This is a genomic window from Microbulbifer aestuariivivens (assembly GCF_039545115.1).
In the GTDB taxonomy this organism is placed as follows: Bacteria; Pseudomonadota; Gammaproteobacteria; order Pseudomonadales; family Cellvibrionaceae; genus Microbulbifer; species Microbulbifer aestuariivivens.
Window position 1 is genome coordinate 1 of the sequence record NZ_BAABRT010000012.1, and the last position, 57,671, is coordinate 57,671.

The 57,671-nt window shown below is 61.7% G+C and carries 48 protein-coding genes (1 of these 48 running past the window's edge); 18 read left to right on the plus strand and 30 right to left on the minus strand.

Annotation, left to right across the window (positions count from 1 at the left end):
• Positions 1–405: 405 nt before the first annotated feature.
• The 12 genes from ABEA58_RS08525 to ABEA58_RS08580 all read right to left on the minus strand — a co-directional run bounded on the left by ABEA58_RS08525 (position 406) and on the right by ABEA58_RS08580 (position 12,448).
• Positions 406–984, minus strand: coding sequence for a hypothetical protein (locus ABEA58_RS08525; protein ID WP_345550606.1), 579 nt, complete (start codon positions 982–984; stop codon positions 406–408).
• A gap of 528 nt (positions 985–1,512) precedes the next feature.
• Positions 1,513–3,399, minus strand: a complete 1,887-nt coding sequence (parE, locus tag ABEA58_RS08530; RefSeq protein WP_345550608.1) for a DNA topoisomerase IV subunit B — start codon at positions 3,397–3,399, stop codon at positions 1,513–1,515.
• Positions 3,400–3,411: 12 nt separating this feature from the next.
• Complete coding sequence (locus ABEA58_RS08535; RefSeq protein WP_345550609.1) at positions 3,412–4,035, minus strand: YqiA/YcfP family alpha/beta fold hydrolase; 624 nt, start codon at positions 4,033–4,035, stop codon at positions 3,412–3,414.
• A 76-nt stretch (positions 4,036–4,111) separates the two neighbouring features.
• Positions 4,112–4,900, minus strand: coding sequence for a hypothetical protein (locus ABEA58_RS08540; RefSeq protein ID WP_345550610.1), 789 nt, complete (start codon positions 4,898–4,900; stop codon positions 4,112–4,114).
• A gap of 177 nt (positions 4,901–5,077) precedes the next feature.
• Positions 5,078–5,881, minus strand: coding sequence for a phosphodiesterase (locus ABEA58_RS08545; RefSeq protein WP_345550612.1), 804 nt, complete (start codon positions 5,879–5,881; stop codon positions 5,078–5,080).
• A gap of 112 nt (positions 5,882–5,993) precedes the next feature.
• Positions 5,994–6,560 (minus strand): DUF1249 domain-containing protein, encoded by a 567-nt coding sequence (locus ABEA58_RS08550; RefSeq protein WP_345550613.1) that lies wholly within the window; start codon positions 6,558–6,560, stop codon positions 5,994–5,996.
• Positions 6,561–6,620: 60 nt separating this feature from the next.
• Positions 6,621–7,310 (minus strand): NUDIX domain-containing protein, encoded by a 690-nt coding sequence (locus tag ABEA58_RS08555; RefSeq protein WP_345550614.1) that lies wholly within the window; start codon positions 7,308–7,310, stop codon positions 6,621–6,623.
• A 45-nt stretch (positions 7,311–7,355) separates the two neighbouring features.
• Positions 7,356–7,976 carry a DUF4136 domain-containing protein gene (locus ABEA58_RS08560; protein ID WP_345550615.1) on the minus strand — a complete coding sequence of 207 codons (621 nt, stop codon included), beginning with the start codon at positions 7,974–7,976 and terminating at the stop codon, positions 7,356–7,358.
• A gap of 104 nt (positions 7,977–8,080) precedes the next feature.
• Complete coding sequence (locus ABEA58_RS08565) at positions 8,081–8,647, minus strand: DUF4136 domain-containing protein (protein ID WP_345550617.1); 567 nt, start codon at positions 8,645–8,647, stop codon at positions 8,081–8,083.
• Between the two features lie 81 nt (positions 8,648–8,728).
• Complete coding sequence (locus ABEA58_RS08570) at positions 8,729–11,137, minus strand: PqiB family protein (protein ID WP_345550618.1); 2,409 nt, start codon at positions 11,135–11,137, stop codon at positions 8,729–8,731.
• Entirely contained in the window at positions 11,130–11,774 is a 645-nt protein-coding gene (locus ABEA58_RS08575) for a paraquat-inducible protein A (RefSeq protein ID WP_345550619.1), read from the minus strand. Before ABEA58_RS08575 ends, ABEA58_RS08570 begins: the two co-directional genes overlap by 8 nt.
• Positions 11,771–12,448 (minus strand): paraquat-inducible protein A, encoded by a 678-nt coding sequence (locus ABEA58_RS08580; RefSeq protein WP_345550622.1) that lies wholly within the window; start codon positions 12,446–12,448, stop codon positions 11,771–11,773. Before ABEA58_RS08580 ends, ABEA58_RS08575 begins: the two co-directional genes overlap by 4 nt.
• A gap of 313 nt (positions 12,449–12,761) precedes the next feature.
• Here ABEA58_RS08580 and ABEA58_RS08585 point away from each other — a divergent pair, with 313 nt between their 5' ends.
• Complete coding sequence (locus tag ABEA58_RS08585; RefSeq protein WP_345550624.1) at positions 12,762–14,261, plus strand: TolC family outer membrane protein; 1,500 nt, start codon at positions 12,762–12,764, stop codon at positions 14,259–14,261.
• A gap of 156 nt (positions 14,262–14,417) precedes the next feature.
• Here the strand turns inward: ABEA58_RS08585 and waaA are convergent, their stop codons facing one another.
• Together waaA and ABEA58_RS08595 are read right to left on the minus strand one after the other, a co-directional pair.
• Positions 14,418–15,707 carry a lipid IV(A) 3-deoxy-D-manno-octulosonic acid transferase gene (gene waaA, locus ABEA58_RS08590; protein WP_345550626.1) on the minus strand — a complete coding sequence of 430 codons (1,290 nt, stop codon included), beginning with the start codon at positions 15,705–15,707 and terminating at the stop codon, positions 14,418–14,420.
• A 128-nt stretch (positions 15,708–15,835) separates the two neighbouring features.
• Positions 15,836–16,750 (minus strand): glycosyltransferase family 2 protein, encoded by a 915-nt coding sequence (locus tag ABEA58_RS08595; RefSeq protein WP_345550628.1) that lies wholly within the window; start codon positions 16,748–16,750, stop codon positions 15,836–15,838.
• Between the two features lie 360 nt (positions 16,751–17,110).
• On the opposite strand from ABEA58_RS08595, the gene ABEA58_RS08600 reads away from it, so the two are divergent.
• The 3 genes from ABEA58_RS08600 to ABEA58_RS08610 all read left to right on the plus strand — a co-directional run bounded on the left by ABEA58_RS08600 (position 17,111) and on the right by ABEA58_RS08610 (position 20,556).
• Positions 17,111–18,226: a glycosyltransferase family 4 protein gene (locus ABEA58_RS08600; protein ID WP_345550629.1), complete on the plus strand. Its 1,116-nt coding sequence runs from the start codon at positions 17,111–17,113 to the stop codon at positions 18,224–18,226.
• Positions 18,223–18,888, plus strand: a complete 666-nt coding sequence (locus tag ABEA58_RS08605) for a YrbL family protein (RefSeq protein ID WP_345550631.1) — start codon at positions 18,223–18,225, stop codon at positions 18,886–18,888. Before ABEA58_RS08600 ends, ABEA58_RS08605 begins: the two co-directional genes overlap by 4 nt.
• A 252-nt stretch (positions 18,889–19,140) precedes the next feature.
• Positions 19,141–20,556: a mannose-1-phosphate guanylyltransferase/mannose-6-phosphate isomerase gene (locus tag ABEA58_RS08610; RefSeq protein WP_425563524.1), complete on the plus strand. Its 1,416-nt coding sequence runs from the start codon at positions 19,141–19,143 to the stop codon at positions 20,554–20,556.
• A gap of 96 nt (positions 20,557–20,652) precedes the next feature.
• On the opposite strand, the gene ABEA58_RS08615 is transcribed toward ABEA58_RS08610, so the two are convergent.
• Positions 20,653–21,768 (minus strand): glycosyltransferase family 4 protein, encoded by a 1,116-nt coding sequence (locus tag ABEA58_RS08615; RefSeq protein ID WP_345550634.1) that lies wholly within the window; start codon positions 21,766–21,768, stop codon positions 20,653–20,655.
• A 37-nt stretch (positions 21,769–21,805) separates the two neighbouring features.
• Positions 21,806–22,699: an ELM1/GtrOC1 family putative glycosyltransferase gene (locus ABEA58_RS08620; protein ID WP_345550636.1), complete on the minus strand. Its 894-nt coding sequence runs from the start codon at positions 22,697–22,699 to the stop codon at positions 21,806–21,808.
• Positions 22,700–23,420: 721 nt separating this feature from the next.
• Here ABEA58_RS08620 and ABEA58_RS08625 point away from each other — a divergent pair.
• The 4 genes from ABEA58_RS08625 to ABEA58_RS08640 are packed head-to-tail and all read left to right on the plus strand — an operon-like array spanning position 23,421 to position 27,822.
• A complete protein-coding gene (locus ABEA58_RS08625; RefSeq protein ID WP_345550638.1) occupies positions 23,421–24,437 on the plus strand; it encodes a glycosyltransferase family protein in 1,017 nt (338 codons plus the stop codon).
• Positions 24,421–25,746, plus strand: a complete 1,326-nt coding sequence (locus ABEA58_RS08630) for an O-antigen ligase family protein (protein WP_345550640.1) — start codon at positions 24,421–24,423, stop codon at positions 25,744–25,746. Before ABEA58_RS08625 ends, ABEA58_RS08630 begins: the two co-directional genes overlap by 17 nt.
• A complete protein-coding gene (locus ABEA58_RS08635; RefSeq protein ID WP_345550641.1) occupies positions 25,743–27,107 on the plus strand; it encodes a UDP-glucose dehydrogenase family protein in 1,365 nt (454 codons plus the stop codon). The genes ABEA58_RS08630 and ABEA58_RS08635 overlap by 4 nt, the downstream gene beginning before the upstream one ends.
• Complete coding sequence (locus ABEA58_RS08640) at positions 27,097–27,822, plus strand: FkbM family methyltransferase (protein ID WP_345550642.1); 726 nt, start codon at positions 27,097–27,099, stop codon at positions 27,820–27,822. Before ABEA58_RS08635 ends, ABEA58_RS08640 begins: the two co-directional genes overlap by 11 nt.
• 81 nt (positions 27,823–27,903) lie before the next feature.
• Here ABEA58_RS08640 and ABEA58_RS08645 read toward each other — a convergent pair whose 3' ends face one another.
• From ABEA58_RS08645 to tfpB, 3 genes are all read right to left on the minus strand, one after another.
• Positions 27,904–28,854, minus strand: a complete 951-nt coding sequence (locus tag ABEA58_RS08645) for a branched-chain amino acid transaminase (protein WP_345550643.1) — start codon at positions 28,852–28,854, stop codon at positions 27,904–27,906.
• Between the two features lie 82 nt (positions 28,855–28,936).
• The gene (glnE, locus tag ABEA58_RS08650; RefSeq protein WP_345550645.1) at positions 28,937–31,792 is read right to left on the minus strand and encodes a bifunctional [glutamate--ammonia ligase]-adenylyl-L-tyrosine phosphorylase/[glutamate--ammonia-ligase] adenylyltransferase; all 2,856 of its coding nucleotides are present in this window, start codon (positions 31,790–31,792) and stop codon (positions 28,937–28,939) included.
• Positions 31,793–31,844: 52 nt separating this feature from the next.
• Positions 31,845–33,620 (minus strand): type IV pilus assembly ATPase TfpB, encoded by a 1,776-nt coding sequence (tfpB, locus tag ABEA58_RS08655; RefSeq protein ID WP_345550647.1) that lies wholly within the window; start codon positions 33,618–33,620, stop codon positions 31,845–31,847.
• Positions 33,621–33,818: 198 nt separating this feature from the next.
• On the opposite strand from tfpB, the gene ABEA58_RS08660 reads away from it, so the two are divergent.
• Both ABEA58_RS08660 and ABEA58_RS08665 read left to right on the plus strand, forming a co-directional pair.
• On the plus strand, positions 33,819–34,496 hold the full coding sequence (locus ABEA58_RS08660) for a TIGR00153 family protein (protein ID WP_345550648.1): 678 nt from the start codon (positions 33,819–33,821) through the stop codon (positions 34,494–34,496).
• A 12-nt stretch (positions 34,497–34,508) separates the two neighbouring features.
• Positions 34,509–35,783 carry an inorganic phosphate transporter gene (locus ABEA58_RS08665; protein ID WP_345550649.1) on the plus strand — a complete coding sequence of 425 codons (1,275 nt, stop codon included), beginning with the start codon at positions 34,509–34,511 and terminating at the stop codon, positions 35,781–35,783.
• A 145-nt stretch (positions 35,784–35,928) separates the two neighbouring features.
• Here the strand turns inward: ABEA58_RS08665 and ABEA58_RS08670 are convergent, their stop codons facing one another.
• Complete coding sequence (locus tag ABEA58_RS08670) at positions 35,929–36,435, minus strand: DUF6314 family protein (protein WP_345550651.1); 507 nt, start codon at positions 36,433–36,435, stop codon at positions 35,929–35,931.
• A 44-nt stretch (positions 36,436–36,479) separates the two neighbouring features.
• Between ABEA58_RS08670 and ABEA58_RS08675 the strand changes: the two genes are divergently transcribed.
• The 4 genes from ABEA58_RS08675 to ilvD all read left to right on the plus strand — a co-directional run bounded on the left by ABEA58_RS08675 (position 36,480) and on the right by ilvD (position 42,214).
• The gene (locus tag ABEA58_RS08675) at positions 36,480–37,367 is read left to right on the plus strand and encodes a carboxylate/amino acid/amine transporter (protein WP_345550653.1); all 888 of its coding nucleotides are present in this window, start codon (positions 36,480–36,482) and stop codon (positions 37,365–37,367) included.
• Positions 37,360–38,520 carry an acetylornithine deacetylase gene (argE, locus tag ABEA58_RS08680; RefSeq protein ID WP_345550655.1) on the plus strand — a complete coding sequence of 387 codons (1,161 nt, stop codon included), beginning with the start codon at positions 37,360–37,362 and terminating at the stop codon, positions 38,518–38,520. Before ABEA58_RS08675 ends, argE begins: the two co-directional genes overlap by 8 nt.
• A gap of 383 nt (positions 38,521–38,903) precedes the next feature.
• The gene (argA, locus tag ABEA58_RS08685; protein ID WP_345550657.1) at positions 38,904–40,223 is read left to right on the plus strand and encodes an amino-acid N-acetyltransferase; all 1,320 of its coding nucleotides are present in this window, start codon (positions 38,904–38,906) and stop codon (positions 40,221–40,223) included.
• 152 nt (positions 40,224–40,375) lie between these two features.
• Positions 40,376–42,214 carry a dihydroxy-acid dehydratase gene (gene ilvD / locus ABEA58_RS08690; protein ID WP_345550659.1) on the plus strand — a complete coding sequence of 613 codons (1,839 nt, stop codon included), beginning with the start codon at positions 40,376–40,378 and terminating at the stop codon, positions 42,212–42,214.
• A gap of 688 nt (positions 42,215–42,902) precedes the next feature.
• Here ilvD and ABEA58_RS08695 read toward each other — a convergent pair.
• The 10 genes from ABEA58_RS08695 to lgt form a co-directional block, all read right to left on the minus strand.
• The gene (locus tag ABEA58_RS08695; RefSeq protein WP_345550661.1) at positions 42,903–43,580 is read right to left on the minus strand and encodes an energy transducer TonB; all 678 of its coding nucleotides are present in this window, start codon (positions 43,578–43,580) and stop codon (positions 42,903–42,905) included.
• A gap of 215 nt (positions 43,581–43,795) precedes the next feature.
• Entirely contained in the window at positions 43,796–45,133 is a 1,338-nt protein-coding gene (locus ABEA58_RS08700; protein WP_345550663.1) for a tetratricopeptide repeat protein, read from the minus strand.
• A gap of 11 nt (positions 45,134–45,144) precedes the next feature.
• Positions 45,145–45,768: an energy transducer TonB gene (locus ABEA58_RS08705; protein ID WP_345550665.1), complete on the minus strand. Its 624-nt coding sequence runs from the start codon at positions 45,766–45,768 to the stop codon at positions 45,145–45,147.
• A gap of 5 nt (positions 45,769–45,773) precedes the next feature.
• Complete coding sequence (locus ABEA58_RS08710; protein WP_345550667.1) at positions 45,774–46,175, minus strand: ExbD/TolR family protein; 402 nt, start codon at positions 46,173–46,175, stop codon at positions 45,774–45,776.
• A 126-nt stretch (positions 46,176–46,301) separates the two neighbouring features.
• Complete coding sequence (locus ABEA58_RS08715; protein ID WP_345550669.1) at positions 46,302–46,829, minus strand: MotA/TolQ/ExbB proton channel family protein; 528 nt, start codon at positions 46,827–46,829, stop codon at positions 46,302–46,304.
• Positions 46,830–46,843: 14 nt separating this feature from the next.
• On the minus strand, positions 46,844–48,226 hold the full coding sequence (locus ABEA58_RS08720; RefSeq protein ID WP_345550671.1) for a MotA/TolQ/ExbB proton channel family protein: 1,383 nt from the start codon (positions 48,224–48,226) through the stop codon (positions 46,844–46,846).
• On the minus strand, positions 48,223–49,005 hold the full coding sequence (locus ABEA58_RS08725) for a DUF3450 domain-containing protein (protein WP_345550673.1): 783 nt from the start codon (positions 49,003–49,005) through the stop codon (positions 48,223–48,225). The genes ABEA58_RS08720 and ABEA58_RS08725 overlap by 4 nt, the downstream gene beginning before the upstream one ends.
• Before the next feature lie 273 nt (positions 49,006–49,278).
• Positions 49,279–49,791, minus strand: coding sequence for a dihydrofolate reductase (locus ABEA58_RS08730; protein ID WP_345550675.1), 513 nt, complete (start codon positions 49,789–49,791; stop codon positions 49,279–49,281).
• Positions 49,792–50,625, minus strand: coding sequence for a thymidylate synthase (locus ABEA58_RS08735; protein ID WP_345550677.1), 834 nt, complete (start codon positions 50,623–50,625; stop codon positions 49,792–49,794).
• A 6-nt stretch (positions 50,626–50,631) separates the two neighbouring features.
• Positions 50,632–51,453: a prolipoprotein diacylglyceryl transferase gene (gene lgt / locus ABEA58_RS08740; RefSeq protein WP_345550678.1), complete on the minus strand. Its 822-nt coding sequence runs from the start codon at positions 51,451–51,453 to the stop codon at positions 50,632–50,634.
• A gap of 175 nt (positions 51,454–51,628) precedes the next feature.
• On the opposite strand from lgt, the gene ABEA58_RS08745 reads away from it, so the two are divergent.
• The 4 genes from ABEA58_RS08745 to ABEA58_RS08760 all read left to right on the plus strand — a co-directional run.
• Positions 51,629–52,522, plus strand: coding sequence for an NRDE family protein (locus ABEA58_RS08745; RefSeq protein ID WP_345550680.1), 894 nt, complete (start codon positions 51,629–51,631; stop codon positions 52,520–52,522).
• 349 nt (positions 52,523–52,871) lie between these two features.
• Positions 52,872–54,971, plus strand: a complete 2,100-nt coding sequence (locus ABEA58_RS08750) for a L,D-transpeptidase family protein (RefSeq protein ID WP_345550682.1) — start codon at positions 52,872–52,874, stop codon at positions 54,969–54,971.
• Between the two features lie 414 nt (positions 54,972–55,385).
• Positions 55,386–56,543: a L,D-transpeptidase family protein gene (locus ABEA58_RS08755; RefSeq protein ID WP_345550684.1), complete on the plus strand. Its 1,158-nt coding sequence runs from the start codon at positions 55,386–55,388 to the stop codon at positions 56,541–56,543.
• 3 nt (positions 56,544–56,546) lie between these two features.
• Positions 56,547–57,671, plus strand: the 5' portion of a protein-coding gene (locus ABEA58_RS08760; protein ID WP_345550685.1) for a L,D-transpeptidase family protein. Its footprint extends 78 nt past the window's final position; the window shows 1,125 of its 1,203 coding nt (coding positions 1–1,125); the start codon lies at positions 56,547–56,549; the stop codon falls past the right edge of the window.

The following is a 57,671-nucleotide window of genomic DNA, read 5'->3' on the forward strand; positions in this document are numbered from 1 at the left end:
CGCATCGTAGCCGAAGTGATATTCAATACCCGCAAAACTTAAACCGGTAATCTGGCCACGGCTATTGCGGGCAAACATCTGCTGCTCGCCCGCCACATCCAGCCCGGCAATTTCCCCCTCCTCGCTGCAGAATAATTGGGGTCAGAGTAAATTAAGGCGTAGAATCCCGCTGAACATCTCTTGCGGGCCACAGGTACTTTTTCAGGCCACTCACTGTAACCTGAAAAAGAGATTATAAAAAGTAGAGGGAAACCCCTAATGGAATTCCTCAGGATCGAGCAGAAAAAATAGGCGTCATAATTCTGCTCTGGCCCCAATTACATGACCCCAATTGCAATTATTCCGTTTACAGCCTTCCCAAAGGCGGGAAAAATAAATGCCAAAACGTCACCCTAAACCAAACCATCAAGAACCACAGTACTTACTCACCACATTGTAGTTTTGAGCCTCAACTTTTTCGTATGCGCCAGCTGCATTTTTGGAAATCTCAAAGAGCTTAACATCACACGCTTTTCTCCCATTCGGTGCTTCTATAATATCGTAGATAGCCTCATAGAGACCCCCAGGCGCAGGAGTGAAAGAAACTATTCTTCTGCACCACGAATATAACGCACCATAATTAGTATCAATCACGCCGGGAAAGTATCCAGCTATCCCAACACCATTAAACTGAAAAGCAAACTGATTTCCAGCTGGAATATACACTTCGTTTTGATGGGAATCACTAATGCCGGAATCATAGAGCGGTATGCCATTCCTGCTTAAACTGCGAATCAAGTTAGCCTTTGACCCCAGCGTGGCGATCTGATCAGAACCATTGCCATAAATACATTTATCATACTCTACCTCATGGATAAAATTATTATTGCTTGGAATTGATGCCAATCTTATTTGTGCGTTATCAACACCCTCATGCGGCTTAGTAAATTGACTTGAACAGCCAGATAAGAACAATAATGACATTACAAACACTATATATTTCATTCGCAGACCTTCTTCTTGAATATTATTTTAATAGAAAGCTCAATTATTAAATTAAGAAATCTCCCAGTGAAGCTTATATTCACCCCACCAAAAGAAATCAACCATTGACTTTCATCCAACAAACAGATCGAAAAGATATCATATTTACAGGTTGGAAAATTGTGGAAAGATAAAGAAAGTCACCTTATTCTTCACGATACAATAACGACTTTTAAGCTGAACTCCTGCAGGAACAATCTGCGTCAGAGTGAAATTAAGACGCCTTATTCATCCCCCCCACTGAAGCACCATCACCCTCAGCTGCACACAAATGAGGCAAGACTTTATTGTGTGATGACTTAGGATCAAGAAAGAAAACCAGGCACCATCATTTATTCTGATAAGGCTTACCTCTCTGAAACCCGCAACCACACCAGCTCCCGTGAACAATGTGAGTCTACAATCAAAAGAGCCCCGCATTGCGGGGCTCTTTTGATTACTTTATTAGCGTGTAAGCATTGCGCTCGACGCTGACCCGTGGGAACTGAATCAGCCCACCTCTGCCAGGTTGCCCTTGCTCTCCAGCCACTGCTTGCGATCTCCCGCCCTTTTCTTGGCGAGCAGCATATCCATAATCTGGTTGCTGTCATCGCCGGGGTCGATGTAGAGCTGCACGAGGCGGCGGGTATTCGGGTCCATGGTGGTTTCCCGCAATTGCAGCGGGTTCATTTCTCCGAGGCCCTTGAATCGGGTGACCTGCACTTTGCCTTTTTTCTTTTCGGCGGTGATGCGATCGAGGATGCCCTGCTTTTCCGCTTCATCAAGGGCGTAATAGACGTCCTTGCCGATATCGATGCGGAACAGCGGCGGCATGGCCACGTACACGTGGCCACCGGTGACCAGTGCGCGGAAGTGACGCAGGAAGAGTGCGCACAGCAGGGTGGCGATATGCAAGCCGTCGGAGTCGGCATCGGCGAGGATGCAGACTTTGTTGTAGCGCAGCCCTTCGAGGTCGTCGCTGGCCGGGTCCACACCCAGTGCCACGGCGATATCGTGCACTTCCTGGTTGGAGAAAATCTCGCCGGAGTCCACTTCCCAGGTGTTCAGAATTTTGCCGCGCAGGGGCATGATGGCCTGGAAGTCGCGGTCGCGGGCCTGCTTGGCGGAGCCGCCGGCGGAGTCACCCTCCACCAGAAACAGTTCCGAGCGGCTGGCATCGCCACTGGCGCAGTCCGCCAGCTTGCCCGGCAGCGCGGGCCCCTGGGTGACTTTTTTGCGCGCGACTTTTTTGGCGGAGCGCAGGCGCTTTTGCGCATTGCCGATACACAGTTCGGCAAGCTTATCGCCCTCTTCCGTGTGCTGGTTCAACCACAGGCTGAAGGCGTCCTTGGCGACCCCGGAGACGAACGCGGTGGCCTCGCGGGAGGAGAGGCGCTCTTTGGTCTGGCCAGAAAACTGCGGGTCCGCCAGCTTGGCCGACAGCACATAAGAACACTGCGACCAGATATCCTCTGGCCCCAGCTTGACGCCGCGGGGCATGAGGTTGCGGATTTCGCAGTATTCGCGCATCGCCTCCAGGAGGCCGCTGCGCAAGCCGTTTACATGGGTACCGCCCTGGGCGGTGGGGATGAGGTTTACATAGGATTCCGCCGTGACTTCGCCGCCCTCCGGCAGCCACTGCACCGCCCAGTCCGCCGCTTCGGTGGCGGCGGAAAAACTGCCCACAAAGGGTTCAGCGGGCAGTACTTCCCAGCCCTGATTGGCGGCGGCGAGGTAATCCTTCAGACCGTCTTCGTAATACCACTCGTCGGATTCGCCATCCTGCTCGTTAATAAAGACCACGGTGAGGCCCGGGCAGAGCACCGCCTTGGCGCGCAGCAGGTGGCGCAGGTGACGCGCGGAAAACTTCGGCGAGTCGAAATATTGCGGGTCGGGCATAAAGCGCAGGCTGGTGCCGGTGGTGCGCTTGCCGCAGGTGCCGATCACTTCCAGTTCCGAGGCCTTATTGCCGTTCTGGAAACCCATGCGATAGACATGGCCATCCCGCTGAATGGTGATTTCCAGCACTTTGGACAGGGCGTTCACCACCGACACACCCACCCCGTGCAGGCCGCCGGAAAACTGGTAGTTCTTATTGGAGAACTTGCCGCCGGCGTGCAGCGTGGACAGGATCACTTCTACCCCGGGGCGGCCCTGCTCGGGGTGAATATCCACCGGCATACCGCGGCCGTCATCACTGACCGAGAGGGAGTGATCCTTGTGCAGCACCACTTCGACTTTTTTGGCGTGGCCGGCGAGGGCCTCGTCCACGCTGTTGTCGATGACTTCCTGGGCCAGGTGGTTGGGACGGGTGGTGTCGGTGTACATCCCCGGGCGTTTACGCACCGGGTCCAATCCCGTGAGGACTTCAATATCTTCGGCAGAGTAATTGGCCATATTGTTATTTGTTTACTGCTGGTTGAATAGAAAATCGATGATGGCTTGATGGTAGCGCTCAAACCCCTGAAAACTGTGGTCGCCGCCCTCTTCGATGGTTTGGCGCTGGCCGCGGTAAAAGGCCTCGGCCTCACGGCAGTCGAGAGTTTCGTCACCACGCTGCGCGAGCAGCCAGTAGCGGCCCTGCAGCGGCGCTGGGATTTCCCCCTCCAATTCTTCCATGGTATCAACGTCCGCCCGGGTAAGGCGATACTCGCGCTCCTCGCCGCTGTAGGGGCGCAGCGTCTGGCCCAGATACGCGGGCATAAAGCGGGCCGGCTGCACCGCCGGGTTTACCAGCACCGCCGGCAGCCGGTAGCGCTCGCCGAGGACTGTGGCCATAAAGCCGCCCATGGAGCTGCCCACCAGCCCGATTGGCACTGGCGCCTGCTGGGTGGTGTAGCGCTGCAGCAGTGCGCTCAACGCTTCCATGGCGATACCCGGATGCGGCGACAGCTGGGGCGCACAGAAGGTGATCCGAGGGTGGCTATCCGCCAGCCAGGCGCGCATCTGCTGGCACTTGAAAGACTGGGGAGACGAGAGAAAGCCGTGCAGGTAAATCAGCACCGGCTCAAACTTGGATTGTGATTGTGACATGGCGAGGGATTATATCCCGGCCGCGTCGATAGCAAACCCCGAACCGAGAGAGGCGCCCCACGCTGCCCTGATTAGATCAGGGCAGGCTGCGATTGAGGCCGGCAAAGATGTGCCGCAAGTCCATACGCATGCCGGCCCAAAAGGCGGGTGGGGAGAAACGCTGCAGGGAAGCACCGCCGGGGCCGGCAAAACCGGCAAGATGATCGCCGAACTGGCGCCGCTCGCTGAACTGCAGCACCGGGTTGCCCTCGCGGTCGTACAGGGTTCCCGCCAGGGTGCCGGAGGCCACGCCCTCGCTGAACACCTGCTGCAGGCCACTGGTCGGCTGCAGGGGCGCCGGCAGATAGAAGTCATCCAGTCGCAGCCGCAGGGTGTAGTTCGCCCCGCGCCGCTGCGAGGTCAGGCGTGCACCGCGGGGGCCGAGAAACTGCCCGGCAAACGCCTGCTCCATCACTTCCTGCAGGCGGGCGCGGTCGGCGCTATCCAGCTCCCGCTTGCGGGCATCCAGCCCAATAACCGAGTTTTGCAACGCGCCCGGCGGCCTGGGGCGGTAACGGATTTCCAGTGGCGCCACATACACACTGGCACCGCTCAAATCCAGGGCAAACACCGCGCTGACGTTGTCCAGCGAGCTGGATCGCGACTGCAGGCCCCCTGACCCGACCACTGACCCGGCAGCGCCGGCCACGGTCAGATTGGCTGATAAATCTTCGGATGAGGCGGCGCTGGCCTGAACCCGCTGAGCGGGTCCGGCGGCACAGCCAGCGAGCGCGCCGGCCAAGCCAAGGGTGGTCCCGGCAAGCAAGACCGCCACCGACAGCGCCGATACCGCTGACAGCATCGCTTTGCATTTTTCTGCAACCATACTGCTTTCTGCCACCATATCGCGGCCTCCCAACCTGCTGGCAACAGATCCATTGTAAGACCCACCCGCTCGATCCACAGGGGACCGGAGCGGGACAGGCTGCGGGATAACAACGGGGTAGAAGGCGAGCAAGAGGGGCGAGCAAGAGAGGCGAGAAAGAAGGCCGAACCAGCCGGGCTAGTAGCCGTCGGAAGTCAGGTCGACGCTGTACTCCGACACCAGTACCCGTTCGACACCGGTTGCATAGCGGCCGTCATCATACAGGTCGAGCCAGCGATAGCCGGGCATCTTCTCATCGACAGCAAAGGGGCCGCTGCCGGGGGTGAACTGTACCGATGTGGACGGGGTGCTGTGGAGGCCGACATGGCCCAGCTGGCCGTCGAACTGCTGGTGCACGTGGCCCCACACTATGGCGCGCAGCTGCGGCGTTGCACGCACCAGCTCAAGAAAGCGTTCGCGCCCCTGGTGCAGCATGTGGCCATCGATCCAGTCGCTGCCCACCGGCACCGGCTGGTGGTGCATCAGGATGAGTACCGGCCGCTCCGGGTCACGCTGCAGAAGGCTCGCGAGGCGATCGAGGCGGGCATCGGAAAGACCGCCGCATATCAGGTTTTCGACGCTGGTATCCAACAGCAGCAGCCGCCAGGCCCCCAGCGCCAGCTCGTCGACGAAACGGTCCGGCGCCAGCTGGTGCATACGCCCGACCACATCGTGGTTGCCCGGCAGCCAGCACCAGCGCGTATCCACCTTCTGCATGCGCGCCAGAAAGCGCTGGTAAGCGGCTTCCGAGCCGTTGGCGGTGATATCGCCGGTGGCGACCAAAAGCTCTGCGGCGGGCTGGTCCCGCTCGATACGACCGAGCACCTCGTCGAGGGTGCGCCCGGTATCGAGCCCCAGCAATTGATAGTCGGGCCGGCCGCCAATATGGGGATCGGTGAACTGTACCAACCGGTGCGGACGCCCTTGCGGCTTTTCACTCACTTGCTTTACTCGCTCTGCAATTCCCTGTGCATGCCGCAAGCGGCAGCCAGGCGAAAAGGCCTGACGGGCTTTTTGTTATTTTCACCGACTCATCTCCACCGGCAGCGATCTCCTACAACCGCCGGCCATCCAGTATCAATTCAAATTCCGTGCGCCCATTCGCCAGGCAGTGGCCCAGCCACTCGCCCAGAAAACGATTGGCCTGCTGGCGTTCGTCGGCGCCCTGGGGGCGCCGGCGCTCCCCGCGCGGCGCCGAGGCCGCCGGCTCCGGCAGCGGGCCGCGGCCATCCACCGCGACCACTTCCGCCATGCGGGCGTCGTGGTAGAGGCGCACGGTCAGTTTCGGCGGCGCCATCCAGTCTTTGTGGCCGTCACCCCCTTTATGCCGCTCACAGCCTTCCCCCCCATCTGCCGGGTGTGTGGAAGCGCTCAGGCACACCTCGGTGGTGTAGCGGGAGCGCTCCAACACCGAAAGCTCCAGCGCGCCATGGGGCATCTGGTAGCGCCACTGGCCGCGGGTGGGCAGCTCCGGCAGCAACTTGCAGAGGCGCAGGTAATTGGCGTCACAGTCGGCATGATAAGCCGGCAAGTCGACCTGATAGGCGGACTTTGCGCGACTCTTGCTGATCAGGTCGCCGACTTTGCGCTCGATACTGGCCAGATTTTTCCTTGGGGTCATTATTGACACTCCCCTTGGCTTGCCGCCGTGATTGAGATCTCAGTTTGTGGGTGGCGCAGCTCAGCGCCCGCCCACCTCGGGATGCGCTCCCCCGCGCAGCGTCGCCCGGTGGTGTCGCAGCCACTGCAGGCTGATGATGCTGGCCGCGTTGTCGATTGGCGTCCCCTCTGGATCGCCGCCCTCCAGAACCTCCAGCAGCTCCTCACAGGGCAACACTCGCAAGCGTATATCCTCGTGCTCGGAAGGCACACCAAAGTGCCCGCCCGCTGCGCTCAGGTCTACCAGGGCGCAAAAGAGGTGCATGCGCTCGCTGCTGCCACCCGGGCTGGGCAGGTAACTGCGGATATAGCGCAGCTCCTCCACCGCGATACCGGCCTCCTCGAACACCTCGCGGCGGGCCACCTCTTGCAGGGTTTCCCCCGCCTCAACCATACCCGCCACCACCTCCAGGCACCAAGGGCCGCCGGCGCGCTCCAGCGCTCCGACCCGAAACTGTTCTGTCAGCGCCACCAGGTCGCGCTCGGGATCGTAGAGCAGCACCCCCACCGCCGGGTCGCGCACAAACAGCTCTCGCTGCATTGTCGCGCTCCAGCCACCGCGAAAAAGGCGGTGGCGCAGCTTCAGGCGCAGCATGGTGAAGAAGCCCTGAAACACGGGCTGCCGCTCCAGTATCTCCACCGCCTGCCGGGTAAAGGGGGGGCTGAGATCCCGGCTATCCGGCGGCGGTTGCTGCTCGCTATCCCTGCTCATGGCGTTCCATCCTTCATTGGCGTCATGTTTAGGAGAGTTTGCCTGTCAGTAAGGCGGAAAGCGACTCAAGATTAACGCCGCCTCGCTGGCAAGGCGCTGCTGCTGCTCTTGCGGGCTGCGCGCGCCCATGGCGGCTGAACGCACACTGCCGCGCCAGAGCGGCGCTTTTTGCGCGGACAGGGCATCGATAACCAGATGGACCTGCCGGTACTGGCGCACGTTCAGGGGCACCTGCCAGCCAAAACCCCAGGGGCCGTGCCCGCCGTAGAGGCTGAAGCGGTCCTCGTAGACCGCCACGCGCTCGCTACCCTGCAGCTGCACCCGCACCAGAAAGTCTGCCGCTGCCGCGCTGTCCGCGGGGCGGTAGCGGTACTGCAACTGTTGCTCCACCGCCTGGCGGGCGCGCTTCAGCTCCAGTGGCGCCACCGGGCCGGTGGCAAGGGGGTCGAGCAGGTAATAGGTTTGCAGGCGGGAGAAGTCTGCCTGCGGATCGTAATCCACCGCTACTTGCGGGACTGCGGCGCAGCCAAACAACCACAGGCAGGCGGCGATCAGCGCGGCCCGCGCCGACCAGCGGCAGGCAGTGGTCGCGGCGGGGGTGAAGCGCGCGGCGGGGGAAAGGCGCTCCGCGGGAGACAGGCGCGCGGCAGTGAATCGGGAAACCATATCGGGAGCTCCTAGGCACAACCCAAGCTTGTGGAGACCCGGCATCCCTGTCCGGTGAAAGCGGTATTGTCCGGTTTTCCGCCCCGGCGGGCAAAAAAGCGGGTTCAGTAAGCCGCCGCAGGCAGGTCCAGCAACAGTTCCTGCACGGCGGTATTCAGCGTCCGGCGGCGCTCCTCGGCGTTTTCCGGGCGGGCCAGCAGCTTGGTGGCGCTGCCGCCCCAGATGACCCGGCCGCCGGGGCGGCCAAGGCCCAGGGTCAGTATTACCCGCGGGGCGCCCACCTGGGAGGGAAGCTCCACCACACCACGCTGGGCGTTGGAGTCGAACTGGGCCTCCCAGCTGGAGTTCTCCGCTTCGCTGGCGAATTCCTCCTCGATAATGGCGACCTGGTAGTCCATCACCATATCGGCGCCCGTGGGGTCATTCACCAGCCGGTAGCCGCGGGACTGCATCAGCGCCGCAACGGCGGTGCGCAGATCCTCGTCCAGCTCCACCAGCTGCGCGGCGGCGCCGGTGTCCTCGCTCAGGGAGGACTGCCCCCAGGCGTAGGTGGAAAACGCCACCGGCGCGGCACCGGGCTGCACCCGCTCGACATCCAGGGTATCGCAGGCCAGCAATGCCAGCGCGCCCAGCGCCAGTGCGACCAGTTGGCCGAGGGTTCTAAATTGCATGGCACTCTCCCTGTGTATTCCTGGTGACGGCGGTCTGCCGCTTTAGCCTGTGCTGGTCAGCCGGCGCGGCCGCTGACGATATCATTTTACCGGCTCTGCGCGGGCATCGACTCCAATACCAGCTTCTTCGCCAGCGCCTTCGCCGGCATTTTCGCGGGCATATAGTTCTATTCTAGGACGCCAGCCCAGCCACTCGGGCTTCACTTCCGGATACAGCGGGTAGTGGCTGCCGGATTCCACCTCCGCACCCATGGCCGGACGCTCTGGGGTGGCGAAGGCAATACCGCCATCCAGCAGCGCCCTGGCCGACTCGGTGTGCACCGTGAGGCCGCTCTCCAAACCAAAGTTCACCTCGATGCCGCTGGCCGCCCAGAACACCGTGTGCTCGCGCACCAGTGCGCGATAGCGGGGCTGGATATGGACGTAGATGTAGACCCGGTCCGCCAGTTCCCCCAGGGCGTAGCCGGTGACCTCACCCACCTGCACCTGGCGGTAATACACCGGGCTGCCGGCGCGCAGCGAGCCGCGGCGCGGCGCATTGAGGATAACCGTCAACCCCGGGCGCATCAGGGTCTCCGCCAGGTCCTGCGCGGGGGGCTGCAGCTCGGCGCGAAATTCGGTCTGCGGGGGCCCGAAGCCCGGCTCCAGCTCCAGATAGCGCCCGGTGATCAGCGTGTCCACATTGGCCACATTGTCGAGGCCGATTTGCGGCCCCACCACCCACATACGGGTGCCCGCCCGCGCGAACCTGTCGGCGTGCTGAAACAGCGTCGCCCTGGCGCGCACCGTCGCCAGGTCATGCCCCAACCGCAGGCGCCGCACCTCCCCCACCTGAATGCCGCGGTAGCGGATCGCCGCACCTTCGCGCAACCCATCGGCGGAAGGGAGATCAATGGTGATGTCGAGCCCCTCTTCGAACGCATCCTCGCGGCTCGGATAGAGCGGGAAGCTTGCGCCATCCCGCACCGGCGCCGCGCTCTCCCGCGCCCGGCGACTGCTGCCGAAGGCAATGCCGCCGCGCACCAGTGACAGCAGCGAGTCCGCCTCCACCTCGAGCCCGTCGAGACCGGCGCTGGCGCGCAGCCCGCTGACATTCCAGAAGCGGGTGCGACTGTGCACCAGATGGGCATAGCGCGGCTGAATCACCGCAAATACCGTGACCCCGGAACCATCCCGGTTGAGTGCCATGCCCTGCACAAGACCCACCTCAATACGGCGGAAATACACCGAGGCGCCGCGCTGTAACGAGCCAGGATCGCGGGTAGTGAGCTTCAGGTGCAGTCCCGGCACGCGGGGGTCCCGCTGCGGCGCTTCGGCGCTGGCGGAAAACTCCCGCACCGAGCGCTGCCCGCGCCGCAGATCCACCTCGATACGGTTGCCCTCCAGCAGCTGACTGAGCCCCGAGGAAATATCGAGGGTCGGCGTGGCCTTCCAGAAGCGGGTGTTCTCGGTGAGCAGGTCATCGGTGATCGGGTCCATCAGTACCTCCACCACCATGCCATCCAGGGAGGCGCGGGCCTTGCTGCCGCTGACCTCGCCCACCTTGATGCCGTGGTACACCACCTGCGTGCTGCCAGGGGTGACATTCACCCCCCGATCAAAATTGAGGGTGATGGGGATGCCGGCATCGGCTTCGGCGAAACTGCTGTAAAGGTGGAATTCCTGCCCGCTCTTTGCCAGTGGCGACTGCCGCTGTTTCTCCGGGGTGTAGAAACTGATACCGCCGGCGAGCAGGGAGGCGAGCGACTCCACCTCCACTTTCACCCCGCTGATGCCGCCCTCGATACTGATACCGGAGCTGTTCCAGAAGCGGCTGCCCCGGTGCACCAGATGCGCGTAGCGCTTGCGGATAAAGAGTTCTATCTGCACCTCGCTGTCGTTATCCGACAGCCGGTAGCTCTCCACCTCGCCCACTTCCAACTGCCGGTAATACACCGGCGAGCCCCGGTTGAGGGAGGCGAGCCGCGGCGCCCTGACCAGCACCCGCAGCCCCTCCCCGGACACCTGTGCCGGCGGCTGCGCCAAGGCCACAAACTCCCGCTCCGGCCCTCCGCTGCCGGGCTCCACGGCGATATAGTTACCGGACACCAGCGTCTCCAGGCCGCTGATGCCGGTCACCGAGACCTCCGGCTTGACCAGCCAGAAGCGGCTGCCCTTCACCAGCAGGAACTCGGCACTGGGGTTGAACTCGACTTTGGCCAGTACTCCGTCCGCGCCGTCCAGCGCTTGCGCATTGGGCACCAGGCGAAAATCGCGCACCACGCCGATATCCACCCCGGAGTACTTCACCACCGTCTTGCCCTGCACGAGACCGTCCCCGGAGGGAAAAAGAATCTCTGCGCCGATGTCGCCCTGGGTGAAATCCCGGTACAAGAGCCACACGGCGATGATGGCCGCCACCAGCGGCAACAGCCACACCAGCGGCAGGCCGCGGCTGCGCTTGAGCCGCGCTTCGGGAATCTGCGTCTGGGGAGTCTGCGCTTCAGTCATCGCCCGACGCCCCCATACGGCGATAGCGGGCGTCCCACAGCAGGCGCGGGTCGAAGGTGCGCGCAGCCAGCATGGTGACCACCACCACGGTGGCGAAGGCGGTACTGCCGGGACCGGCGCGCACTTCGGCTACGGCGCCCAGGTTCACCAACGCCACCAGAATCGAAATCATAAACAGGTCCAGCAGCGACCAGCGCCCGATAGCCGCCACCACCCGGTAGATGCGCATACTCTGCAGGGGGCTGCGCGGCCCGCGCCACTGCACCTGCAGCAGCAGTACCACAAGGCCCAGCAGCTTCATCACCGGTACGGCGATACTGGCGATAAACACCAGCAGCGCAATGCCCCAGAGATCATTGCGATACAGCTCCAGAGTGCCGCCGAGAATGGTGCTGGGCTCGCCGGAACCCAGGTAGATGACCGTCATTACCGGCAGGATATTCGCCGGCACCAGCAGGAAGGCGGCGGTCAGCACCAGCGCCCAGGTCAGCATCAGGCTGCCCTCGATGCGGCCGTACACAGTCGCCCCGCAGCGGTGGCAGCGGCCGCGAAACGCCCCCGCGGGCAGCCTCTGCAACTGGTGGCAGCACAGGCAGGTGCAGAGGCCGTGTGCCAGCGCGTTCTCGGCCCGACTCACGGTGCCACCTCGCCGGCGCTGTCATTTTTCTCGGCCTGCGCCGCCCCGCGCCTGCGCGCCATCCGCCGCCAGACGGACTGCTGATCAAAAGACAGCAGGGTGAGGTTGGACAGCAGCATCAGGCCGACAAAACAATAGAGTCCCGTCTCCACCACCATGTGGCCGAGGTCCTGCATTTTGATCAGCGCCACCAGTATGCCGAGCATATAGACATCCAGCATGGCCCACTCCCTGATGTGCTGATAGCAGCGCACCGCCGCGGTTACCGGCCGGTCCAGCGCCCCCCAGAGACAGCCGAGGCTGATAAAGGCCAGCAGCAGGAAGCGCCCGCAAGGCGCCACAACGCTGCAAAACAGCACCAGCGAGGCCAGCCAGATATAACCGGAGCCAAACAGGGCATGGACCCCGTTCAAGAGGGTGTTTTCCGAGCCAAAAGAGAGAATGGAAAATTTCAGCAGCGGCAGGGTTGCCGCGGGAATAAACAGCAGCAGCCCGCTGATGCTGAGCGCCGCGGTGTAATGCATGCTGTGTGCGGGATTGCGGTGAATCAGCGCATTGCAGCGCGGGCACACCAGCTTGCCGCCGGGCGGAGCAGTGTCATTGGCCAGCAACAGGTCGCACTCGTGACAGGCTCGCCGCCAGCCACGGGCGGAATCGGTAGCACCCTGCTCCATGGGAGAGAAACATCCATTTGACCGTTCATGCATCCAAATGCCGGACGGTGGCGTCTATAGAGGGAGTTCGAAAGGGAGAAGGGGCAAGAACTAGCCGTTACTTGTGCCGCCACTTGTGCTCCCAACCGCCCCGCGGTGAATAACCGCACATTGCTGTCGGTTCAACGAAGATATAGCAAAAAAGCCACCCCCTCGCCTCGACGACCCCCAAAGCGGGGGGTACACTCTCGCGACTTGCAGGCCCCCCCGCGGGCCCGGCCAGTGGGGAGACTGGCATGTTTGAGACCGCATCCACCACAGGAAGTAGAGATCAATGAAAAGAATTGACCCCACCCACAGGCGCGGCAAGCGCGCCGGTCGCCCCCTGAAATCCCTGCTGGCGGCCGCTCTCCTCGGCCTTGGCAGCCTTCAGGCGCAGGCAGACACCCTGTGGGAAATCTACCTGCAGGCGCTGGACAACGATCCACAACTGGCGGCCGATCGCGCCGCCTTCGAGGCGGGACTGGAGGCGAAAAACCTCGGCCGCTCCGCGCTGCTGCCGCAGATCAATGGCTCCGCGGAGCGCAGCACTACCAGCTCCAGCTCCACCCAGTTTGACTACACCTTTGGCCCCACCGGCGTCCTGACCACGCCCAACAGTCGGAGTACCGATGTCGACGATACTGTCTACTCGGCGCGCCTCGACCAGGCCATCTTCGACCTCCCCGCCTGGTTCGGCTACCGCCAGGGCAAATTCCAGAGCGAGCAGGCGGCGGCGGAGTTCAGCGCCAACCAGCAGGAGATGATGCTGCGCGTAGCGACCACTTACTTCAACGTCCTGCGTGCCTACGATGTGCTGGAAGCCGCCAAGGCCGAGGAAGAGGCCCTGGCCAAGCAGCTGGAGCAGACCCGCCAGCGCTTCGAGGTGGGCCTCACCGCGATTACCGATGTCTACGACAGCCAGGCCGCCTACGAAAATGCCGTGGCCCGACGTCTGACCGCGGAAGACAGCCTGCTCAGCAATTTCGACGCCCTGTCCATCCTCACCGGCACCCAGCACAACCAGGTCGCGCCCCTGCAGGACGGCTTCACCGTCGCCCCGCCGGAACCCGCAGAGCGCGCCGCCTGGGTGGAATTTGCCCTGCAGAACAATTTCGATCTGAAAGCCGCTCGCCTGGCAGCCGATGCGGCTCGCAGCAGCGCCCGCGCCGCCGCAGCAGAACACCTGCCGACGCTCTACGGCTCCGTCAGTTACTCGGACCTCACCCGGGAAGGCGATACCTCTACTTCGCTACCCGGAGAGCTACCTATCGACCTGCCTGTCGACACAACAAGCGAAACCACGGTCACCGCACTGACCCTGAACGTACCGATCTTTACCGGTGGTCGCCTCAGTGCCAGCCGCCGTCAGGCCCGCGACCTGTCGTTCCAGGCCCAGGACCTGCGCAATCTGGTACAGCGCAACACCATCCAGAGCGCCCGCACCCTGCACCGCAACCTGGCTACCGACGTATCCCGGGTCAGTGCGCGCAAGCAGGCGGTGATTTCCGCGCAGGCGGCCCTGGAAGCGAATCAGGCCGGCTACGAAGTGGGTACCCGCAATATCGTCGATGTGCTGCTGGCTCAGCGTGCGCTGTTCCAGGCCAGAACGGATTACGCCAACGCCATTTACGACTATATCGACAACACCCTGCGCCTGAAGCGCGTCGCCGGCCTGCTGGCGCCCGCCGACCTGCAGGAGCTGGAAGCGAAGCTGAACCCCGCCACACCGGTTGTGCGGCTGAACGAATCCACAGCCACGGCTGCGGAACCGACCGTTCAGCCAACCAAGTAGCTGTTCAGTGCCAAACCCATTCCGGTAAACGAAAAGCGGGGCCCAGGCCCCGCTTTTTGCTTGTCCTGTGGCCAACGCCGCTGACTCCTGGCGCTGACAGCTGACAGCCCTGACAACGATATGGCTGACTAAAACCCGCATGGCCCTGTTGAGGCCTCAGAGCGTTACCGCCAGCGACTCGATCTCGTCCACCAGGCGCCCAAGTGCACCGCTATTCGCCTCCGCCACACGGCGGCCAGCAGCACCATCCCTGTCCCTCCGCTGCGCATCTTCGAGCCACACTGCGACGCTCGCGGCGATCTCCCGCGGTGTCTCCGCCACCCGAAGCGCACCGGCACCCCGCAGCAGCTCCGCCACTTTGGCGAAATTATGCAGATGCGGGCCGCAAACCACCGGCACCCCCCAGGCGGCGGGTTCGATCATATTGTGGCCACCCACCGGCACCAGACTGCCCCCCACCAAGGCGACATCGCAGGCACCGTAAAAGCGCAGCAACTCGCCCATGGTATCCCCGAGCAGCACCTGTTCGGCGGTACCGACATTGCCACCGGCACTGCGCCGGCGGCAGGCCAGGCCGCGCTCCCGGCACAGGCGGGCAACACTGTCGAAGCGCTGCGGGTGTCGGGGGACCAGCACCAGCAGCAAATCCGCAAAGCGCTCCCGCAACAGGGTAAAGGCCTCCAGGACAAGCTCGTCCTCACCCTCATGGGTACTGGCGGCCAGCCACACCGGACGACCGCTGGCTCCGCGCCACTGGTGACCAATGGCCTGGGCTTCGCTGGAAAGCCCCCGGTCGATAGTGAGGTCAAACTTGATATTGCCACTGGTGCGCAGGCGTTCAGCCGGCAGCCCCAGTTTCAGGAAGCGCTCGGCATCATCCGGGTACTGGGCCACCACCCGCGCGAGCCGACCGAGCATAGTGCGCGTCAGCCCGGCGAAGCGCCCGTAGCCCCGTGCAGATTTTTCACTGAGGCGCGCATTGGCCAGCAGCACGGGAATATCCCGCTTCTCGCAAAGGCGCAGTAGGTTGGGCCACAACTCCGTTTCGATAATGATCAGCAGCCGCGGGCGCAGCCTGTCGAGGAAGGGGGTCAGGCACTCCGGCAGGTCGTAGGGCAGATAGTAGTGCAGCAGGCGGCCACCCAGACTTTCCGCCAGCGCCGCGTGCACCCGCTCGGAACCGGTGGGCGTGGTGGTGGTGACCAGCCACTGCCAGTCCTGATGGCGGGCGGCGAGGGTTTCAATGACTGGAACGGCGGCCAGGGTTTCGCCCACCGAAACCGAGTGCACCCAGACCAGGGGCCGGCGGCTCGCCCGCGGGGGAACCTGCCCCAGCCGCTCGCGCCAGCGCTGCCGGTAAGCGGGCAGGGAGCGCCCCCGCCACCAGAGGCGCAGCAAAATAAACGGCAGGACAAGGCGCATGAGCCAGGTATAGAAAAACTGCATACAGGTGTTGTGTACTCGGTTGAAGGCGCGGTAGAGAGCGCATTCTAACCGCCCGCGACCGGAGCGTCGCCCGCGGGGGAGATGATTGGCAGATCAGCGAGGGGGGGATAAACGCCGCGCGGCGCGGCTCAGGTGTGAGCGCGGCGGTAAAACTGTGACTCGGCTCCCAGCACACCACAGGCCATACCCGCTGAGCGGCAGGCGCGGAGCCAGCTGCGCGTTCGCAGTCGACGAAAAGGCAGGCCTACCAGCAGTGTCAAAGATGCCACTACAAACTGCGTTACGGCTGACCCCATCAGCTGGGAACGATTGCGACCGGCATAGAGTTTTTGTCGGGCGAGTGTAATCCCTACCGAATATTTGCGTTTCGAGAGCCAGGTCAGCGTCGCACGATGCTCGGGAACATCCTCATAAACCACCGCCTCAACACAGCGACGTATTTCGACACCCCGTGACCTCGCCTCCGTAAAGAACATTACGTCTGTGCCGCCGGCATAAGGGTTGCGCTCATCGAAGCGAAGTCCCATTTCTGAGTACAGGAAACTGGGGATCAACACGTTATTAGTGGCGCAGTAAGGCATCAGCTCGCCAGTCGTGCCTTTTTTGCGGCAAAAAAACACCTGGTAATATTCCGGCGAAGAAACCGGTAGGCAGCTAATCACAGGCCCGGATACAACCGAGTTACCGCCAACTTTCTGCGCATAAGAATATAGATTTACCAGCCAACCGCTGTCCACCCACTCGTCGTCGTCAATAAAAACCAGGTAATCAACACCTTTGGCCTTGGCCTCGTCGAGACAGCGGTTACGGGCTAGAGGAATTCCAGGCCGACTCTCTACAACGTAACGAATCGGAAATGGAAAAGTGGCTTGCAGATCTTCTACAGTGCGGGAAGCGCCCTGCGACGAATCGTTGTCCACCACGGTCACCGATAACCCGACTGCATCCGGCAAGTTCATCCGCGAAAGGCTCATGAGCGTGCGGCGCAGCTGCTCGGGCCTACGGCACGTACAGATGCAAATATCAAGCAGAGGTTGCAACATAAACTCCTGTCATTAGCCGCAACGTAAACTCCTGTCACCGGCCGCAACGTAACCTCCTGTCACTAGCCGCAATGCGGGATCACCCGCCGACGGGATTGTTTTGGCAGCCTATACCCCATCGGCGGGGATGTCTATAATGCTCGCCCCTGCTTCACGGTTGGTGCCTAAAGCACATTTAGCACATTCTTGGTGGACTCGATTGAGAAGCCAGCTAGGTGTCGCTTTTTTCCTTTGTCGCCATCTCACTTCAGTGCTTTCAAGTACAAAGTCGCGCCCCAAGTACTGCAGGTTGAGCCTGCGTGGTAACGCCCGCCATCCGATTGCATGGGACATTCAAGCCAGGAAATTCGCGAGTTCTCAATGAAAGTGATGCAATTACTGCCAGCATTGAATTCCGGCGGCGTCGAGCGCGGCACCCTCGACCTGGCCCGTGCACTGGTGGCAACGGGTCACGATTCCCTGGTGGTTTCGAGTGGCGGCCGCATGGTCGAGCAACTGGAGCTCGAAGGGTCGAGACACCTCAGCCTGCCGATCCATCGCAAATCCCTGGCGAGCCTGCGTCAGGTAAGACCGCTGCGGGAGCTGATCCGGCGCGAGCAACCGGATATTCTGCACGTGCGTTCGCGGGTGCCGGCGTGGCTCACCTATTTCGCCTGGAAGAAACTGCCACCCTCCAGCAGGCCCCGGCTGGTCAGTACCGCGCATGGCCTCTACTCCATCAACCGTTACAGCGCCATTATGGCCAGCGCCGAGCAGGTCATCGCCATCTCCCAGTGTGTGCGCGACTACCTGACAACCAACTACACCAGCTACCTAAAGCGACCACCGGAGATCATCTACCGGGGGGTGGACACGGCGGAGTTTCCCCACCAGCTCATCCCTCCGCAGGGTTGGCGGGACTCGGTGGAAGCGGAATTCCCGGCGCTGCGGGACAGACGCTGGCTGCTGCTGCCGGGGCGCCTGACCCGCTGGAAAGGCCAGGAGGATTTTCTGCAGCTGCTGGCCGACCTGGACCGCGATGACCTGCACGGGGTGGTGCTCGGTGGCGCCGAGCCCAACAAAGAGCACTACGCGAATGAGCTGCGCCAGCGCGCACGGGAACTGGGTCTTGAGGACAGGGTCTCGTTCGTCGGCCAGCGCAGTGATATCCGCTACTGGTACAGCGCCTCGACACTGGTGTACAACCTCTCCAAGCGCCCCGAGCCCTTCGGCCGCACCGTGATCGAGGCCGCAGCCATCGGTACGCCCGTGATCGGCTACGATATCGGCGGCCCGGCGGAGTCCCTGCAGGCCTGCTTTCCCTTCGGACTAGTGGCCGACGGCGACATCCCAGCACTGAAAGACAAAACCCTCGAGCTGCTCGACAGCAACCTGCGACCGATACTGCAGAGCGAATTTACTCTCGAAACCCAGGCGCGGCGCACCATGGCCCTCTATGAACGATTACTGTCCGAGCCACAGCGGAGCACACCGTGATTGACCTCAGCGGGCTGACCCCTTTTGCCAGTGGCGGCAATCGCCACTGCTACCGCCATCCGCAGGACCCGGAAAAATGCGTCAAGGTCATGCGCGCCGGGCGCATCGACGAGCTCAAACGGCGCGCGCCCTGGTACAAGCGGTTGGGTGGGGATAGTCGCTTTGACGACAACTTGCGCGAACTCGACGGATATCGGCAGCGGGCACTGCGTGGAGCCGGTGAGCAGAGTATCGCCTGGCGCCATCTGGCCCGCTGGTACGGTATCCACGATACCTCCGAAGGCGCCGGCGCAGTCACAGAATTAATCGTCGACCCGCAGGGCCAGCCGGCTATCACGCTGGAGCACTATCTCAAGCAGCACGGCCTCGACAAGCCCATTGAGGAAGCCCTGCAGCGCTTTTCCCAATGGCTGCAGGACACCGGCATACTGACCAAGAATATCCTGCCTCACAATCTGGTGATCCGACAGAAAGGTGGGCAGCCGGAGCTGTGCCTGATCGACGGCCTCGGCTGTGCCGCATTCCTGCCACTGGCGGAATACTTTCCACGAGTCCGCAAGCACTATATCCAGCGGCGCATCCTTCGCATGTGGCGGAGGATTCACTGGGAGCTATCCGACCGTGCCATCACCTGGAAGCAGGCCGAGCGCCGGGGCCTGTAGGCTTTTGCAGCTTTCAAATCATGCTTTCAAGCGCCGAAACCCTTGATCGCAGAACCTGCGCAGCCGATTACCCTGCTTAGGGCCTACTTCGCACCTACTGAGCGCCTGCGAGCACCGCGCTCAATAACCTCCGCGCTGGACGGGTCCATAATGATCAGATCAGGGATGGTGTGGTCGCCCGGCGGGCGCCTTACTCCAGTCCACTCTCAGGTGATCGCCGAGGCAATAGGGATTGAGGGGCTCGCCAAGATGATGATCTTGCCCGTGATAATGGCTGGAGGCTCCGGCTCCCGCCTTTGGCCACTCTCGCGTCAGCTCTACCCCAAGCAGTTTCTCACCCTCTGCGGGGAGCAGACCATGCTGCAGGAAACCTGCAGCCGACTGATGGCGATTGAGCACCTGCCGCCCCTGCTGGTCTGCGGCGAAGAGCATCGCTTTACCGTGGCAGAGCAGCTGCGCGCCATCCGCCAGAACCACAGCGGCATCCTGCTGGAGCCTGCCGGGCGCAATACCGCCCCCGCGCTGGCTCTGGCGGCACTGCGGGCTCTCGCCGCCGGCGAGGGCGATCCACTATTGCTGGTGCTACCCGCAGACCACCTGATTCGCGATCTCGATGCGTTTCGGCAGGCAATCCAGGCGGCGTGTCAGCCCGCAGACCAGGGCTCTCTGGCCACCTTTGGCATCCACCCCACTGCCCCGGAAACCGGTTACGGCTATATTCGCTGCGCGCCAGGGCGAAGCAATAACAGTCGGGTATTCAAAGTGGAGCAGTTTGAAGAAAAACCCGACCAGCAAACCGCACAGCGATACCTCAAAAGCGGAGACTACTTCTGGAACAGCGGCATTTTCCTGTTTCGGGCCAGCCGCTATATCGAGGAGCTGGGCAACCACCGACCAGAGATTCTGAGCGCCTGCGAGCGGGCCATGGCGGCAGCCACCATTGATGTGGATTTCGTGCGCCCTGACCGCAGCGCATTTCTGCAGAGCCCGAGCGACTCCATCGATTACGCGGTCATGGAACACAGCCGCGATGCCGTCATGACCCCCCTCGACTGCGGCTGGAGCGATGTCGGCTCTTGGTCGGCGCTCTGGGACGCCTCAACCAAGGATGACAGCGGCAATACCACCAATGGCGATATCCTGCTCCACGAATGCCGCGACTGCTATGTGCACAGTGATCACAAGCTCATTGCCGCCATCGGCCTGCATGATCTGGTCATTGTTGAGAGCGATGATGCCATCATGGTGGCGGCAAAGAATCGCGTGCAGGAAGTTAAGAAAGTAGTCGAGCGCCTGAAGGCGGATAACCGCCCAGAGGCCATGGTGCACCGCAAGGTTTATCGCCCCTGGGGTTTTTACGACGCTGTGGACACGGGGCAACGCTTCCAGGTCAAACGTATCATGGTGAACCCCGGGGCACAGTTGAGTCTGCAGATGCATCATCACCGCGCCGAGCACTGGATTGTGGTTTCCGGCACGGCGCGGGTCACCTGTGGCGATGAGCAGCGACTGCTGAGCGAAAACCAGTCCACCTATATACCCTTGGGCGTCAAGCACCGGCTGGAAAACCCCGGCGCCATTCCTCTGGAACTCATTGAGGTGCAGTCGGGCTCCTATCTGGGAGAGGACGACATAGTCCGTTTCGAGGACCACTATTCCCGCGACTGATGAATCACAACCTGATCAGCCAATGGGGTAGCACACAGGTGCAAAAGCAAAAGGTGAATGCACAGAGAACCAGATCGCTGATGGCGTTAACGCCCCTCAGCCAAGAGCATCGATAAATCGTTCGATCGCGGCACGCCACTGCCCACTGCCGTGGGCCAGCTGCCGGGCATTCTCGCCCATGCACTTGCGCCGCTGGGGATCGTCCAGCAAAGCCAGGATCTGCGCGCTCACATCGGCCTGGCTGTTCGCATTGCACAGCAAACCGGTTTCGCCGGCGATCACCGCATCGGCCGCCCCGCCCTCGCGCCCCGCCAGTGCCGGCACGCCGTACCAGTTGGCTTCACGATAGACGATGCCAAAGCCCTCGACCGAGTCCCCTTCGCGCCGAGCGGGCATCAGGAACACATCTGCGCGGGCAAACAGCGCCGCCTTCTCCTCCTCGCTGACCGCGCCGGCAAAGTGCACCCGATCCGCAACACCTTGCTCCGCAGCCAGCGCCTCAAGCCTGCCCCGATCATCGCCCTTACCGGCGACGATATAGAGGGCATCCGGGTGCTGTGCGCACACTTGCGGCAGCGCCCGAATCACCATATCCACCCCCTTGCGCGGCTCCAGCCGCGCCAGCGTCAGCATTACCGGCGCTCGCCCGGCAATCACCTGATCCAGCGCGGCCAGCTGGGCAGGCCCGGCATCCGCTTGTGGTCCAATAGGCGGGTTGATCACGGTCAGACGGGTGTTGCGCCCTAGATAGGGGCGCGCCAGTTCGGCGGTATAGGCGGAATTGGCGATAACGACATCGGCCTCGGCCAGTGCTTTGCGGATGCGCGCACGCTTGACAGCACTGGGGCGGGCGGGAAATTCCATTCCGTGGGCCAACACGGCGAGGGGCACACCCAGCCCGCCGAGCAACTCGGCGCTTTTCCAGGAGTCAGCGAATACCCCTTCGACACCACCCGCGCACACAGCGGCGCGCACAGCGTGGGCCTTGCGACGGCGGCGCCAGGACTTCACGCCGCCGAAAAAGCGCACCAGATAAGGGTGGCCAGTGCGATCTGCGGCACTATCCAGAGTTACATTTTCAGCTTCATTGACACGATCAGCCAGTACCAGCACCTGCCGACCAGTGTCGGCGAGATTGCTGGCGAGACCCTCCATCAGCATCTCGATGCCGCCGCGGCGGGGCGGGAAACACTGAGTAGAAATCAGGATCATGGGTACCTCAAGAAAGCTTTTTCTAACTGCCGGGCCACTAATCTACCGACTGTTTCGAGCGTCGCAGCAGCGCGCGGGCACAGAGCACCTCCTGGGCGAGAGGCTCCCGCAGAGCCACTACGGGACTCGCAACATCTGCGACCCGGTCCGTCAGCAGCCCCTGGTCCACCAATCGCTGCACGGCGGCGCGGACCTTGTTAGACCGCCGGCGACTGGGCAGGGGGATAATTCCAACGCGGGCCTCGCTCTGCAAAGCCTCGAAGATCATCGACACACTGTCACCGGTCACCCAGATCTGCTCCGCCTCACTCAACTGTTCCGCCAGCCAGCCCGGCGGGCAGTCCCGCCAGTGGCAGATCTCAAGCCCCTCCGCAGACAGGCCCGACAGTGTGCCACCAGGGGTGCGCCTGCTGTCGGAAAGAGTCCAATCCAGAGGGGCGGCTAGCAGACGCTGTACACACTGGCGCACAGCATGCGCGTCCCAGCCGAAATGCTTGCTCGGCCCACCCAGCAAAATTAATCCCTTGCGCGGGCGACGGCGCCCCCTTGGCAGGGGCTCGGTCAGGGCACCCTGGCTGAGAATCACGTTCTCCAGCGGTGGCGGCCGGTCGTGCTCAGGAATAATCGCGTAGTCAAACCAGTGTAGGGGGAGGGAGGGCTGCATCACCACAACGCTGCGCCCGCCGTAGAAGCGGCGCGCAAACAGTATCGGAGCGTGACTGCGGTGCCCTGCGCCGACAATGAAATCCGGCTGCGGCAGCGATTGCACCTGCGATTTCAGGCCCCGGCGCAACAGCGTCCAGAGACCGGCCGCGGGGAGATCGTAGCAGTCCAGCTGACAGCCGCAGGCTCGCATACCGCTGAGCAGCGCCGCTGTCTGTTTTTCATGGGCGCGGTTACCGTCGAGAAAGCGCCAGACTGTCAGTCGCAATGGAGGAACCTCGACTCTAGTAATTGGAATTACGCCCGTCGGGCGCGAAGCTCATCCTACCCGATCGACACAGTCTAGAGAACTGATAGCCTGTGGCTACAGAAAGTACTGCTATATAAAAGGTAGTGCTATGACGGTACTGCTATGTAGCACTTCCATGCAGTACTGCGAACTATGAGGGTACGGCTATATAAGCCAACCGATCAGAAGCAGAAGCAGAAGCAGAAGCAGAAGCAGAAAGTAATGGCAGCAGTAAAACCAGCCACGGTGTTCGATTGAGGAGTTACGGTGCCGGGGCATAGCCAGGGGGATAGACAGGACTTTTGGCCAAGAGTTATTGCCGGGGAGGGTTATGACCAGGGGTTATGGCGCTGAGTTATCGCGCCATCACCAAACAGCCTGCTGCCGGTACAGCCAGTCACCGGGCCGGGCATCTGCCACCGATGCGGCCTGAGCACCTGATCGGTTGCGCCTCTTAATCGCCCCCCGACCCCGACCCCGACCCAGCCCCAGACCTCGGCCAGCATTTGGCCCCAGACGCCGCAGACCGCAGGTCTCAGGCCGCAGACAGTGACCGGTCGCATGGACTCGTTTAGCGCAGCGCCGCTATAATCCCGCTCCAGTATTCACGCCAACCGCCCTTAAACCGCCACCCTGCCACACGGCAAACTGCGGCAGCAGAGGCAGGCGGCCCCACCAGATTGCCAGTACCACCCACCCTATGCGTATCATCCACGTCGACAACCACCAGCAGCGCAAGTACGGGCACACCTCCGTCAGCTGGGCGCTCAAACTCTACACCGGGCTGGTGCGCGCCGGGCACAATGTGCTGGCCTTCAGCGATCGAGATGTGGCCGCCTTTGAGGCGCCCTTTCGTATTCGCGAGCTGGTCAGCCGCAAGAAGGTCAACGGACGGCTGCTGCAGAGCGTCGAGGCCTTCGAGCCTGATCTGGTGATCCTCGGCCACTGCGACCTGATCGACAACGAAACTTTTGCCGAGATCCGCCGCCTTCGGCCGCAGACGGTGATCGCCGCCTGCAACAACGACCCGCTGTTCGTGCCGAGGAACTCGGACAATATTGCCAAGCGTTGCGAAATTGCCGACGCCATGTTTGTGTCCACCGGTGTCGAGGACCTGCAACGCTACCAAGGCAAGCGCGCCAAACTCTGGCATATGCCCAACCCGGTGGACCCATCGGTGGAGACTGCGGACTGCAGTGCGCATAGTAAGCTCGAAGTGGACCTGCTGTTCTGCAGCAAAGCCCAGGCTTACACCGAGCGGGGCAAAGTCGTGCAATACCTGAAGGATCACCTGCCGGCGGACCTCAACTTCCGCACACCGGGCATGTATGACCAGCCCACGCTGTGGGGCCGCGACTATGACCATATCCTCGCCAACAGCAAGATGGGGCTGAACCTGAACCGCCAGGAAGGCTACCACTGGTATTCCTCCGCGCGCATGGCCCAGCTGGCCGGTAATGGTCTGCTGGTGTTCACCCACGCCGGTGCGCGCTTCGATGAATTTATGCCGGCAGAAACCCTGGTCTATTTCGACAGCGAGGAGTCCCTGCTGCAGCGGATCTCCGAATTTCACGCAGATGACGACAAGCGACGGGATTGGGCTGGCCGCTGTCGTGCGTTCTTCCACCGGGAAATCAACAACACCCTGTACGCCCAGTACATTGTCGAAACCTCCATGAACCTGCCACACAGCCACGATTATGTCTGGATCAAGTAGTAGCAGTGCCGTTAGTTCCCGCGCCGGACTCTACCGCCAGCCGAACTCCCGCTGGGTATCCGGCCTGATCCAGTTCCTCAGCGCCAGCCTGCTGCTGATACTGATCGGCTTCCACCTACTGCCGGATGTGGGCCGCATCCAGACCATCTTTTACCTGACCCTGCTGCCCAGCACCCTGTTGCTGCTGGTCTGGCGGCAGGACTGGCGCTTCCTGCGCGCCTGGCAGTTCGCCTGCTTTATCAGCGTGCCGCTGGTGTTGACCCTCTCGACCCTGTGGGGGGACAGCGCCACGGCAACTATAAAGCGCGAGGTCAGCTTCTACTTCAAGGTGCTGATTTACTTCCTGCTGTTTTACTGTGCCCTCTACCTGGTCATGGAGCAGCGGGGCGATCAAATGCTGCACCGCTGGCTGCGCTGGCTGATCGCGCTCGGCACAGTTTCCTGCGGGGCATCCCTCATCGTCTACGGCCTCGACGGCGGTTTTGGCAAACTGTATCGCATCGGCGGTATTTCGATGCAGAACAATATCGACAAGACCGCCATGCTCTACGGCTTCCATGTCCTGTTCTGCTGCTACGGCCTGTCTCTGGAACCCCGGCGCTGGCGCTGGCTGTCCTGGACCGGCCTCGGCCTCGGCTGTATCTACATCGTACTCTCCCAGACCAAGATTCCCATCGTGATGGCCGCATCTGCCATCTGCCTGGCGGCGGTGGTGAGCCGCTCCAAAGCGCTGAGAATAGTCGTGGTGCTGGGTGTGGTGGCAGTGCTGCCAGCGACCTATGTGCTCCTATACGGGGACCTGCCTCTCCTGCACCGTGGAGAGGCCTATTCGATCCGGCTGGAGCTGTGGGCCAAGAGCCTGGAGGGCTTCCTGCAATCGCCCTGGATCGGCAGTGGCCTGGTGCACAAGCAGTTTATCGAACTGGACCGCGCACTCCCGCACCCGCACAATTACCTAATAGATGTGGCCCGCTTCGCCGGCCTCGCGGGTATTGCCGCCTGCCTGTGGCAGCTTGCGGCCATCGCCCGTATCGGCCTGCGCCGCGACGCGCTGCTGAGCTGGGTGCCGGGCATCTACCTGCTGTGGTTCGGCTTTGGCGTGCTCGCCATGCTGATTTACGCCCAGCAGCCACTGGTCAAACCCAGTTACATCTGGATCTTCTACTGGATTCCCCTGGCGGTGCTGCTGGTGCACAGCCAGCTGGCCGCAGCCCGGACAGGGTCGCAAACGCAGTCACAGAGAGAGCCAAGCCTCGTGCCGAGCCTTTCGCAAACCGTCAATCACGCAACAAGTGAGTCTCACGGATGAATGTAACCGTATTTGGCACCGGCTATGTGGGTCTGGTGCAAGCAGCTGTGCTGGCGGAGGCCGGCAACAATGTGGCCTGTATCGATATCGATGAAGGCAAGATCGCCCGCCTCAGGCAGGGCCATATCCCCATCTACGAACCCGGCCTCGAGCCGATGGTGAAAGAGAGCGTCGCCAACGGCAATCTCTCTTTTTCCACCGACGCCGCCATCGGGGTCGAGCACGGCGAGCTGATTTTTATTGCCGTCGGCACGCCGCCAGATGAAGATGGTTCCGCGGACCTGCGCCATGTGCTGGCCGTGGCCGATACCATCGCCACCCACATGGCGGAAAAGAAGTACATCATCAACAAGTCCACCGTACCGGTGGGCACCGCCGATAAAGTGCGCGCAACCGTTGAGGCGCGGCTTGCGCAACGCGGTCTAGGCGAGCTGGCCTTCGATGTCATTTCCAACCCGGAATTTCTCAAGGAGGGCTCCGCCGTCGCCGACTGCATGCGCCCGGACCGCATCATTATCGGCACAGCCGAAAAAGCCTCCGAACAGAAAATGCGCCAGCTCTACGCACCGTTCAATCGCAACCACGAAAAAATCCTGGTGATGGACGTTAAGAGCGCGGAGCTGACCAAGTACGCCGCCAATTGCATGCTGGCCACCAAAATCAGCTTTATGAACGAGATGGCCAATATTGCCGACCGGGTAGGTGCCGACATTGAAGCGGTGCGCCGCGGCATCGGTTCCGACCCCCGGGTGGGCTACCAGTTCATCTACGCTGGTATTGGTTATGGCGGTTCCTGTTTTCCCAAGGACGTAAAAGCGCTCATCTCCTCGGCGGAGCAGCTGGGCCTGTCAGCGGAAATTCTCGCCGCGGTGGAATCCCGTAACGAGCAGCAAAAGCATTACATGGCGGAGAAAATCATCGCCCATTTTGACGGTGATGTGCAGGGCAAGGTTTTCGCCCTGTGGGGGCTGGCCTTCAAGCCCAACACCGACGATATGCGCGAAGCGCCCAGCCGCGTGCTGATGGAGCGCTTGTGGGAGAAAGGCGCTCGCATACGCGCCTTCGACCCGGAGGCGATGGAAGAGTGCCAGCGTATTTACGGCGACCGCGACGACCTCGAACTCTGTGGCACCAAGGAGGCGGCCCTCAAGGGTGCCGACGCGCTGATCGTGGCCACCGAGTGGCAGCAGTTCAAGGCACTGAACACAAAAGAAATTAAGGGCTTACTCAGCGCCCCCGTTATTTTCGATGGCCGCAACCAATACGACCCTGGGGAAATAGCCGAGAAAGGTTTCCACTACTACTGCGTTGGAAGGCCCAATATCCAACCGAGCAAAGTCACGGCCGGTCATGAAGCATAAACTAAGGAGACTTAAAAAAAGCATTGCCACTCGCACCCTTAACAGCAGAGGGGTATCAATATTTTTTGATGCTCACAGGCTGCTTCCGGAGTGGCAAGTCAATACAGTCTTTGACGTGGGCGCAAACATCGGACAATCGGCAATTGAGTTTCGTAAAGCGTTTCCTGCGGCGACGATTTATTGCTTCGAGCCTGTACAGAAAACATTTGAAAAGCTCAAGTCCAACACCGGAAATTTAAAGCAAACCAAAAACTTTTTAATTGCGCTTTCAGCCTCCGACGGAGAAGGAAGAATTACCGTTAATGAGCAATCCACGCAAAACAGAATTACATCCGTGATGGATTGCTCAACCACAGAGCAGGTAAAGATAAGAGCCATAGACTCTTTTGCGGCAGAGAACAATATCGACCATATCAATTACTTGAAAGTTGACACTGAAGGAAACGACCTGAATGTGCTCCTAGGCGCAACTAACATGCTGACAAACCAGAGGGTCGACTTGATCGAGGTGGAATGTGGCATGAACAAAAATAATACATACCACAATTATTTCATTGAAATTCTCGACTTCCTTTCACAGAAAGGTTACCGGCTGTTCGGGATATATGAGCAAAAGCATGAATGGAAAGAGAGTAAGCCCTCACTAAGGAGGGCCAACTTAGCGTTCATATCAGACAGGCTGAACAGCTCAACCAAATCAGACAACCTTATTTAGCTTGAATATCCCGCACCAGCACAAATAGCACCCCATCAGCAGCACCTCCTCTCATAAAAGGAGGGCCACCTTCCAGCAGGCTCAAGCAATCTTCGCTTCAGATGACTGCTCCGCCACATCCGTCAGCCAGCCCCGGTGCGCGGCACTGCGCCCCTGCACCACGCTGAAGTACAGCTCCTGCAGGCGCTTGGTGACCGGGCCGCGGCGGCCCGCGCCGATGGTGCGGCCATCCAGCATGCGGATCGGCAGCACTTCGGCGGCCGTGCCGGTAAAGAAGGCCTCGTCGGCGATATAGACCTCGTCGCGGGTAATGCGCTTTTCCACCACCTGGTAACCGCATTCCCGCGCCAGCTCGATAACCGTATTGCGGGTGATGCCATCCAGACAGGAAGTCAGCTCCGGGGTGTAGAGGATACCGTCACTGACGATAAATACGTTCTCGCCACTACCCTCGGCCACATACCCCTCGGGGTCCAGCAGCAGGGCTTCCTCACAGCCGTTGCGGATAGCCTCCTGCAGCGCCAGCATCGAGTTGATGTAGTTGCCGTTGGCCTTGGCCTTGCACATGCTGATATTCACGTGGTGGCGGGTATAGGAAGAGGTGTTCACCTTGATACCCAGCTCACGCGCCTCCGGCGTCATATAGCTGGGCCATTCCCAGGCGGCCACGATCACATGGGTCTGCAGAGAGTCGGCGCGCAGGCCCATCCCCTCGGCGCCATAAAAGGCCATCGGCCGCAGGTAGGCCTCGTTCAGATTGTTCGCACGCACCACCATGCGCTGCGCCTCGTTGAGCGTCTCGGCATCATAGGGCATGGTCATATTCATAATCTTGGCGGAGCGGAACAGGCGGCGGGTGTGATCCTGCAGCCTGAAGATACTGGCGCCGGCATCGGTCTGATAGGCGCGCACCCCCTCGAACACCCCCATACCGTAATGCAGGGTGTGAGTCAGTACGTGAATACGGGCATCCCGCCAGGGAACCAGCTCGCCATCAAACCAGATTACGCCGTCGCGATCAGCAAAAGACATGAGAAACTCCTACAAAAATCCGCAGAACCGGATTCGGGAAAAACAGTTTATGCACAAAGCACAGCGGCGGCGGCGCGCACGCTCAGCCGAACAGCTGTTGCCAGTTTGTAGAAACGGTCTTTCTTTCCGCTTTGAACTGGTCACCGTCTACCACTCCCGGCAGCTGTTGTAATGCCAGGCGATGACCTTCAGATCGGTAGGCTTTGTAGGCGTCGATCAGATGTGCGGCTTGGTGGGCCGACATCAGGCCTGCCTCCTGGAGGCTTTCGAGAATGCGAATGTTATCGGTGTAACGCACGATCGAAGGTGCTTTATGCGCCCAGGCCAGAGCGGCATATTGAACCATAAACTCGATGTCGACAATACCACCCGGCCCCTGCTTGAGGTCGAATGAACCCTTATTGCCCTTATCCAGATGCGCGCGCATCTTATCGCGCATGGCCACCACTTCCTCCCGCAGTTTCTGCTCGTCCCGCTGGGAACAAAGCAAGTCGAGCCGCAGGCGTTCGAAGTCGCCACTGAGGCGCCCGCTGCCGGCCACCGGGCGCGCGCGCACCAGCGCCTGATGCTCCCAGGTCCAGGCACTCTGCCGCTGGTACTTCTCAAACGCACCGAGCGAGGTCACCAGCAGACCGGAATTGCCCGACGGGCGCAGTCGTGTATCCACCTCGTACAGGGGGCCGCTGAGGGTGCGGGTCTGCAGAATATGGATCAGACGCTGGGCCAGGCGGGTATAAAAGCTCAGGTTGTCGATCGGACGCTCGCCACCACCGGTCACGCCCTGGGCATTGGCATCGTGCACGAACACAATGTCCAGATCCGAACCATGGCCGAGTTCCAGCCCGCCCAGCTTGCCGTAGGCGATAATGGCAAAACGCATATCTTCGGCGGAAGCACCCTCCGGCTCACCGTGTTTTTCCGTCACCTGCTGCCAGGCGAGCGCCAGCGCCTGCTGCAGAATGGCCTCCGCCAGCCAGGTGAGGGAGTCGCTGACTTTCATCAGCGGCAGCGCCCCGGTGACCTCCTGGGCGGCAATGCGCAGCGCCTGTCCCTGCTTGAAATGACGCAGGGCCTCCATCTGCGCCTCAAGATCCTCCGGGTCCACCCGCAGCATTTCGCGGCGCAGTTCGTCGGCGATATCCGCTGCGGTGGCAGGGGCGAGCAGGCGGCGGCTGTCGAGCAGTTCGTCCAGCAGGATTGGATGGCGGGCCAGCTGATCGGCAATAAAAGGGCTGGCACTGCACAGGCGCAGCAGCTGGCTCAGCACCGGCGGGTTTTCATTGACCAGCACCAGATAGGCGCTGCGGCGCAGCACCGCGCGCACCAGCGGCAGGACCCGCTGCAGCGCCAGCAGGGGTTCGGCTTCCTGCGCGGCCGCTGCTAACAATAGCGGCATAAACTGATCGAGGCGTTCGCGAGCGGCATTGGGCAGCGAGCGCACCATGGGCGACTCGTGCAGGTCGGCAACCGGTGCCAGCGCCGCTTCAGCGGGTTCAAAACCGGCGCGCTGCAAACTCTGTAGGTTCACCTCCCGGCTGGCCTCGCTGGCGCAGCTGCCCCAGAAGCCCTGCCACTCTTCCGCGACACTCGGCCCGGCAATGTCCTCCGGTGGGGCAATCACCATATCGAACTCCCGCGCCACCAGCTGGCGCGCCGCCGCCAAATCATTCAGCAGGGATGCCCAGCTGTCGCGGCCGAGGGCGTAGGCCAGCGCCTGTCGGCAATGCTCCTCGGCGGGCAGCGTCTGCGTCTGCTGATCGCGCTCCGCCTGCACACCGTGCTCCACACGGCGCAGCAGCACGTAGGCGCGGGCAAGGCCTTCGGCCACCCCGGGCTGCAGGTGTCCATCCCGCTCCAGCAGGGGCAGCAGCTTCAGCAGGCTGCGCTCCCGCAATGCCGGTTCGCGGCCGCCGCGGATCAGCTGGAAAGCCTGGGCGATAAACTCCACCTCGCGGATGCCGCCACGGCCGAGCTTGATATTGTCTTCCAGGCCGCGGGCGCGCACCTGACGCTGGATCAGCCCCTTCATTTCCCGCAGGGCGTCGATGGCGCTGAAATCGATATAGCGACGGTAGGTGAACGGCCGCAGCAGCTCCATCAGCTCGGCGCCCAGCTCGCGGTCGCCGGCCACCGGTCGCGCCTTGACCATCGCGTAGCGCTCCCACTCGCGCCCCTGGGTCTGGTAATAATCCTCCATGGCGGCGAAATGGCTCACCAACGGCCCGCTGTCCCCGTAGGGGCGCAGGCGCATATCGACGCGAAAAACAAACCCATCGGCGGTCACGGCGTCCAGGGACTTGATGATGCGCTGGCCGAGGCGCTGGAAAAATTTCTGGTTTTCCAGTGGTCGCTCGCCATCGGTTTCGCCGGGCTCCGGGTAGGCAAAAATCAGATCGATATCCGAGGAGAGATTCAGCTCCCGCGCCCCCAGCTTGCCCATGCCCAGCACCACCATGGACTGGGCGCGGCCGCGGCTATCCCTTGGCTCGCCGTAGCGCGCGGCCAGGTCGCGGTGATGCCAGTCCAGCGCACTCTGGATGCAGATTTCCGCCAGATCTGAAAGCCGCCGGCACACCCGCGGGATATCCCACTGCCCGGCGAAGTCACGCCAGATCACCTCGGCGGTGACCCGGTTGCGCAACCGCCGCAGGGCCCGGTCCAGCTCTGCCTCCTCATCGACAGTGCGCATCCAGTCAGCGTCGAGGCCCAGGTCTTCGCTGTCCACAAGCGCCGGCAGCAGGTCGGGGTGGCGACAGCATTGCCGCACAAAAAAGTCCGAGCCGACAAAACTGCGCGCCAGCGCCCGCTGCGCTTGCGGCGCGCTCAGGGCCGCGGCGAGCTGTTCGACCCGCTCGGCGCCGGCGGCTTCACACCATTGGCGCCAGCGCTCCTCCAGCGTGGGGCGCAACTCTGCGGGACAGTGGGCGAGTTCCAACATCGGGTGATCCAACCTTAAAAAAATCAAAGACTGCCGAACTGCAATGATGGCATCAGAAGGCGATATCCGGCGGCGGCGCCACGCGCAGTACTTCCGCCACGGTGGTGATACCGGCGGCGACTTTTTTGGCGCCGGAGAGCCGCAGGCTGTTCATACCCTCGCGCATGGCCTGGCGCCGGAGGGCCTGCAGATCGCAGTCGGCACTCAGCAGCGCCTGCACCGGTTCGCTGAACGGCAATATCTCATAGATCCCCTGGCGCCCGCGGTAACCGGTGTTGCGGCATTCCAGGCAGCCCTCGGGGCGAAACACGGTGTCCGGCTTGGGCGCCTTCCAGGGTTTGGTCAGTGCCAGCCAGTCGTCGTCACTGACGCTGTCGGGCTGCTTGCAGGCGGGGCACAGGGTGCGCACCAGGCGCTGAGCCATAACCCCGAGCACCGCCGACTTCAGCAGGTAGTGGGGCAGCCCCAGATCCAGCAGGCGGGTGACCGCAGTGGGGGCATCGTTGGTGTGCAGGGTGGAGATCACCAGGTGGCCGGTCAGGGCCGCCTGCACCGCCATCTGCGCGGTTTCCAGATCGCGGATTTCCCCCACCATGATGATGTCCGGGTCCTGACGCAGCAGTGTGCGGATACCGGCGGCGAAATCCAGGCCAATGCCGTGATGCACCTGGGTCTGGTTGAAACTCTCCTCCACCATCTCAATCGGGTCCTCGATGGTGGAGACATTCACCTCGCTGGTGGCGAGCTGCTTGAGGCCCGTGTACAGGGTGGTGGTCTTACCGGAACCGGTGGGGCCGGTCACCAGCACAATGCCATTGGGGCGGGCGAGCATGGCCTTCCAGCGGGCCAGATCGTCCCCGCCCAGGCCCAGGTCACTGTAGGAGCGCGCCAGCACCTCGGGGTCGAAGATCCGCATCACCAGTTTTTCGCCGAAGGCGGTGGGCAGCGTGGACAGGCGCAGCTCCACTTCGCGGCCGTCGGGGCGCTTGGTCTTGATGCGACCATCCTGGGGCTTGCGCTTCTCCGCCACATTCATGCGCCCGAGAATTTTCAGGCGGCTGGTCACGGCGGCGTTCACCTGATCCGGCAGTTCCTGGATGGTGTGCAACACGCCATCGATGCGGAATCGGATGCGGGCCATTTCCCGGCGCGGCTCGATATGGATATCACTGGCGCGCTGGTCGAAGGCATACTGCAACAGCCAGTCGACGATATTGACGATATGCTGGTCGTTGGCCTCCGGGTCTTTGAGGCTGCCCAGTTCCAGCAGCTGCTCGAAGTTGCCGCTTGAGGAGTTGCCTTTCAGGCTACTGGCGCCGGAGATGGAGCGGGACAGGGAGTAGAACTCCACACTGTAGCGCTGAATATCCGCCGGGTCCGCCACCACCCGCTGCACCGAGCGGCCACTGGTGTGCTCCAGCTGGGCCTCCCAGCCGTGGACAAACGGTTGCGCCGTGGCCACCAGCAGTGAGTCCTTGCTCGCCTGCACGCAGAGAATCTGGTGGCGCTTGGCAAACTGGAAGCTCATCACCTCGGTGACCGCCGCCACATTCACCTTCAGCGGGTCGATGTGGAAGAGCGGCAGGGAGGCGCTCTCCGCCAGCCACTGCGAAAGCGTATCGCTGTCCAGCAGGCGCCCGGGATTCTTGAGGTTGTCCAGCTCGCAGCTGGCGATATAGCTCAGCGGGTGCAGCTGCGCCTGCTCGGCAGTGCGCGGAGTGCCGATCAGCCGGTTGGCGTCTTTGCGGCTGACATATCCCCCAGCCACCAGCTCCTCCAGCACCCCCGCCAGGTCGAGCACTCTCTCCGCCAGTCTGCTAACCGCCATAGGAAACACCCATCTTCTATTCTTTTGCATGTACAGCCCCGCGGGCCTTCCCCATGGGCCTTGCCCGGGGCCGGCCGAGGGGCCATTGTAGCTGCAACCGCGCCACCCGACAGCGATGTCTGTGCACCCGGTTACCGTGTTCACCGCGGTTTAAGGTACCATGCGCGCGTTTTCGACCCCCGAGCCAAGGAGCTGACCATGGCCCTCACGAATATTGCCAACCTGTTTGGCCGCTCGCCGATCAAGCCGATCAAAGAGCACATGGCGACCGCCCATGAGGCCTCCGCCGATCTGGTTCCCTTCTTCGAAGCCCTGATCGCGGGCGATCTGGCCCAGGCCGAGAAAATTCAGCAGCGCATTTCCAGTGCTGAAAACCGCGCTGACGATATCAAGCGCGACCTGCGTCTGCACCTCCCGGACAGCCTGTTTATGCCGGTTTCCCGCTCCGACCTGCTGGAGCTGCTGCACGCCCAGGACAAGGTCGCCAATACCGCCCAGGATATCGCCGGGCTGGCCATCGGCCGCAAGATGGAAATTCCCGCCAAACTGCAGAATCTGATGAGCACCTTTGTGGAGAGCGCCGTGGCCACCTCCGCCCAGGCGCTGCGGGCCATCAACGAGCTGGATGAGCTGCTGGAATCCGGCTTTGCCGGCCGCGAGATGGACATCGCCAAGCGCATGACCGAGGAGCTGGACGACCAGGAGCGCAAATCCGACAAATTCGAAGTTGAAATTCGCGCCGCCCTGTTCGAAATCGAGCAAGACCTGCCGCCGGTCAACGTGATTTTTCTCTACCGCGTCATCGAGTTGATCGGTGAGCTGGCCGACTGCGCCCACGGCGTGGGCAACCGCTTGCAGCTACTTCTGGCGCGATAAGGGAGCAGTACGATGGAAATTATCAGTCAGTACGGGCACATCTTGCTGATTCTCGCCTGTGTATTCGGCTTCTTTATGGCCTGGGGCGTGGGCGCCAACGACGTCGCCAACGCCATGGGCACCTCGGTGGGGTCGCGCGCCCTGACCATCAAGCAGGCGATCCTGATCGCCATGATCTTCGAGTTCGCCGGCGCCTATCTGGCCGGCGGCGAGGTCACCGCCACCATCCGCAAGGGCATCATCGACTCGGAGATTTTCTCCGATCAGCCGGAGCTGCTGGTTTACGGCATGCTCTCGGCCCTGCTGGCAGCGGGAACCTGGCTGTTGATCGCCAGCATCCTCGGCTGGCCGGTCTCCACCACTCACTCCATCGTCGGCGCCATCGTCGGCTTTTCCGCCGTCGGCATCTCCGTCGATGCGGTGGCCTGGGGCAAGGTGGGCAGCATCGTCGCCAGCTGGGTGGTTTCGCCGGTGCTGGCAGGGACCATCTCCTTCCTGCTGTTCCGCAGCGTTCAGCGACTGATCCTCAACACCGAGGATCCTTTTACCAATGCCAAGCGCTATATCCCCTTCTACATGTTTGCCGTGGGCTGGATGATCGCCATGGTCACCCTGACCAAGGGCCTCAAGCATGTGTTCAAGGATGCGAATATCCAGCTGAGCTTTATTCAGGATGCCGGCATCGCCGCCATCGCCGGCCTGCTGGTGATGGCGCTCGGCATCATGATGCTGAAACGCATCAAGCGGGACCCGAGTCGCGAAAAGCTCAACCGCTTCTACAGCGTTGAACGGGTCTTTGCCATCCTGATGGTCTTCACCGCCTGCGCCATGGCTTTCGCCCACGGCTCCAACGATGTGGCCAATGCCGTCGGCCCCCTGGCCGCGGTGGTCAACACCGTGCAGATGGGTACTGTAACCGCCAAGGCGACCATGCCTTCCTGGATTCTGCTGCTCGGGGGCGCCGGTATTGTGGTTGGCCTCGCCACCTACGGCTTCAAGGTCATGGCCACCATCGGCCGCAAGATCACCGAGCTGACCCCGAGCCGCGGCTTTGCCGCCGAACTGGGTGCCGCTGCCACGGTGGTACTGGCTTCCGGCACCGGCCTGCCCATCTCCACCACCCACACTCTGGTGGGTGCTGTGCTGGGGGTTGGCCTGGCGCGGGGCATCGGCGCGCTGAACCTGCGCATGATCACCACCATCGCCGCCTCCTGGGTAGTCACCCTGCCCGCCGGCGCCGGCCTGGCGATCCTGTTTTTCTTCTTCTTCAAAGGCGTGTTCGGCTAACCGCCGCAGCCTTCGATACAGCCAAGCCCAATAAAAAGGGGAGCGACGCGCAGACGTCGCTCCCCTTTTTCATTCTTCACGCTTCATCTTTCAGCATCGACTTTTAACTCAACTCCCGTCACTGCGTATAACAGTCCCATACCCGCTACCAATAGTGGTAATGCAATCGCTCATTCTTGCGCGGGCCGTGAATCTGCCAAATCAGCTCCAGTTCGCTGCCGCGCATCAGCAGCTCTGCGGTATAGGTATCGGCGCCGCACAGGTGGGCTTCGGCGGAACGGAAACCGTGACGGGTCACCGGCTGCAGCTCGAACAGCAACACCGGTTCGTCGCGGCGCAGGTGTTCCAGGCGCAGGGAGCCGGGAAGGCGTGTCCAGCGATAGCAGTTCTGCATCTCCAGCTCACGGCCATCACTGCTGGTAAACTTCGCTTGCTCGCGAAACAATAGACGCGGCAGCCGGTCACCCTGCGGTGCGCCCGCTTCATCCGCTCTTGAGCCCTCCCGCTCCACCGCCACTGTGCCGCGGGCATGGCCGCGCCAGTCGGTGGCGGAGCCGGGGCCGTTGCTGGCGGTAAAACTGAATTCGGCCACTTTTGCCAGGCGTTGCCAGAGGTCCTCTATGGCCGCGGACGCCCCATTGCTTTCAGACAAGTTTCACCCTTTTTCCAGATTCCGTTTATGGCGTTACTGCGTTTATGCCGCTACTGATTTTCGTCACCCTGCTCTGGGCCTTTTCCTTCAGTCTGATCGGTGTCTTTCTGGCCGGCCAGGTGGACAGTTATTTCTCTGTTCTCACCCGCATACTGCTGGCGGGCCTGGTGTTTTTACCGTTTTTTCGCTGGCGCGGCTGTGACCATCGTGCCGCCCTGGCGCTCGCGGCCATCGGTGCCGTGCAACTGGGCCTGATGTATCTCTTCTACTACCAGTCGTTCCTGCTGTTGAGTGTACCCGAGGTGCTGCTGTTCACCATTTTCACCCCGGTGTATATCGCCATCTTCTACGATCTGCTGCAGCGGCAATTCTCCCCCTGGAACCTGGTGGTGGCGGCCCTGGCCGTCGCCGGCGCCGCCGTTATCCGCTGGGATCAGCCCGGCGACAGTTTCTGGAAGGGCTTCCTCGTCGTTCAGGGGGCCAACCTCTGCTTCGCCGCCGGCCAGGTAGCCTACAAACAGTTTATGCAGCGGCGGCCGGGCCTGCAGGCGCACAGCGCTTTCGCCTGGTTCTATCTCGGCGCGGGCCTGGTGGCGACGGTCGCATGGCTGCTGCTTGGCGAGCCGGTATACCCCAGCAGTGCGACACAGTGGCTGGTGCTGCTGTGGCTCGGCCTGGTCGCCTCCGGCGCCGGCTATTACCTGTGGAATCAGGGCGCGACAAAAGTTTCCGCCGGCACGCTGGCCGCCATGAACAACGCCCTGATTCCGGCCGGGCTGCTGGTTAATCTGTTAATCTGGAACCGGGATGCAGACCTCGCCCGGCTCGGCATCGGTGGCGCCATCATCGTCAGCGCGGTACTGGTGAGCGAGTGGCGGCTGCGCCGCGGCGCAGCACGGACAAACTCATCGGCAGGGAGCAGGCATGGCTGACACACTTCCAACCCTCAAGCAGCAGCTGGCGCAACTGGTGGCGAGCCCCAGCGTCAGCGCCACCGACCCCAAACTCGACATGGGCAATCGCGGCGTGGTGGACCTGCTGGCGGCCTGGCTCGAGACCCTCGGCTTCAGCGTCGAGCTGATGCCGCTCCCGGGCCAGCCACACAAAGCCAATATGATCGCCACACTGAGCTCCGGCGGCCCCGCCGACGGCGGCCTTGTGCTTGCCGGGCACACCGACACGGTGCCCTATGACGATGGTCGCTGGCAGTCTGACCCCTTCAAGCTCGATGACCGCGACAACCGTTTTTACGGTCTCGGCAGCACCGACATGAAAGGCTTTTTTCCCATTGCCATCGAGGCGGCGCGGACTTTTGTCGGCAAGCCTCTGCGACAGCCGCTTATTATCCTCGCCACCGCCGACGAGGAAACGTCCATGGACGGCGCCCGCGCGCTCGTTGAGGCCGCCCGCCCAAGAGCGCGCTATGCGGTGATCGGTGAGCCCACCGGCCTCAAGCCCATTCACATGCACAAGGGCATGATGATGGAGTCCATCCGCATTACCGGCAGAGCGGGCCACTCCTCCAACCCCGCTCTGGGCGCAAGCGCGCTGGAAGCCATGCACGATGCAATCTCCACCCTGTTGCGGGTGCGCGCCGAGTGGCAGGCCCAATATCGCAACCCGGGCTTCGCGGTGCCCGTGCCCACCATGAATCTCGGCTGCATCCACGGCGGCGACAACCCCAACCGCATCTGCGGGCATGCCGAGCTGCAATTCGATGTGCGCCCCCTGCCCGGCATGCCCCTCGATGAGCTGCGCGCTGAGCTGGATCGGCGCCTGCACGCTGCGGTTGCGGACGAAAAAATTTCGCTGGAATACGGCCCCATCTTCCGCGGCACCGAGGCCTTCGCCCAGGAGCGCACAGCTGAACTGGTCAGGGTGGCCGAAAAACTTACCGGCCACAGCGCCGAGAGCGTCGCCTTTGCCACCGAGGCGCCCTACTTTAAAAGCATGGGCATGGATACGATCGTGCTCGGGCCGGGGGATATCGATCAGGCCCATCAACCGGATGAATATCTCGGGCAGGACAGAATCCAGCCCATGGTGAAGGTATTGGAAGGTCTGATCGCCCAGTTCTGCCTTTGATGGTGCCGCCATGGCGGGGGTCGGCGGTCGGCGGTCGGCGGTCAGGGTTCGGGGGTCGGCGGCACGCGAGCCGATCGACGGGGATATAAAATTATATTTTTTGAAGTCGCACCCCGGTTACTGCTGTTTTTAATGCGCCGGCATGCAACCCCGTGATTTAACCAGCCAACCTTTTTCACACCGCGCCGGCCAATACGCACTCACCGCAATCAGGATTTGACAGGCATTCCTGTCGCCGGGCACCCTTTGACACCCTGCAATGTTGCCGCGCGCCTTTACAGGCTGCACCGGCTGCTTGAAACTCGCGGTTCATCATGAGGGGTGTCCCCCGTTGCCAAGGCTCACCAGCCGGAATTGCGCTATATTCAACTCCACGACAGAACATGGACAGTGACCGAGTGAGCGACAACAAAGCCCCTCTAAATTGGTTTCGCCACGCCGCGCCCTATATCAATGACCTGCGCAGCCGCACACTGGTCATCGCCATCCCCGGCGATGCGCTGGAACACGGCAATTTTCGCAGCCTGATCCACGATATGGCACTACTGGCGAGCCTCGGCGTGCGCCTGGTGGTTGTGCATGGAGCGCGCCCACAGGTCAGTCGCGCCCTGAGCGAGCGCCAACTCGAGCAGCGCTTTCACGGCCACAACCGGGTCACCGACCGCGAAACCCTGGAGGTGATCAAGGCGGCGGTTGGCAAGCTGCGCTTCGATATCGAGGCGGCCTTTTCCCAGGGTCTGCCGGATTCACCCATGGCGCGCTCCTCCCTCAAGGTAGTCTCCGGCAACTTCATCACCGCGCGTCCCATCGGCGTTCTCGACGGTGTGGATCTCGGCTGGACCGGCACCGTGCGGCGCATGGAGGTGAACACCATCCGCCACGCCCTCGAGCAGGGCGCGCTGGTACTGCTATCGCCACTGGGCACCTCGCTGACCGGCGAGCTGTTCAACCTGAACTATCTCGACCTCGCCGCCGCCGCCGCGCGCACGCTCGGCGCCGAGAAACTGGTGATTTTCCGCGAGCCCCCGCGCCTTGTCGTGGATGGCCTGCCGGTGCAGGAGTTGAGCCTGGTGCAGGCGGAGCAGGCCGCCAGCACAACCGATAGCGACTCCCTGCGCTGCGCGATTCTGGCCTGCAACGCCGGCACCCCCCGCACCCACCTGCTGAGTTATGCCCAGGACGGCGCACTGGTGCAGGAACTGTTCAGCCGCGAGGGCACCGGCACCATGGTTTACCGCGACAGCTATGAAGTGGTGCGGCGGGCACGCATCACCGACGTGGGCGGCATTCTCGGTCTGATACGGCCGCTGGAAATCCAGGGCATTCTGGTGCGCCGCTCACGGGAGAAGCTCGAGGCGGAAATCGAACACTTCACTCTGATTGAGGTGGATGGCACCCCGGTGGCCTGTGCCGCGCTCTACCCCATCAGCGATCAGGATGGCGCCACCGTGGCCGCCGAGATCGCCTGCGTGGCCATCCACCCGGATTTCCGCGGTGGCGGCCGCGGGGCCAAGCTGCTGCATCACATCGAGCGGCAGGCCTCGGTACTGGGTATCCCCGAACTCTATGTGCTGACCACACAGGCCGAGCACTGGTTTATCGAGCAGGGGTTCGAGCAGGTGGCGGTCAGCGACCTGCCCGCCGCGCGCCAGTCCCTTTACAACATCCAGCGCAACTCGCGGGTTTTGCGCAAGGTGCTGTAACAGCGCAAACCGTCTGCTGCGAGTCCCATCCGGCAAAAGGCCGATCCTAAACCCGCCGCGAAACCCCGCCCTGAGCGCGAAACCATCACGGCTGTGGCGCTTTTTTGTTAAGCTGTGCCCCCTGTTTTAGTTAGCCAGCCGGATCAACTGTTATGCCTGCTTATCGCTCCCGCACCTCCACCGCCGGTCGCAACATGGCCGGTGCCCGCGCCCTGTGGCGGGCCACCGGGATGAATGACGACGACTTCCAGAAACCCATCATCGCCGTCGCCAACTCTTTCACCCAGTTCGTGCCCGGGCATGTGCACCTGAAAGACATGGGCCAGCTGGTGGCACGCGAGATCGAACGGGCCGGCGGCGTGGCCAAAGAGTTCAATACCATCGCCGTGGACGACGGTATCGCCATGGGCCATGACGGCATGCTCTACAGCCTGCCCAGCCGCGAGATCATCGCCGACTCCGTGGAGTACATGGTCAATGCCCACTGCGCCGACGCTCTGGTGTGCATCTCCAACTGTGACAAGATCACCCCCGGAATGCTGATGGCGGCGATGCGCCTCAATATTCCGGTCATCTTCGTTTCCGGCGGCCCCATGGAAGCCGGCAAAACCAAACTCTCCGAGCACAAGCTGGATCTGGTGGATGCCATGGTGATCGCCGCCACCGATTCCGCCAGCGACGAACAGGTGGCCGAGTACGAGCGCTCTGCCTGCCCTACCTGCGGTTCCTGCTCCGGCATGTTCACGGCCAATTCCATGAACTGCCTCACCGAAGCGCTGGGCCTGTCACTCCCCGGCAACGGTACCATGCTCGCCACCCACGCCGATCGCGAACAGCTTTTCCTGCGCGCCGGCCGCGAAATCGTGGCTCTCGCCAAGCGCTATTACGAGCAGGATGACCTGTCCGCGCTGCCGCGCAGCATTGCCAACCGCGCCGCGTTTGAAAACGCCATCGCGCTGGATATCGCCATGGGCGGCTCCACCAATACCATCCTGCACCTGCTGGCCGCGGCACAGGAGGGCGAGGTCGACTTCGACCTCTCCGACATCGACCGCATGTCCCGCAAGATCCCGCAGCTGTGCAAGGTGGCCCCCAACACGCAGAAATACCATATCGAAGACGTGCACCGCGCCGGCGGCGTGATGGCGATCCTCGGTGAACTGGAGGCCGGCGGCCTGATCGATGCGTCCCTGCCCACGGTGCACAGCGAAAGCCTGCTGAGCGCCCTTAAGCAATGGGATATCCGCCGCACCGACGATCCGGCGGTACACAAATTCTATAAAGCCGGCCCCGCCGGTATTCGCACCCAGACCGCTTTCAGTCAGGAGTGCCGCTGGCCGACGCTGGACGGCGACCGCACTCACGGCTGTATCCGCTCCGTTGAGCAGGCCTATTCCAGCGAGGGCGGCCTGGCGGTGCTGTTCGGCAATCTGGCCCCTGGCGGCTGCGTGGTCAAAACCTCCGGCGTGGATGAATCCCTGTGGCGATTCGAGGGCCCCGCTCATATCGTCGAAAGTCAGGAAACCGCTGTGCAGCATATCCTCGATGGTGAGGTAAAAGAGGGGGAAGCGGTGATAGTTCGCTATGAGGGACCCAAGGGTGGCCCCGGCATGCAGGAGATGCTCTACCCCACCAGTTACTTGAAATCCAAGGGCCTGGGCAAGTCCTGTGCACTCATTACCGATGGCCGCTTCTCTGGCGGTACTTCGGGTCTCTCCATTGGTCATGTCTCACCGGAAGCGGCCTCCGGCGGTAATATCGCCCTGATCCAGAATGGCGACACCATTCGCATCGATATCCCCGAGCGCAAAATCGAGGTTCTGCTCAGCGAAGAGGAACTGCAACAGCGCCGCCAGGCCATGGAGCAGAAAGGCAGGCAGGCGTGGAAACCCGTGGAGCAGCGCCCACGCAAAGTCAGCACCGCGCTGAAAGCCTACGCGATGCTGGCAACCAGCGCTGATCGCGGGGCCGTGCGTGAAATAGACGGATAATCGCAGTCTGGACGACGCCCCTTGGGGCTCGTCCATCTCCCCCCCTGGCCAGCGTGATTATTTGCCTGGAGCCGTTAACCTGCACCTCGCTGTCACCACAACACTGCTGACACTACCGTCTTGAACTGGAGCAAGCGGAAACAGTGACGGCACTGGTCCACGCTGGGTCAGGGCCGATGGCAGGACTCCCGGCCCGACAACGCCGCGCTTCAGCTCCACATCCCTCTCTTGATTTCTCTCCCACTGCCTGTCCCGCAGCCCCTACAGGCAACCTCTTGTGGCTTCTCGCGCACGCACTTTCCCTCTTTGCTTCAATCACCCTCAGCCTCCTTTCGCCATCCGCCATCCGCCATCCGCCATCCGCCATCCGCCATCCGCCATCCGATACAGTCTGAATTTCAGGGTATAGCGGCAAGATGCCACTTTTGTCTGCTAAAACCGGGCAATAAGGCAAGTGCTCCGTTACCGAAGACTGACGTCGAGACTTTTAAACATGTGCAGACTGACCCCACTGCCAATCGGCCAGGATTTATTCCGACGGACTAGCAACGCGAAACGCCGGGAGGCAGTGCGACCCGGCGTTGCATAAAATTGGCGTGGCTGTTTTGGTACTTAATCTGTCTTTAGTTTTACTTTCAGTCTCAGCCCCACCTGCAGATGCTGTTACTGCTGTTTTCTTGACAACTGATTACTCCAGCTTGAAGGAGATACGGTTGTGCACCCCGTGACGCACGATGGCCTTGCCATCTTGCATCTGCGGACGATATTTAAACCGCTTTACCGCAGCCAGTGCCGAGCGGTTGAATATCGCCGTCGGCGTATCCGAGGCATCATAACCCCCAACCACTTTCGCGTTTATCACGTTGCCGTTTTTGCCAATACTGAATTCAACCACCACATAGCCCTCAAGCCCGCGCCGCAACGCGGATGCCGGATACTGTGCAGCAGGCTTGAATATCGGCACCGGGGCGGTGTTCATTGATGCTGGGCCAGTAAACTTTTTCCCAGTGCTTGGTGGGGTGATATTGAGAGGGATTTCACCCGGATCTACCTCGTGGGTCATCCTCGGAGCTGTCGGCTGCACCTGCGGCTCGACCACCCTCTGTGGAGGCTGAAATTTTTGCACCGTAGGTGTCAATTTCGGCAAATGGATACTCTGGGGATTGGGGAAAAATTCTGGTTCCGGTTCCGCAAACTGAGTTGTGATCAGTTGCGCCATGGCCAGTATCAACAATAGCGTAGTAATGGCGGCCAAAGTCCAGCTCAGCAAGGCGCGGAACAGGGATGTGCTCGCGAGACTTGCGAGCGACTGGGGCTGGTTGGCAACGACAATATCGGCAGGATTTCGCAGATAAGCTCTCTCCATAACACCTTTCCTTTATTGGGTGTTGATCGCGACAGTAGAACTGTCAAAAAGAAAAAGCTGATCAGCTGCGTTTATGAATAATCCAAAAGTGACAATGTTGCAAACCGTTTACACCAAACAGTGCGACTATTGCTCTTATCGATTATTTTCCGTACCGAACGGGCAAAAAAAAAGCCGCACAGAGTGCGGCCTTTAGTGTAAGGTTCCTCCGGCAATTACTTTGCCAGCTGCTCCTCACGCTGCTTCTCTTTTTCGACGTATGCGATCCACTGTTCGGCAAACTTCCTGGAACGCTCGTCCTTCAGCGCTTTCTTCAGCTGCTTGAGGGCCTCGTTGTACTCTTTCTGGTTGGCGTATGCCATACCCAGAACGATGTACAGCTGATCAGGGCGCTTGAGGCCACCCTTATCCAGCGCGCGCTTGCCCATGGTCACAGACAGCTCGTTCTTGTCCAGGTCCAGATAGATACTGGCCAGGCGCGAATAGAGTTCGCCCTTGTCGGACAGCTTGGCGGCACCTTCGAGGGCGGGAATCGCTTTCTGCAGCTCCTGCGCCATCTGGTAAGCCTGAGCCAGGGTTTCCAGATTTTTGGAAGTGCGCTCGATTTTCTTCTCGTCGAGACCTTTCTTGATGACTTTGGCACCCTTGTAAGGCATGTCGTTACCCATAAAGAGATAAGCCATATTCAACAGCTCTTTCTCTTTTTGCAGGGCACCGCCCACATAGGCCGCTTCCATCATGTGCAGCTGGTCCTGGTCACGCTTCAGCTCACCATACATACCGGAGAGCTGTTTGTAGTACTCACCCTTGGGGTAGTGCTTGACCAGCTTCTCCAGGATATTGGTGACCTTCTTGTAGTCGTTCTTCTCGAAATAGAAGTAACGCTGCAAGCCGTACCAGTTCTCCTTCGGCACCTTGCCTTCGCTCTCGTACATGGACACCGCTTTGTTGATGTCCGTCAGCGCCTTGTCCAGCTGTCCGGCCTGGTAGTAGACCTGACCGCGCATCGCGTAATCAGTGGCACTGACACTCTCAGCGCGGCTGAACCACTGGTTCAGGTAATTGAGCGCGAGGTTCCAGTCTTCCATCACGAAGTAGAGCTGGGCGATGGTCTTCAGGGTGTTCAGCTCAACGCCTACCGGGATGTTCTCCACCCCCTGAGCCAGCACTTTCTTGTACGCATTGATGGCGTCCTTGTAGCGCTCCAGGCTGTAGTAGACGAAACCGTAGAAGAAATACATCTGTGCGCGCTCGTACGCGTTGTACTTGCTTGCACCGGCTTCCATGTCACGCAGGGCCTGCAGGGCGCCGTTCCAGTTTTCGGCGTCCGCCGCTTCCTGAACTGCGCCCAGCTTCTTAAACACGCTCTCGCTCATAGCAGCGACCTTGCGTGTCTCCTGGTTGCTCTGCGCTTCAGCCTGAGCGAACGGCGCAGACACGCCGACCGCTTCGAGGACCGTCACACTGACCGCGGGAGCCAGGACCAGGGGCAGTGCCACGGACGTTCGCAAGACGAATCTGGAGAGTCCCTTCGTCATGGTCGTCAACTTCATATGCTTCCCCTTTAATTCTTGGCCAGGTTAAAGCTGATTTTGGTCCTTACACCGGGGACCTCGATCGGCTGACCATCAACCACCCGCGGCTTGTACTTGTACTTCAGCGCCGACTTGACCGCCGCACTGTTGAAGATGCTGGTCGGGTTGCCATCATTGGTGAAGGCCTCCACAACAACCGCATCACGCACAGAACCGTTTTTGGTTACGGTGTATTCGACAATCACCCAGCCTTCGATCCCACGCTGCAGAGCGCGACGGGGATACTGTGGTGCCACCTTCACGATGGGCAGGTAATCACCCTCGCTGGCAAAACCGCCGATACCGCCAATCTTTATGCCGCCGCCCGTCGTGGGTGCAGACATGTTGATGGAATCGTCCACGTTCGGATCGTCGAACTCAGGCTCCGGCATATCGGGGGGCGGCTCCTCCACGTCCTCCGGCTTTTCCGGCTTGCTGGTATCGTACTGGGTTTCGATCTTCGTCTCAGGCATCACGATGTCGGCAACCTTGATTTGCTCCTCTTCTTTGGGAGCACCGAGGTTAGCCTCGATCAGCGCATGCATGGTGAAGATCAGGGCAAAGGTGGTGGCGACTGCCAATACACCCGCCCCTAATAATCTTACCGGGTTCATAGCTGTTAACTCTTTTCTGTCGCGACCGAAACTTTCTCGATACCGATTCTCCTGGCGGCATCCGCAATCAGGGCAATCTTCTCGATACTCGCTTCCTTATCGGGCTGAATCACCAACCAACCCTTGGGGTTTTCGGCATACAGACGTTCGAGGGTGACCTTCACCAAGCGATCATCCACCTGCTCTTTGGCAATCCAGATTTCATCGTTTTCGTTAATCGCTACCAGAATAGAGGCGGCTTTGAGTTCAGCGGTTGTCGCTTCCGGCTTTAACACATCGACACCCGGTTCCTTGATAAAGGTCGCGGTGACGATAAAGAAGATCAGCATGATAAACACCACGTCCAGCATGGGCGTGAGGTCGATCGCACCTGCTTCTTCTTCTGCCGTATTTTGTCTTTTGCTCATAGCAACTCTCTTAGCGAACTTCCTCGACGGAACCCCTGCGGGGCTCCGCGAGAGTTTCTGGCTTGGCTAAACCTTCACAGCAAATAAGCTTACGCCTTGGCCTGGCTCATTGCCTTATGCGGTGCCTTAGTGATCCATCGTCAGATGGTCTTCCAGCAGCTGGGTTTCACGCTCCGCCTTGCCCTGTAGGTAAGTGTTGGCAAACACTCCGGACAGCGCGGTCACCATGCCCGCCATGGTCGGGATGGTAGCCATGGATACACCACTGGCCATCTGTTTGGCATCACCACCACCGGTGATCGCGAGAACTTCGAACACGTTGATCATGCCCCAGACCGTACCCAGCAGCCCGAACAGGGGCGCCAGGGATACACAGGCCTGGATCATGTCCATATTGTCCTGAATCTTCTCGGATACCCGGGAGATCAGCGCATAGCGGATCTGGTGCGCGGACCAGGATTTGCGCTCGGAGCGCCCCTCCCACTGGTCCAACGCGCCCTGCACATCAGCCTTCAAACTTTTGTTGAAGTAGAAGACGCGCTCAAAGATCAGCGTCCACATAAAGAAGGTCAGGATGGCGATCAGAAGCAGTACTGGCCCGCCCGACGCCATAAAGGCGTTGACGGCGGCCCATGCGTCATTTAATGCGTGCATGTTGCCGCCTCCTCTTATTTACGCTCGGCGTTTTCCGCCACGATACCGGCACTCTGCTCTTCCAGGATGTGCAGGATACGCTTGGCGCGACCGTTAACGATGGTGTGCATCAGTACGGTCGGGATAGCCACTACCAGACCCAGCACGGTGGTTACCAGAGCGGACGAGATACCACCGGCCATCGCCTTGGGATCGCCGGCACCGAAGATGGTGATGGCCTGGAAGGTGATGATCATACCGGTAACGGTACCCAGCAGACCCAGCAGCGGGGCAACCATGGCGATGATCTTCAGCAGGTTGAGGCCGGATTCAATTGCCGGGCGCTCTTTCAGAACCGCCTCTTCCATCTTCAGCTCGAGGGTTTCACCGTCCACGCCCTTGTTCTCTTCGGCAACGGCCAGGACACGGCCCAGCGGGTTGTCGGTGTTCGGGGTGTCGGAGCGCAGCTGCGCGTTCACGCGGCTGTTCACACCAGACAGCACCAGCAGGCGCCAGACAGCCAGCAGCATGGCGATCACACCAACAGCGGAGATGATGTAACCAACGATGCCACCCTGGTGCCAGCGCTCAACGATTCCCGGGCTGTTGATCAGCGCCTTCAGCAGCGAGCCGCCGGTAGGACCAGTGGGGTCCACACCGAATGCGGTGAAACCGCTGGTGGCGTTCTGCAGGTTCTCAGCCATGGACAGGTACTTGCCGCTGGGCTGACGGATGAGCTCGGCCATCTTGTTGGCTTCGGTCATTTCCAGGTACTTGCCATCGGAAACCAGGTTGAAGTTACCCACGCGGACAACTTCCTGCTCGACCTGCTCACCGCCGGGCTTGATCACAGTGCCGTTGAACTTGACCACGTTGCCGGATTCGATGATTTCGCGCTGCATTTCGTACCACAGACGCTCGATTTCGGCGATGGTCGGCAGCTTGGTCTGGGAGTTCATCTTCTGGATCAGTTGATCGAGGAACTCGGTGCGACCCGGGTACTGGGCGGAAACGATGGAGGTTTCCATGTTGGCGCGCAGGTCGCCAGCGGTGGAGGTCATGTGACCGAACAGCTCTTTCAGAGAGCCCATGCGCTCGTCCAGCTGCTCGCGCTTCTGCTGAACCTCGATTTCCTGCTGCTGGTATTTGGCTTCCAGGCGGGCGGAACGCTGCTCTTCTGAGGTGCGGGTCTGTTTGGCCTGATTCAGCAGGGACTGCTGGTTGGCCTTCTGACGACGGAACTCCGCTTCGCGCTTTCTGTGCTCGGCAGATTCGGCGATCTTGGATTGACGAACCATCTGCAGCAGCTGATCCAGAGACTTGGCTTCATCCTGGGCCACAGCTGTGCTGTTGATCAGACCAGCCGCCAGAACTGCGGCCGTCATGGATACTAGGCGTTTGGCGAAAGTGGTTTTCATTGCGCAGCCTCCGGAGCCTGGATCGGCATGGTCATAATGTCTTGGGTGGCCTGCTTGCGGGCGATTTTCAGGCCATTCTGGATGGCGCGGCGGTACTCGCCAGAGTCGATTTCTACCCAGGCTTTCTGATCTTTGTCATAGGCCAGGGAGACCTTGGAGTCAGTGGTCTGGGCAACCAGAGCGATACGGCCGATCTGAAGAATATTCACTTCACGATCCTGACCGCCTACGGGGAGGGTACCGCTGTAGCTGTCGATCTTACGGGCGTATTCGGCTTCGAAGTTGTACAGCTCCAGTACCTGACGGAATTTCTCCGCAACGGTGATATCAGAGCGGTCCATATTGTTCTTCACGCCCTGCAGGTTGGCCATGCGCTCTTCCAGCTTGAACGGGGCGTCCAGCTTGATGAACTGCTCGAGGCCGTCGAGCATACGCAGAATCAGCGGCTGAATCTGGCGCTCAATGACGGTGACGTTTTCAATGGACTCATTCAGGTCCTTGATCACCGCGAGCTGGTTGGCCAGCTGCTTTTCCAGCTGGGCGTTGTAGACGCGCAGACCGTCGATTTCCTTGTTGACCACTTTGAAGTCCTGCAGCAGGCCAGTGGTTTCTTCGGCAATCTTGTCGATGCGCTTTTGTGACGCCTGAGCGGCAGCAGTTTTCTGCTGACCTACGGCCAGGACGTTATCGAGTGTATCCGCAGTGGCTACGCTGCCATAGAGTGCGCCGGCAGACAGCGCAGTGGTCAGCGCCACAGCCATGAATCGCTTGGTTTTCATTAGACCCCCCAGTGGGTTCAATATTTCACAACATGGTCGCGATGATTTAGCTGCCACAACGCGGTGTGATTTTGGTTTGAAGACAGCTAAGAGCCGCACATTGTAAACAGCCGAATTGATTATTCAAATGCCGATTGAGAGTCTCGCCCGGCATGTGTAGAGAGGTAACACCCGGGTAACAAATCCGGGCGTGACGCACACATTTACGGCGGCATACAAGGCGATGGCCATCGCGGAAATTAACAGAAAGGCTAAAGGTTGATCAAGATGTTGTTATTTTGACCTGTCGTACTGAACAAAACAGTAGTTGTATTCATCCCTATCCGATGACGGGTAACAGTCCCGGCGGGTTTCCGACCAGCCATCCGCGAATACGGGAAAGAAAGCATCCCCCGCCACTTCGGCATCCACTTCGGTCACGTACAGCCGCTGCGCCAGTGGCAATGCCTGCCGATAGATCTCCGCGCCGCCGATCACCATCACCTCGGCGGAGCCGCTTTCGACCGCCGCCTGACGGGCCGCTGACAGCCCCTCTTGCAAGCTGGACACCACAGTCACGCCGTCCGCCCGCCAGGCGGCATTGCGGGTAATGACGATATTGACGCGGCCGGGCAGGGGCCGGCCGATGGACTCGAAGGTCTTGCGCCCCATCAGCAGTGGCTTGCCCATGGTCACGCGCTTGAAAAACTGCAGGTCGGCGGAAATACGCCAGGGCAGGGTGTTGTCGCGGCCGATGGCGCGGTTGCGCGCCATGGCGGCGATCATCGCGATAGGGACTTCCTTCATCTATATAGCCACCGGCGCGGGAATATGGGGATGCGCCTCGTAACCGCGCAGCTCGAAATCCTCAAAGCGGAAGGCGAACAGGTCGTCGACGTCCGGGTTCAGATGCATCTGCGGCAGCGGCAGCGGCTCCCGCGACAGCTGCTCCTCAACCTGCTGCAGATGGTTCAGGTACAGGTGGGCGTCGCCAAAGGTGTGAATGAAGTCCCCCGGCTTGAGTCCGCAGACCTGCGCCAGCATCAGGGTCAAGAGGCTGTAGGAAGCGATATTGAACGGCACGCCGAGGAAAATATCGGCGCTGCGCTGGTACAGCTGGCAGGACAGCTTGCCGTCCGCCACATAGAACTGGAACAGCGCATGGCAGGGCGCCAGCGCCATGCGCCCGGCGGCGGCGTTATCCGACGGGGAAACCCCTTCGTCCGGCAGGTCGGCCGGGTTCCAGGCGCTGACGATCAGGCGGCGGGAGTCCGGCCGCGTCTTCAACTGCTCCACCAGATCGGCAATCTGGTCGATCTGGCGACCATCCGCGGTCGGCCATGAGCGCCACTGGTGCCCGTACACGGGGCCGAGATCACCGCTGTCGGTAGCCCAGCCATCCCAGATGCGCACGCCGTGCTCCTGCAGGTAGCCGATATTGGTATCCCCCTGCAGGAACCACAGCAGCTCGTGAATAATCGAGCGCAGGTGCAGCTTCTTGGTGGTCACCAGCGGAAAGCCCTCGCCGAGGTCGAAGCGCATCTGGTAGCCGAACACGCTGACGGTGCCGGTGCCGGTGCGGTCGCTCTTGCGGGTGCCGTGGTCGCGCACATGGCGCATAAGATCGAGATACTGCTTCATCTATTTTCAGGTTCCACTCTTGGCCGCGGTGCGCCCTTTCGGCAGCGGCTGCGTTCGGTAACTCCACACCAGCAGGGCGATACCGGCGGCGATCATGGGCAGGCTCAACAACTGGCCGCGGGTCATCCAGCCGAAGAGGTCAAAGCCGATATGGCCGTCAGGCTGGCGCACAAACTCAACGATGAAACGGAACAGACCGTACAGCAATACGAAAAGTCCGCCCACGGCGAGCCGCGGACGCGGCTTGCTGGAAAACCACCACAAAACGGCGAACAGCACCAGACCCTCGAGGAAGGCCTGATACAGCTGCGATGGGTGACGCGCCAGCTGCTCCGGGTCCCGCGGGAACACCATGCCCCAGGGAAGATCCGTCTGGCGCCCCCACAGCTCCTGGCCGATGAAGTTGCCGAGGCGGCCGAGACCAAGTCCGATCGGTACCAGCGGCGCGACAAAGTCGATCAGCGCGGGGAATGTGGTGCCGATTTTACGGGCGTAGATGGCGGTTGCCAGCATCACTCCCACAAGACCGCCGTGGAAGCTCATGCCCCCCTCCCAGACCTTGAACAGTGACAGCGGCTCGGCCACCAGCTGGGGGAAGTTATAAAAGAACATATAACCGAGACGGCCGCCGACCACGACCCCGATGGCACCGTAGAGAATCAGGTCCTCCACCTCGGACTTGATCACCGGCGACCAGGACTTGCGACTGCGCCGCAGCGCCAGCCACCAGGCGGCGATAAATCCACCCAGGTACATCAGGCCGTACCAGTGCACCTTGAGCGGGCCGATGGCAACGGCAACGGGATCGATCTGCGGATAGGGTATCATCGGCGGTTCACTGTTATTGACGCGGTTCGGTTATTGACGCGTGGATACTGGCGCGTGGATGCTGGCGAGTAAAATCAGTCGGAAATCTTACCAGAAGCCCGCAGCCGAGTAATGCTCACAGTCCGCCGTGCGGCTGGCTATCATTCACCCTTTGGAGTGATAAGCCTGTTTGCGTATGTGCCTGTTACTGTTCGCCTACCACTGCCACCCCGACTACCCGCTGCTGATGCTGGCCAACCGGGATGAGTTCTACGGTCGCCCCACCGCGAGCGCCGCGCCCTGGGACGATGGCAGCATGGTGGCCGGTCGCGATCTCCAGGGCGGCGGCACCTGGGCGGGCATCGCCCCCGGGCGGGTGGCGGCGGTCACCAACATCCGCGAAGCGGATGTCCCAAGTCCGCCGCAGGCCCTTTCGCGCGGCGACATCCCGCGGCGCTTTCTACAGCGCAGCCCACAGACATCCCCGCAGAGTGGCCCGAGCCCTCTCGACTACGCCGAACGCCTTGAACGCGACCGCTACCGCGGCTTCAATGCTCTGCTGTTTCAGCTCGGTGCCCGCGATGAACTGGTCTGCGCCGGCAACCGGCACCAGCCCTTTCGCTTTGCCCCCGGTATACACGGCATCTCCAACGGCGCTCCGGACGCACCCTGGCCCAAGGTTGAGCGCGGGCGCGCCGCGCTGGCGGCGCTGATCAATGGCCGCGGCCCCGACTTCAGCTACGACCACTTTGTCGAACAGTCCATGGCGCTGCTCCGGGACGACAAGCCGGCCCCGCGGGACACGCTGCCCTTTACCGGTGTCGGCCCGGCACTGGAAAAGGCCCTGTCACCGATTTTCGTGCGCATTGAAAGCGCGGAATTTGCCCGCGGCACTTCCGGCAGCGCCTCCCACAGCGCATCCAGCGAGACTCCCTACAGCACCAGCGGCGACAACCCCGGCGCTTACGGTACCCGCGCCAGCACCGTCATCGCCGTGCACCGTGACGGCACCACCCGGCTGTGGGAACAGACCTATCAGGATGGCCGACCGGCGGGTCCCATCCGCCACTTCTCACTTCCCGGCCAGTAAACCTGCCAGCAAGCTGCCCAGTAGCGCTCGGCCTGCAAGGCCAGTCAGGGCTACCGAGCACAGCCGTTGCCGCGCGAATATTGCCCTAGAGTGAAATGTTTGCGGCGCCAAGCAAATTTTGCATTTGTTGCCATACTTAATTTCACAGGTCGGGTTTGGTTGAGTTTCGTGCCGCCAGAACCGCCCTAATAAAGGAAAGTCGCGCGGGAAGCATGACAATGGTGAGCCGTCGATAAGCATCGATGAAAACAGGACCGCCTCGCCGCAGGTTGGGAAGGTATAAACGATCTGGCGCCCGGCTACCTATCACGCATTCGCAGACCGGGCCCTGCAGCATCGCTGAGGTACCATGTCGTATTTCAACCCAGAGCGCCGCACACGCAAATCGCCGTTTCCGCTTCTGATACTCGGCAGCCTGTGCGTTTTTGCCCTCTATTACGCTTTCAGCGCTAACCAGAAAACGGTTCCCGTACTGCCGGAAAGCGCGGTCAAGCAGCACCTGATCCGCTGGCTGGTGGACAACCCGCGCTCCTGGCCCGCCCAGGACCCGATTTTCAATCCGTCGGCGGTCAAGCGCATCTACGCGCGCACCGATTACCGGCTGCTCTGGTTCGACAACTACAGCCTGAGCGACACCGCCAACGACCTGATCAAACAGCTGACGGCGGTCAGTTCCGGCAACCACAGCAGCATGGTGGGCTACCGCTATCACCTCGGCTATTTCGACCGCACCCTGCGCGACTCCCCGCAGCGCCTGCAGATGGCCGCGGTGCTGGATGTGCTGCTAACCGATGCGTTTGTGTCCTATGCCCAGGACACGCAACTCGAAAACCTCAAGCCGCGCAGCCGCCCCAGACGGGACATCACACCCGTCAGCAACCTGCGGGATGGCTTCCGCCTCACCAGCCTGGGGCTGGGACGGCAGACTTCCCCCAACCCCGGTGGCCGGCAATACTTTCATGGCTATACCCGCGACACCCGCGACGGCAATGACAGCAACAGCGGCGAGAATCGTGGCCAGAGCCGTGATAACCGGGGCAGCGACGGCGGATATACCAGCCACGTCTACACCAGCGACCGCTCCCGTCGCTATTCCGAGGCGCGATCCAGTGACCGAGCCGCCTATCGCGTCGTACCGCGGCCCGGCTATCGCCGCGACTACAGCAGCCGCAGCGGCCAGTCACGCTTTGCCAGCGGTGGCCTGCCGCCGCGCAATAGCTATCCCCGCAATGGCTATCCCCGCAATGGCTATCCCCGCAATGGTTATCCGCGCAGTTTATCCGGCTCTTTATCCAGCTCCGAGGGGGCACCTCCCGCGGGGCGAGTGTCGGAAAACAGCGAGGGGCCCTATTACCCGAGCAATGATCCGTTTGGCGGCGATGCCTCTGCGCTGCGCTACGAGCTGGACCGCTATCGCCAGATTGCCGACAGTGGCCGCTGGCGGCCCATGCCCCCGGGACCGGCCATGACCCTAGGTGCCAAACACCCCCATGTGGCCCTGCTGCGGGACCTGCTCACCCTGTATGGGGATTACCGCGGCTATCATGGTTACGCGGGCGGCAGTAACAGGAGCGGCGAGCGCGATCGCTTCGATCACGGCCTGCACGAGGCGGTGCTGCGCTTTCAGGAGCGCCACGGCCTGAAAGCCGACGGCATTGTCGGCCGCGAGACCCGCAAGCGTCTCAACCTCTCGCCCACCGCGCGCATTCGCATCATCGAAACCAACATCCGCCGCCGCGAACAGCTTCCCGCACAACTTGGCGAGCGTTTTATTCAGGTCAACATCCCCGCCTACCGTCTCAAGTATGTGGAGAACGACCGCGTGCGCCTGGCCATGAACGTGGTGGTGGGCAAACCCAAGCACGCCACTCCGGAGATCACCACCCGCGTCAGCCGGGTCGTGTTCAACCCCACCTGGACGGTGCCGCGCAGCATTCTGGTCAAGGAGATCCTGCCCAAGGCGCGGGCCAATCCCGGCGGCATGCAGCGCATGGGCTACCGGGTGGTGAATGGCAGTGGTGACCACCTGCCGCTCACCGCCCAAAACCTGTCGGCTGCCGGTCAGGGGTCCTATCTGATGCGCCAGCTCGGCGGAGAGGAGAATATTCTGGGACGGGTGAAATTCGAGATTCCCAACACCGAGGATATTTATCTGCACGACACCCGCGCGCGCAGCCTCTTTTCCCTTACCCAGCGGGGTTACAGCCACGGCTGTATCCGCCTGGAAAAGCCGCGCCACCTGGCTGAAGCCCTGCTCAATCCCGAGGGCGACTGGGACCAGTGGCGCATTGATCAGCTGATCGCCGGCGATGAGACCACCGATGTGCGGCTCCGGGAGAACGTGAAGGTCTACCTGACCTACTGGACCGCCTGGGTCGACGGCGAGGGCCGCCTCAACTTCCGCCCGGATATCTACGGCAAGGACGGCCTGTCCGCCAACCAGTTCTGAGCCTCAAGACACCCTGCCGGGGCGGGTCTGGCGACCCGGCAGGGCTTTCCCCCCACCGACCCACCGCAGCTATGCACAACAGCGATTAGCCGCAGGTGTAAACCACCGCCGTCACTCGCGGTTATTCCCCACACCCGCACCCCCACTGCCGGGGCAATCGCGCAAAAGACTTGGGACCAACCCGGTTACAAATTACCACTGTGGGCACGGCAGTCCGTCGAGCGGACGCTTTGCGATTCACAGGGGTAGATTATGGGTACTGGTCGCTCTCACCATCATTGTTCTAGTCAGTCTCTCCGCCATCATTCCCCCCTCCGCTCCCAGAGCTGCTGTGCCGCGGCGCTGGCCCTGGCCCTCTGCCTGGGCGGGGAACTGCCGACTGCGACCGCAGCGCCGGCCGCAGAGCCCGCTGCCGTGGCGGAATACGCCAGCCCCGATCCATTCACCCCCTATGGCCGCCAGCATATTTTGATGAGCGAGGAGCTGGCCCGTTACCAGTCCCTGGCCGAGGGCGATCACTGGCAGCCCCTGCCCGCAGGGCAGGCGCTGGCGCCCGGCGTGCGCGACCCAAGAGTCCTGCAACTGCGCAGCCTGATGATGCAGTACGGCGACCTCCCCTTCACTGAGTCTGTCTCCGGACGTGGTGCCCTGGGTGACGGAAGCCCGCGCAGCGCCGACGAGTACGATACAGAGCTGCAGGCGGCAGTGCGCCGCTTCCAGCGCCGCCACGGCCTGCGACAAGACGCCCTGGTGGACGAGCGCACGCGCGCCCAGCTGAATGTGCCCCCCGCCGAGCGGGTCCGCACCCTGGCGGCCAACCTGGAGCGCCTGCGGCAGCTGCCGCGGGAACTGGGGCCCCGCTATATCCTGGTGAATATTCCCGATTTCAGCCTGAAGCTGATGGAGGACGGCCGCGAGCAGTACCGGATGCGCGTGGTGGTGGGAAAACCGAAACACGCCACCCCGCAGATCGCCACCCGCATGACCCGGGTAATCTTCAACCCCGTCTGGCGGGTACCGCCCAGCATCGCCCTGCGCGAACTGCTGCCCAAGGGCAGCGCCGCGCTGCGGGCGCGCGGCTTTCGCCTGGTAAGCCACAGTGGCCGTTCGGTGCCCTTTACCTCGGGCAATATCGCCGGCATCCGCCGCGGCAAGGTGAGCCTGCACCAGAAAGGCGGGCCGAAGAATGCGCTGGGCCGGGTCAAGTTCGAAATTCCCAACCGGGACGCCATCTTCCTCCACGACACCAACAGCAAACACCTGTTCCAGCGCCCCGAGCGGGCCTTCAGCCACGGCTGCATCCGCCTGGAAAAACCGCTGGAGTTCGCGCGCATGATGCTGCTGGAACAGAACGGCTGGCAGCCGCAGCGCGCCGAGCAGTATCTCAACAGCGCACGCACCCGCGCGGTCACCCTCAAACAGCCGCTGCCGGTGTATATCGCCTACTGGACTGCCTGGGTGGATGAGGACGGCCAGCTGCAGTTCCGCCCCGATATCTACCAGCGCGACGGCCAAACCAACGAGCGCGCCGGCGAAGCGCGTCAGGCACCGGAACAGCAACAGCCGGGGTGAGTCATGCAGCGCACAACAGGCCAATGGCAAATACTGGCGGCAGTAATTGTCCTCTCGCTCGGCATTCTGAACAGCGGCCGGGCCTCGCCCGCGACGCAACAGCCAGCCATAGATCCGCGCACCGCGGCGCCCGCGCTGGTGGCCGCAGCCGAGCGCTACCGCAGTCTGGCGGAGCGCTGGCAGGCACCGGCAGCCGGGCAGCCGCTGTCACCGGGGGATCGCGATCCCCGCGTGGCGCAAATTCGCGAGATCCTGCGACTGTACGGCGACTATTCCGGCACGCGCGCCCCCCTGCCCGCCGACAGCCAGCCGGACCCGCAGCGCTTCGACAGCGCCATGAGCCGGGCGCTCTCGGCCTACCAGAAGCGCCACGGTCTCGAGGTCACCGGTGTCGCCGATACCGCAACACTGGCACAGCTGTCTGTTCCCCCGGCGGACCGGGCCCTGCAACTGGAAGCCAATGCCCCGCGCTGGCAAAAGCTGGCCAGCCAGGCGGGCCAGCGCTACCTGCTGGTGAATGTGCCCGCCTTCGAGCTGCAGATGGTGGAACATGGACGAGTGACCCTGCGCATGAAAACGGTGGTGGGGAAAACCAGTACCCGCACCCCAACCCTGCGCAGCCGTGTCACCAATGTGGTCTTCAACCCCACCTGGACGGTGCCGCGCAGCATTCTCCTGACCGACCTGCTGCCCAAGGCGCGCAACAATCCGCAAGCCATGCACCAGCGGGGATACCGCGTGGTGAATTACGGCAGCAGTGAAACCCGCCCGATTTCCCCGGAGAGCATTTCCAGCGCCGCCCAGGGGCAGGCGACCCTGCGCCAGATCCCCGGGCGCGGCAACACCCTCGGGCGGGTCAAGTTTGTCCTGCCCAACAAGCAGGCCATCTACCTGCACGACACCCAGGCCCAGAGCCTGTTCAAACATAACGATCGGGCGTTCAGCCACGGCTGCATCCGCCTCAAGGAACCGGAGGAGCTGGCCTACGCCCTGCTGCGCCCGCAGGGATGGGACCGCACGCGGGTGGCCGAGGCCACTACCGGCAACGAGACCCTCAATATCCGCATCGAGAAACCGCCGCGGCTGTTTATCGCCTACCTGACCGCCTGGATCGACGGCGAAGGGCGG

Coding starts and splice junctions, on each gene's coding strand:
- ABEA58_RS08525 (WP_345550606.1), bottom strand. CDS start 984: ATGAAATATATAGTGTTTGTAATGTCATTATTGTTCTTATCTGGCTGT.
- parE (WP_345550608.1), bottom strand. CDS start 3,399: ATGGCCAATTACTCTGCCGAAGATATTGAAGTCCTCACGGGATTGGAC.
- ABEA58_RS08535 (WP_345550609.1), bottom strand. CDS start 4,035: ATGTCACAATCACAATCCAAGTTTGAGCCGGTGCTGATTTACCTGCAC.
- ABEA58_RS08540 (WP_345550610.1), bottom strand. CDS start 4,900: ATGGTTGCAGAAAAATGCAAAGCGATGCTGTCAGCGGTATCGGCGCTG.
- ABEA58_RS08550 (WP_345550613.1), bottom strand. CDS start 6,560: ATGACCCCAAGGAAAAATCTGGCCAGTATCGAGCGCAAAGTCGGCGAC.
- ABEA58_RS08555 (WP_345550614.1), bottom strand. CDS start 7,310: ATGAGCAGGGATAGCGAGCAGCAACCGCCGCCGGATAGCCGGGATCTC.
- ABEA58_RS08560 (WP_345550615.1), bottom strand. CDS start 7,976: ATGGTTTCCCGATTCACTGCCGCGCGCCTGTCTCCCGCGGAGCGCCTT.
- ABEA58_RS08565 (WP_345550617.1), bottom strand. CDS start 8,647: ATGCAATTTAGAACCCTCGGCCAACTGGTCGCACTGGCGCTGGGCGCG.
- ABEA58_RS08570 (WP_345550618.1), bottom strand. CDS start 11,137: ATGACTGAAGCGCAGACTCCCCAGACGCAGATTCCCGAAGCGCGGCTC.
- ABEA58_RS08580 (WP_345550622.1), bottom strand. CDS start 12,448: ATGGAGCAGGGTGCTACCGATTCCGCCCGTGGCTGGCGGCGAGCCTGT.
- ABEA58_RS08585 (WP_345550624.1), top strand. CDS start 12,762: ATGAAAAGAATTGACCCCACCCACAGGCGCGGCAAGCGCGCCGGTCGC.
- waaA (WP_345550626.1), bottom strand. CDS start 15,707: ATGCAGTTTTTCTATACCTGGCTCATGCGCCTTGTCCTGCCGTTTATT.
- ABEA58_RS08595 (WP_345550628.1), bottom strand. CDS start 16,750: ATGTTGCAACCTCTGCTTGATATTTGCATCTGTACGTGCCGTAGGCCC.
- ABEA58_RS08600 (WP_345550629.1), top strand. CDS start 17,111: ATGAAAGTGATGCAATTACTGCCAGCATTGAATTCCGGCGGCGTCGAG.
- ABEA58_RS08610 (WP_425563524.1), top strand. CDS start 19,141: ATGATCTTGCCCGTGATAATGGCTGGAGGCTCCGGCTCCCGCCTTTGG.
- ABEA58_RS08615 (WP_345550634.1), bottom strand. CDS start 21,768: ATGATCCTGATTTCTACTCAGTGTTTCCCGCCCCGCCGCGGCGGCATC.
- ABEA58_RS08625 (WP_345550638.1), top strand. CDS start 23,421: ATGCGTATCATCCACGTCGACAACCACCAGCAGCGCAAGTACGGGCAC.
- ABEA58_RS08630 (WP_345550640.1), top strand. CDS start 24,421: ATGTCTGGATCAAGTAGTAGCAGTGCCGTTAGTTCCCGCGCCGGACTC.
- ABEA58_RS08635 (WP_345550641.1), top strand. CDS start 25,743: ATGAATGTAACCGTATTTGGCACCGGCTATGTGGGTCTGGTGCAAGCA.
- ABEA58_RS08640 (WP_345550642.1), top strand. CDS start 27,097: ATGAAGCATAAACTAAGGAGACTTAAAAAAAGCATTGCCACTCGCACC.
- ABEA58_RS08645 (WP_345550643.1), bottom strand. CDS start 28,854: ATGTCTTTTGCTGATCGCGACGGCGTAATCTGGTTTGATGGCGAGCTG.
- glnE (WP_345550645.1), bottom strand. CDS start 31,792: ATGTTGGAACTCGCCCACTGTCCCGCAGAGTTGCGCCCCACGCTGGAG.
- tfpB (WP_345550647.1), bottom strand. CDS start 33,620: ATGGCGGTTAGCAGACTGGCGGAGAGAGTGCTCGACCTGGCGGGGGTG.
- ABEA58_RS08660 (WP_345550648.1), top strand. CDS start 33,819: ATGGCCCTCACGAATATTGCCAACCTGTTTGGCCGCTCGCCGATCAAG.
- ABEA58_RS08665 (WP_345550649.1), top strand. CDS start 34,509: ATGGAAATTATCAGTCAGTACGGGCACATCTTGCTGATTCTCGCCTGT.
- ABEA58_RS08675 (WP_345550653.1), top strand. CDS start 36,480: ATGCCGCTACTGATTTTCGTCACCCTGCTCTGGGCCTTTTCCTTCAGT.
- argE (WP_345550655.1), top strand. CDS start 37,360: ATGGCTGACACACTTCCAACCCTCAAGCAGCAGCTGGCGCAACTGGTG.
- argA (WP_345550657.1), top strand. CDS start 38,904: ATGGACAGTGACCGAGTGAGCGACAACAAAGCCCCTCTAAATTGGTTT.
- ilvD (WP_345550659.1), top strand. CDS start 40,376: ATGCCTGCTTATCGCTCCCGCACCTCCACCGCCGGTCGCAACATGGCC.
- ABEA58_RS08695 (WP_345550661.1), bottom strand. CDS start 43,580: ATGGAGAGAGCTTATCTGCGAAATCCTGCCGATATTGTCGTTGCCAAC.
- ABEA58_RS08700 (WP_345550663.1), bottom strand. CDS start 45,133: ATGAAGTTGACGACCATGACGAAGGGACTCTCCAGATTCGTCTTGCGA.
- ABEA58_RS08705 (WP_345550665.1), bottom strand. CDS start 45,768: ATGAACCCGGTAAGATTATTAGGGGCGGGTGTATTGGCAGTCGCCACC.
- ABEA58_RS08710 (WP_345550667.1), bottom strand. CDS start 46,175: ATGAGCAAAAGACAAAATACGGCAGAAGAAGAAGCAGGTGCGATCGAC.
- ABEA58_RS08715 (WP_345550669.1), bottom strand. CDS start 46,829: ATGCACGCATTAAATGACGCATGGGCCGCCGTCAACGCCTTTATGGCG.
- ABEA58_RS08720 (WP_345550671.1), bottom strand. CDS start 48,226: ATGAAAACCACTTTCGCCAAACGCCTAGTATCCATGACGGCCGCAGTT.
- ABEA58_RS08725 (WP_345550673.1), bottom strand. CDS start 49,005: ATGAAAACCAAGCGATTCATGGCTGTGGCGCTGACCACTGCGCTGTCT.
- ABEA58_RS08730 (WP_345550675.1), bottom strand. CDS start 49,791: ATGAAGGAAGTCCCTATCGCGATGATCGCCGCCATGGCGCGCAACCGC.
- ABEA58_RS08735 (WP_345550677.1), bottom strand. CDS start 50,625: ATGAAGCAGTATCTCGATCTTATGCGCCATGTGCGCGACCACGGCACC.
- lgt (WP_345550678.1), bottom strand. CDS start 51,453: ATGATACCCTATCCGCAGATCGATCCCGTTGCCGTTGCCATCGGCCCG.
- ABEA58_RS08745 (WP_345550680.1), top strand. CDS start 51,629: ATGTGCCTGTTACTGTTCGCCTACCACTGCCACCCCGACTACCCGCTG.
- ABEA58_RS08750 (WP_345550682.1), top strand. CDS start 52,872: ATGTCGTATTTCAACCCAGAGCGCCGCACACGCAAATCGCCGTTTCCG.